Source organism: Clostridium sediminicola (assembly GCF_050402865.1).
Classification (GTDB): Bacteria; Bacillota; Clostridia; order Clostridiales; family Clostridiaceae; genus Clostridium_AF; species Clostridium_AF sediminicola.
Genome location: NZ_BAABMF010000022.1, coordinates 1 through 57,671 on the forward strand (window position 1 = coordinate 1; position 57,671 = coordinate 57,671).

The 57,671-nt window shown below is 29.4% G+C and carries 54 protein-coding genes (1 of these 54 running past the window's edge); 50 read left to right on the plus strand and 4 right to left on the minus strand.

From position 1 onward, the window contains the following. The first annotated feature begins 486 nt into the window (after window positions 1–486). From ACQ3F0_RS22810 to ACQ3F0_RS22820, 3 genes are all read left to right on the plus strand, one after another. Window positions 487–858: a hypothetical protein gene (locus ACQ3F0_RS22810; protein WP_428868073.1), complete on the plus strand. Its 372-nt coding sequence runs from the start codon at window positions 487–489 to the stop codon at window positions 856–858. A gap of 504 nt (window positions 859–1,362) precedes the next feature. Continuing rightward, entirely contained in the window at window positions 1,363–2,211 is an 849-nt protein-coding gene (locus tag ACQ3F0_RS22815) for a reverse transcriptase domain-containing protein (RefSeq protein WP_428868075.1), read from the plus strand. Between the two features lie 68 nt (window positions 2,212–2,279). After that, window positions 2,280–2,444, plus strand: a complete 165-nt coding sequence (locus tag ACQ3F0_RS22820; RefSeq protein WP_428868076.1) for an RHS repeat-associated core domain-containing protein — start codon at window positions 2,280–2,282, stop codon at window positions 2,442–2,444. A 128-nt stretch (window positions 2,445–2,572) separates the two neighbouring features. Here ACQ3F0_RS22820 and ACQ3F0_RS22825 read toward each other — a convergent pair whose 3' ends face one another. Both ACQ3F0_RS22825 and ACQ3F0_RS22830 read right to left on the minus strand, forming a co-directional pair. Then, on the minus strand, window positions 2,573–2,803 hold the full coding sequence (locus tag ACQ3F0_RS22825; protein ID WP_428868078.1) for a reverse transcriptase N-terminal domain-containing protein: 231 nt from the start codon (window positions 2,801–2,803) through the stop codon (window positions 2,573–2,575). Window positions 2,804–3,010: 207 nt separating this feature from the next. Continuing rightward, window positions 3,011–3,235: a helix-turn-helix domain-containing protein gene (locus ACQ3F0_RS22830; protein ID WP_428868080.1), complete on the minus strand. Its 225-nt coding sequence runs from the start codon at window positions 3,233–3,235 to the stop codon at window positions 3,011–3,013. A gap of 424 nt (window positions 3,236–3,659) precedes the next feature. On the opposite strand from ACQ3F0_RS22830, the gene ACQ3F0_RS22835 reads away from it, so the two are divergent. The 35 genes from ACQ3F0_RS22835 (at window position 3,660) to ACQ3F0_RS23005 (ending at window position 45,432) form a co-directional block, all read left to right on the plus strand. Beyond that, entirely contained in the window at window positions 3,660–6,548 is a 2,889-nt protein-coding gene (locus tag ACQ3F0_RS22835; RefSeq protein WP_428868082.1) for a sigma 54-interacting transcriptional regulator, read from the plus strand. Window positions 6,549–6,565: 17 nt separating this feature from the next. Further along, window positions 6,566–7,213, plus strand: a complete 648-nt coding sequence (locus tag ACQ3F0_RS22840; protein WP_428868083.1) for a class II aldolase/adducin family protein — start codon at window positions 6,566–6,568, stop codon at window positions 7,211–7,213. A 47-nt stretch (window positions 7,214–7,260) separates the two neighbouring features. After that, window positions 7,261–7,572: a PTS sugar transporter subunit IIB gene (locus ACQ3F0_RS22845; protein WP_428868084.1), complete on the plus strand. Its 312-nt coding sequence runs from the start codon at window positions 7,261–7,263 to the stop codon at window positions 7,570–7,572. Between the two features lie 160 nt (window positions 7,573–7,732). Continuing rightward, entirely contained in the window at window positions 7,733–8,971 is a 1,239-nt protein-coding gene (locus ACQ3F0_RS22850) for a PTS transporter subunit IIC (RefSeq protein ID WP_428868085.1), read from the plus strand. A gap of 122 nt (window positions 8,972–9,093) precedes the next feature. Continuing rightward, window positions 9,094–9,549: a PTS sugar transporter subunit IIA gene (locus tag ACQ3F0_RS22855; protein WP_428868086.1), complete on the plus strand. Its 456-nt coding sequence runs from the start codon at window positions 9,094–9,096 to the stop codon at window positions 9,547–9,549. Window positions 9,550–9,598: 49 nt separating this feature from the next. Further along, the gene (locus tag ACQ3F0_RS22860; protein WP_428868088.1) at window positions 9,599–10,741 is read left to right on the plus strand and encodes a uroporphyrinogen decarboxylase family protein; all 1,143 of its coding nucleotides are present in this window, start codon (window positions 9,599–9,601) and stop codon (window positions 10,739–10,741) included. Window positions 10,742–10,783: 42 nt separating this feature from the next. Continuing rightward, window positions 10,784–11,071, plus strand: coding sequence for a hypothetical protein (locus tag ACQ3F0_RS22865; RefSeq protein ID WP_428868089.1), 288 nt, complete (start codon window positions 10,784–10,786; stop codon window positions 11,069–11,071). 1 nt (window position 11,072) lies between these two features. Continuing rightward, entirely contained in the window at window positions 11,073–12,215 is a 1,143-nt protein-coding gene (locus ACQ3F0_RS22870; RefSeq protein ID WP_428868091.1) for a cysteine desulfurase family protein, read from the plus strand. Window positions 12,216–12,231: 16 nt separating this feature from the next. Beyond that, window positions 12,232–12,495, plus strand: coding sequence for an HPr family phosphocarrier protein (locus ACQ3F0_RS22875; RefSeq protein WP_428868092.1), 264 nt, complete (start codon window positions 12,232–12,234; stop codon window positions 12,493–12,495). Between the two features lie 4 nt (window positions 12,496–12,499). Continuing rightward, window positions 12,500–13,486 carry a lipoate--protein ligase gene (lplA, locus tag ACQ3F0_RS22880; RefSeq protein ID WP_428868094.1) on the plus strand — a complete coding sequence of 329 codons (987 nt, stop codon included), beginning with the start codon at window positions 12,500–12,502 and terminating at the stop codon, window positions 13,484–13,486. A 182-nt stretch (window positions 13,487–13,668) separates the two neighbouring features. Further along, window positions 13,669–14,619 carry a sugar-binding transcriptional regulator gene (locus ACQ3F0_RS22885; protein WP_428868096.1) on the plus strand — a complete coding sequence of 317 codons (951 nt, stop codon included), beginning with the start codon at window positions 13,669–13,671 and terminating at the stop codon, window positions 14,617–14,619. Window positions 14,620–14,920: 301 nt separating this feature from the next. Next, entirely contained in the window at window positions 14,921–15,721 is an 801-nt protein-coding gene (locus ACQ3F0_RS22890; RefSeq protein ID WP_428868097.1) for an MBL fold metallo-hydrolase, read from the plus strand. Window positions 15,722–15,787: 66 nt separating this feature from the next. Beyond that, window positions 15,788–16,756: a thiamine pyrophosphate-dependent dehydrogenase E1 component subunit alpha gene (locus ACQ3F0_RS22895; protein WP_428868099.1), complete on the plus strand. Its 969-nt coding sequence runs from the start codon at window positions 15,788–15,790 to the stop codon at window positions 16,754–16,756. Window positions 16,757–16,774: 18 nt separating this feature from the next. Then, the gene (locus ACQ3F0_RS22900) at window positions 16,775–17,752 is read left to right on the plus strand and encodes an alpha-ketoacid dehydrogenase subunit beta (protein ID WP_428868101.1); all 978 of its coding nucleotides are present in this window, start codon (window positions 16,775–16,777) and stop codon (window positions 17,750–17,752) included. A 17-nt stretch (window positions 17,753–17,769) separates the two neighbouring features. Next, complete coding sequence (locus tag ACQ3F0_RS22905; RefSeq protein ID WP_428868102.1) at window positions 17,770–18,756, plus strand: dihydrolipoamide acetyltransferase family protein; 987 nt, start codon at window positions 17,770–17,772, stop codon at window positions 18,754–18,756. Window positions 18,757–18,782: 26 nt separating this feature from the next. Further along, a complete protein-coding gene (lpdA, locus tag ACQ3F0_RS22910) occupies window positions 18,783–20,486 on the plus strand; it encodes a dihydrolipoyl dehydrogenase (RefSeq protein ID WP_428868103.1) in 1,704 nt (567 codons plus the stop codon). A 159-nt stretch (window positions 20,487–20,645) separates the two neighbouring features. Next, window positions 20,646–21,341: a lipoyl(octanoyl) transferase LipB gene (gene lipB, locus ACQ3F0_RS22915; protein ID WP_428868105.1), complete on the plus strand. Its 696-nt coding sequence runs from the start codon at window positions 20,646–20,648 to the stop codon at window positions 21,339–21,341. Then, window positions 21,331–22,212: a lipoyl synthase gene (gene lipA / locus ACQ3F0_RS22920; RefSeq protein WP_428868106.1), complete on the plus strand. Its 882-nt coding sequence runs from the start codon at window positions 21,331–21,333 to the stop codon at window positions 22,210–22,212. Before lipB ends, lipA begins: the two co-directional genes overlap by 11 nt. Before the next feature lie 923 nt (window positions 22,213–23,135). Continuing rightward, window positions 23,136–24,059: a DUF4352 domain-containing protein gene (locus ACQ3F0_RS22925; protein WP_428868108.1), complete on the plus strand. Its 924-nt coding sequence runs from the start codon at window positions 23,136–23,138 to the stop codon at window positions 24,057–24,059. A gap of 192 nt (window positions 24,060–24,251) precedes the next feature. Beyond that, a complete protein-coding gene (locus ACQ3F0_RS22930) occupies window positions 24,252–25,280 on the plus strand; it encodes a helix-turn-helix transcriptional regulator (RefSeq protein ID WP_428868109.1) in 1,029 nt (342 codons plus the stop codon). A gap of 739 nt (window positions 25,281–26,019) precedes the next feature. Beyond that, window positions 26,020–28,326: a dynamin family protein gene (locus ACQ3F0_RS22935; protein ID WP_428868110.1), complete on the plus strand. Its 2,307-nt coding sequence runs from the start codon at window positions 26,020–26,022 to the stop codon at window positions 28,324–28,326. 21 nt (window positions 28,327–28,347) lie between these two features. Further along, the gene (locus ACQ3F0_RS22940; protein WP_428868112.1) at window positions 28,348–30,687 is read left to right on the plus strand and encodes a dynamin family protein; all 2,340 of its coding nucleotides are present in this window, start codon (window positions 28,348–28,350) and stop codon (window positions 30,685–30,687) included. A gap of 13 nt (window positions 30,688–30,700) precedes the next feature. Continuing rightward, window positions 30,701–33,061: a dynamin family protein gene (locus ACQ3F0_RS22945; protein WP_428868113.1), complete on the plus strand. Its 2,361-nt coding sequence runs from the start codon at window positions 30,701–30,703 to the stop codon at window positions 33,059–33,061. A gap of 37 nt (window positions 33,062–33,098) precedes the next feature. Then, complete coding sequence (locus ACQ3F0_RS22950; protein ID WP_428868115.1) at window positions 33,099–34,322, plus strand: hypothetical protein; 1,224 nt, start codon at window positions 33,099–33,101, stop codon at window positions 34,320–34,322. Window positions 34,323–34,338: 16 nt separating this feature from the next. Further along, window positions 34,339–35,385 (plus strand): hypothetical protein, encoded by a 1,047-nt coding sequence (locus ACQ3F0_RS22955; RefSeq protein WP_428868116.1) that lies wholly within the window; start codon window positions 34,339–34,341, stop codon window positions 35,383–35,385. After that, the gene (locus ACQ3F0_RS22960; protein WP_428868117.1) at window positions 35,375–35,665 is read left to right on the plus strand and encodes a hypothetical protein; all 291 of its coding nucleotides are present in this window, start codon (window positions 35,375–35,377) and stop codon (window positions 35,663–35,665) included. The genes ACQ3F0_RS22955 and ACQ3F0_RS22960 overlap by 11 nt, the downstream gene beginning before the upstream one ends. Window positions 35,666–36,631: 966 nt before the next feature. After that, window positions 36,632–37,300, plus strand: a complete 669-nt coding sequence (locus ACQ3F0_RS22965) for a response regulator transcription factor (RefSeq protein WP_428868118.1) — start codon at window positions 36,632–36,634, stop codon at window positions 37,298–37,300. A 7-nt stretch (window positions 37,301–37,307) separates the two neighbouring features. Beyond that, window positions 37,308–38,510 (plus strand): sensor histidine kinase, encoded by a 1,203-nt coding sequence (locus ACQ3F0_RS22970; RefSeq protein WP_428868119.1) that lies wholly within the window; start codon window positions 37,308–37,310, stop codon window positions 38,508–38,510. Between the two features lie 116 nt (window positions 38,511–38,626). After that, window positions 38,627–39,307, plus strand: coding sequence for an ABC transporter ATP-binding protein (locus tag ACQ3F0_RS22975; protein ID WP_428868120.1), 681 nt, complete (start codon window positions 38,627–38,629; stop codon window positions 39,305–39,307). Further along, window positions 39,307–41,943 (plus strand): ABC transporter permease, encoded by a 2,637-nt coding sequence (locus ACQ3F0_RS22980; protein WP_428868121.1) that lies wholly within the window; start codon window positions 39,307–39,309, stop codon window positions 41,941–41,943. The genes ACQ3F0_RS22975 and ACQ3F0_RS22980 overlap by 1 nt, the downstream gene beginning before the upstream one ends. Window positions 41,944–42,468: 525 nt before the next feature. Then, complete coding sequence (locus tag ACQ3F0_RS22985; RefSeq protein WP_428868122.1) at window positions 42,469–42,957, plus strand: hypothetical protein; 489 nt, start codon at window positions 42,469–42,471, stop codon at window positions 42,955–42,957. Window positions 42,958–43,250: 293 nt separating this feature from the next. Then, complete coding sequence (locus ACQ3F0_RS22990; protein ID WP_428868123.1) at window positions 43,251–43,700, plus strand: nucleoside 2-deoxyribosyltransferase; 450 nt, start codon at window positions 43,251–43,253, stop codon at window positions 43,698–43,700. Between the two features lie 17 nt (window positions 43,701–43,717). Continuing rightward, window positions 43,718–43,930, plus strand: coding sequence for a hypothetical protein (locus ACQ3F0_RS22995; RefSeq protein ID WP_428868125.1), 213 nt, complete (start codon window positions 43,718–43,720; stop codon window positions 43,928–43,930). A 106-nt stretch (window positions 43,931–44,036) separates the two neighbouring features. Next, complete coding sequence (locus tag ACQ3F0_RS23000; protein ID WP_428868126.1) at window positions 44,037–44,798, plus strand: tetratricopeptide repeat protein; 762 nt, start codon at window positions 44,037–44,039, stop codon at window positions 44,796–44,798. 133 nt (window positions 44,799–44,931) lie between these two features. Further along, window positions 44,932–45,432: a hypothetical protein gene (locus ACQ3F0_RS23005; RefSeq protein ID WP_428868128.1), complete on the plus strand. Its 501-nt coding sequence runs from the start codon at window positions 44,932–44,934 to the stop codon at window positions 45,430–45,432. A gap of 192 nt (window positions 45,433–45,624) precedes the next feature. Here ACQ3F0_RS23005 and ACQ3F0_RS23010 read toward each other — a convergent pair whose 3' ends face one another. Next, window positions 45,625–46,089, minus strand: coding sequence for a hypothetical protein (locus ACQ3F0_RS23010; protein WP_428868130.1), 465 nt, complete (start codon window positions 46,087–46,089; stop codon window positions 45,625–45,627). Window positions 46,090–46,550: 461 nt separating this feature from the next. On the opposite strand from ACQ3F0_RS23010, the gene ACQ3F0_RS23015 reads away from it, so the two are divergent. The 9 genes from ACQ3F0_RS23015 (at window position 46,551) to ACQ3F0_RS23055 (ending at window position 53,472) form a co-directional block, all read left to right on the plus strand. After that, window positions 46,551–46,913 carry a DUF4259 domain-containing protein gene (locus ACQ3F0_RS23015; RefSeq protein WP_428868131.1) on the plus strand — a complete coding sequence of 121 codons (363 nt, stop codon included), beginning with the start codon at window positions 46,551–46,553 and terminating at the stop codon, window positions 46,911–46,913. A 246-nt stretch (window positions 46,914–47,159) separates the two neighbouring features. Continuing rightward, window positions 47,160–48,557 (plus strand): leucine-rich repeat domain-containing protein, encoded by a 1,398-nt coding sequence (locus ACQ3F0_RS23020; RefSeq protein ID WP_428868132.1) that lies wholly within the window; start codon window positions 47,160–47,162, stop codon window positions 48,555–48,557. Window positions 48,558–48,567: 10 nt separating this feature from the next. After that, window positions 48,568–48,720: a leucine-rich repeat domain-containing protein gene (locus tag ACQ3F0_RS23025; protein ID WP_428868134.1), complete on the plus strand. Its 153-nt coding sequence runs from the start codon at window positions 48,568–48,570 to the stop codon at window positions 48,718–48,720. Between the two features lie 102 nt (window positions 48,721–48,822). After that, window positions 48,823–49,623 (plus strand): YwqG family protein, encoded by an 801-nt coding sequence (locus ACQ3F0_RS23030; protein ID WP_428868135.1) that lies wholly within the window; start codon window positions 48,823–48,825, stop codon window positions 49,621–49,623. A gap of 76 nt (window positions 49,624–49,699) precedes the next feature. Then, complete coding sequence (locus ACQ3F0_RS23035; RefSeq protein ID WP_428868137.1) at window positions 49,700–50,518, plus strand: RDD family protein; 819 nt, start codon at window positions 49,700–49,702, stop codon at window positions 50,516–50,518. Window positions 50,519–50,649: 131 nt separating this feature from the next. Beyond that, window positions 50,650–50,835 carry a hypothetical protein gene (locus ACQ3F0_RS23040; RefSeq protein WP_428868139.1) on the plus strand — a complete coding sequence of 62 codons (186 nt, stop codon included), beginning with the start codon at window positions 50,650–50,652 and terminating at the stop codon, window positions 50,833–50,835. A gap of 112 nt (window positions 50,836–50,947) precedes the next feature. Continuing rightward, the gene (locus tag ACQ3F0_RS23045; RefSeq protein ID WP_428868141.1) at window positions 50,948–51,514 is read left to right on the plus strand and encodes a hypothetical protein; all 567 of its coding nucleotides are present in this window, start codon (window positions 50,948–50,950) and stop codon (window positions 51,512–51,514) included. Window positions 51,515–51,530: 16 nt separating this feature from the next. Beyond that, entirely contained in the window at window positions 51,531–51,863 is a 333-nt protein-coding gene (locus tag ACQ3F0_RS23050; protein WP_428868142.1) for a hypothetical protein, read from the plus strand. Window positions 51,864–52,221: 358 nt separating this feature from the next. After that, complete coding sequence (locus tag ACQ3F0_RS23055; RefSeq protein ID WP_428868144.1) at window positions 52,222–53,472, plus strand: CPBP family intramembrane glutamic endopeptidase; 1,251 nt, start codon at window positions 52,222–52,224, stop codon at window positions 53,470–53,472. A gap of 393 nt (window positions 53,473–53,865) precedes the next feature. Here the strand turns inward: ACQ3F0_RS23055 and ACQ3F0_RS23060 are convergent, their stop codons facing one another. Further along, the gene (locus ACQ3F0_RS23060; protein WP_428868146.1) at window positions 53,866–55,419 is read right to left on the minus strand and encodes a DUF5050 domain-containing protein; all 1,554 of its coding nucleotides are present in this window, start codon (window positions 55,417–55,419) and stop codon (window positions 53,866–53,868) included. 266 nt (window positions 55,420–55,685) lie between these two features. On the opposite strand from ACQ3F0_RS23060, the gene ACQ3F0_RS23065 reads away from it, so the two are divergent. The 3 genes from ACQ3F0_RS23065 to ACQ3F0_RS23075 form a co-directional block, all read left to right on the plus strand. Then, complete coding sequence (locus ACQ3F0_RS23065) at window positions 55,686–56,669, plus strand: hypothetical protein (RefSeq protein ID WP_428868148.1); 984 nt, start codon at window positions 55,686–55,688, stop codon at window positions 56,667–56,669. 267 nt (window positions 56,670–56,936) lie between these two features. Beyond that, window positions 56,937–57,326 (plus strand): barstar family protein, encoded by a 390-nt coding sequence (locus ACQ3F0_RS23070; RefSeq protein WP_428868150.1) that lies wholly within the window; start codon window positions 56,937–56,939, stop codon window positions 57,324–57,326. A 133-nt stretch (window positions 57,327–57,459) separates the two neighbouring features. Beyond that, window positions 57,460–57,671, plus strand: the 5' portion of a protein-coding gene (locus ACQ3F0_RS23075) for a hypothetical protein (RefSeq protein ID WP_428868152.1). It continues 106 nt past the right edge of the window; the window shows 212 of its 318 coding nt (coding positions 1–212); the start codon lies at window positions 57,460–57,462; its stop codon lies beyond the right edge, outside the window.

Here is a 57,671-nt window from a genome sequence, read left to right on the forward strand (position 1 = left end):
CTTCTTCAGTGAAAGTGATTTTACTCATTTAAATTCAACCTCTCTTTCTTCTAAATAAAGTATACAAAAAAATACCTATAGAATAAACACCTTTTCTTAGTGTCCATTCTATAGGTACCATTTTAAATTGAGCATACTCTTATTTTTTATATCAACCAATTAATTATTTGTGAATAATATAAAAAGCGTATTTAACTATTTGAGTAATTAGATTATTCATAAAAAACTTTACTTTTTAGAGAATCCAATTTTGGATTAGCTAAAATCAAAAATACCTGCTGCTGTATTTTCATGAGGGCAGGTATTTGAAGTTATAGTTTGAGTTTTTATAGATAAACAACTTAAACTATGAATTTATGAAAGTTAGAATCCATAGTTACAATAATTTCAAAGAACATAAATATAATGAAAATGTTAAATGTAATTACAATATAGACATATAATAGAAAATGTGATATAATTTCCTCTGGAAGAGGAGGTTATAAAATGTTTGATAAACGTAGTAAAGTGGTTTTTGTATCTATGGTGTTAGGGGGTTTGTATTTAATTTATATATTAACTCATTTTTTAGGAGCATCAAGTAGTAGTCAAGGAACTGAGCAAGCTGGTGCAATTATAGCAACTGCTTTAGTTGCACCTCATATGTTTTTGGTATTACTAGCTGTTATTTTTAATATCATTTCGTTTCTATCTACAAAGGTTTGGGCTTGCATAACAGGGCTAGTTCTTTATTGTGTTGCAGGATTAGTATTTCTTCTTTATGCTCCATTCATAGCTCCAATGATTATTTTGATGGCTGTAGGAATTGGAAAGACGAAAAAAATAAATTCTCTAAAAACTCAACCGATAGCTCAATAAAATATAACACAGTACATAGAGTTAGTAATAATTTATAATTTTATTTCAATAAATATTTTTATGAGCAATTCTAAAACATAGAAATGATGACAAGAAGCTTTAAATTAGCTTCTTGTTTTATTTTTGTATAAGAATTTATAAATTCCACCATTACTAGATTTACATATAATTATTGAAAAACAAGTATTCTCTTAGTGATATAATTTGGTTAATTGAAATTACAACAGAAGCAAGCTCGGGCTCAAGCTCCATCGCTAATGGGTCAGGTATCACCCGACTTTTTTATTCAGAGAAAACATATGAAAGGAAATAGTTTAATGATTGGAGATATCCTTTGCAAAAATTTGATTACAAAAATAAAAAAGATTAATAAGTATTTTTGTTTGTTAGGATTTGCTATAGGGCTAATTTTAGGATGTTTATTTTATGGAATAGTATTTTATATGGTACTTTTTCCAACGTCAAAGATCATTTTAATATAAACTATGAATGGTTAATTACATTGTGGAAGCAGATGTAAAGGGTTTCTTTGATAATGTAGACCATGAATGGATGCTAAAGTTCTTGGAACATGATATAGCTGATAAGAAATTTATAGAAATTATAAAGAAGTTCTTAAAAGCTGGAATAATGGAAGATGGTAAATATTTGGATAGTGAACGAGGTACACCGCAGGGAAATGGAGCTTCACCAGTATTGGCAAATATATACTTGCATTATGTATTGGACAATTGGTTCAATGTTAGGGTAAAACGAAATTGCCAAGGAGAGGCGTACTTAATAAGATACTGCGATGATTTTGTATGTTGCTTTCAAAATAAATGGGAAGCTGAAAGATTTTATCAAAATCTTATAGAGAGATTTAAGAAATTCGGATTGGAATTAGCGTTGGATAAAACCAAGATATTAGAATTTGGGAGGTTTGCTAGGCAAAATAGAGCAAAACGAGGACTAAGAAAACCCGAAACTTTTGATTTCCTGGGATTTACATTCTATTGTAGTGAAAATGGCAATAAAGAATTCTTTCGATGTAAAGTTAAGACTTGCAAGAAGAAACTTAGAAGTAAAATCAAGAAAATGAAAGAATGGATAAAGTATAATCGAACAATGCCCGTAGAAATATTGATTAAGAAAATTAATCAGAAACTTAGAGGACACTATCAATATTACGGGGTTACGGATAATACAAGAAGTGTGAAAAGTTATTTAAATATGGTCAAATGGTTGCTATTTAAATGGCTTAATAGAAGAAGTGAAAGAAGAAGTTACACAGCTGATACATTTTATAATGGACTGCTTAGAACTTTTCCGTTATTAGAGCCAGAAATAAAAGTAAGTCTATTCTATAGATGATTAAAATATGATGTGAAGAGCCGTATGCCTTAGTAGGGCACGTACGGTTCCGTCGAGGAGTATGGGCGGTGACGCCCATATTTACTCAAGAATATGTATATGACAGTTGGGGAAAATTAATTTCAACAACTGGAAGTTTAGCGAGTTCGCTTGGAGAGAAGAATCCATATAGGTATAGTGGATATAGATATGATAGTGAGATAAATCTATACTATCTGCAATCAAGGTATTAGTATCCATGTTGGTGAACATTTTCGTGCTAAGACACAGAAGATTTGTTCACATGCATCTTTAGCACGTAGCCCGCGCCGAAATACGATGGAGATATTATCGCCTTTAGTTCCCGCTATTGGTTCAAGTACTAGTGCTTATAATGTTTGCATTGCTCTATAATATTTGATGCAGACGTTGACCATAATTTTACATCTACACCCGATGTATTTTTACCTTTGTTAGTAGTTACTTTTCTTACTGCGTAAGCTTTGGCTAAAAAAGAGTGTGTTAATAAGTATTCTAATCTTTTGGTTTTGTTATTGTAACCCTTTGCTGTTGCTTTAGCAATTCGCTTTTTATCCTTTTCTTCTGCCCTCAATGTCTTTTAGGCCATCTAGCCTTATGAGTCTATAAATCCTCTTATGGTTGAAGTTTGATTTAAGGAAATATTTAAGTCATTGTTATCCTTCTATAACAATAGATGCCTTTAACCTCGTTATAAAGTTCTCTAATTCTCTCAAGAAGTGTCATATTATCTAGCTCTCTTTTACTAGGAACTCTATTAAGCTATTTATAATAAGAAGATCTAGCTATGCCAATTTTTTTTAAGTAAATTTTCCACACAAAGTCGATCATTCTCAGTTTCAAGTTTCTTAAGCGTTAAGTCCATTAATTTCTCCAGTGGTAGGTCATTCTTTAGATTTCTCTTACTACGTTTGTATTGTAATCCTTCAACTCCAAGATTCTTATATTTTCTAACCCATGAATAAACTTGTTTATATGAAACGTTACATTCGATAGCTGTTTTCAATCATTAGCAAGGCAGTATTCAGTAATTTCAATCATTTCTTTTACAGTTGCATTTCATCATTTAGTCATAGTAGATTTTCTTCCTCCATAAGTATCTTTAAGTTCTCTATGAACATTATACATATTAATCCATGATAAACGCATCCTTTCTTTAAACTCGAAGTTTTCAAGAAATATTCCATACAATTGTTTAAAAAATGTAATTACAAAATTAAAAACATTTAAATTATTTCGACAATTCTGTATAATTAAATATATAAAATGATGAAAACTCATAATTTAGATATTTTTATAGGTTGTAAATTTAAAAAAATGTAAATGCATTATTTTCACAAGGTGGTGAAAGCATGGAAAATAGCGAGTTTCAGTATTCTATTATTTTTTGGCATATAATTTGCTTTATAAGAAAGTGAGGTGCAAACAAAATGGAAGACATTAATTCTAGAATAAATGAGCTAATTAAAAATGAAGACAAGAAAAAGCCTTATAAAGATATTGATTTAGCAAAAATGGCTGGATGTGAGCGAGGATACATAACTCAGATAAGAAAAAAATTAGATATTCCTGACTCAAGAATTCGGCTCAAGACTATTTTGGAAGAGGAAATAAATAAAATTATTTCAGAAGATGAAAACGTTAAACCAGGTCAGCTAATAAAAATCTTAAAACAAAGAGGTTTTTCTGTTACCAGATATTTAGTAAATAGTATTTTAAATGAAATTAATACAAGTTCTTATGAGAAAACAAGCCCTCAATCATTAAAACAACAAAATGACTCATTTGAATCTATTATTGGCCATGATGAAAGTTTGGCTGCATCGATTAAATTAGCTAAGGCAGCAGTCCTTTATCCTCCAAAGGGTTTAAACACATTAATTATAGGTAAAAGTGGTGTAGGGAAAAGTCTATTAGCTAAGACAATGTTTGAATTTGGTAAATCAAATAAAATATTTTCCCAAAGTTCTGAGTTTGTTAGTTTCAATTGTGCAGATTATGCAGATAATCCACAATTACTTTTATCAATATTATTTGGTGTAAAAAAGGGAGCTTTTACAGGAGCAGAGAATACAAGACAAGGATTAATAGAAAGAGCAAATGGAGGAGTCTTATTCCTTGATGAGATTCATCGTATGCCACCCAAAGGGCAGGAAATATTGTTTCAACTAATTGATTTAGGTAAATACCGACCTTTAGGTGAAAGTGAGAATGAAAGAGAAATACAGACATTAATTATTGGGGCAACTACTGAAAAACCAGAAGAGTGTTTACTAGATACTTTTCAAAGACGAATTCCAATGACTATTAAACTACCCAGTTTAGTTGAAAGGCCAATTGTAGAAAGATTACAGTTAATTGAATGGTATTTAACTATTCAAGCTAGACAACTAGGAAAAGCTATAAACATTACAAGAGATGCATGTTACTCATATTTACTATATGAGCCCATAGGAAATATTGGTAAAATGTTTAATGATATACAGGTATGCCTGGCAAAAGGATATTTAAAATCTCTAACAGAAGAGAGTAAAGAAATAATAATTGAGCTAAGTATGTTACCTAAAGAAGCTCAAAAGGGTATATTAAAAACGCACTCTAATAGGAAAATGTTGAGAAGTCTTATATCAAATGATGGATTAATAGTATCTGTAGATGATAAAAACAGACAGTTGATAGATGATGATATCTCGAACCTAAATGCTGAAACCATTTATAATTTAATTGATGATAGATATCTAGAATTAATTAATACAGAATTAAAATCTGAAGAAATAAATGAAATTATTGGGGAAGAGATTGAATACAAAATCAAGAATAGAATAGAGAAAAGAAATAAAACAATTAATAAAAGCATGATAATTAAGATTATAGGCGCTAATATGACAAATTTAGTAGAAAAAGCTTTAGAACATGCTAATGAAATAATAGAAAGCTATGATGCACAGTTTTTCTATTCCATAGCTTTACATATCAAAGAAACTATTAATAGGGTAAAAATGAGAAAAAAAATAGTAAATCCTAAGCTGTTATATATTAAGGAAAAATATATAGAAGAGTATAAGGCAGCCCAGAAAATAACGGAGTTTATCTCTACTGAAATAGGATATAAGATTCCAGATGAGGAAGCAGGATTCATAGCAATGTATCTAGGAAGCTATTTAGAAAAAAAAATTGAGCCCTATATTGGAATTTTGGTAATTACTCATGGTCACATAGCTAAGGAGTTAGTTGAAATTGGACAGACATTAATGGGAAAAGCAAATATAAGTTCCATTGAAATGCCTTTAGAGGAAAGCCCTAAAAATATCTTAAGAAAAGCTGCTGAAGAGGTACAATTATTAAATCAGGGTAAGGGAGTATTAATAATGGTTGATATGGGATCTCTTGCAACCTTTGCTCCGTTAATAAATGAAACTACAGGGATTCCCATAAAAACTGTAAAAAGAGTTGAGATTGTTCTATTAATGGAAGCAATAAGAATGTCGAGAAGAATGGAAATTACATTAGATGAATTATCTAGTAAATTAAATAAATCTACAGTTAATAGTGAAAATGACTTTAGTAGAGAAAGTAAAGAAGAATTAAAACCTTTATTAATTACCACTTGTATGACGGGACAAGGTACAAGTATATATTTAAAGGAAATGCTTGATAGAACTTTGGAGAATATTGATATTGAAATAATGGCTCTAGGAGTTCTAACAAAAGAAGGGCTTTTGGATAGAATAAAATATCTTAAACAACAATTCAATATCATATGTGTTGTTGGAACAATTAACCCAAAACTTGAGGATATACCTTTCATATCGATGAACGAAGTTATTACCTCAAATATTCAGGAAAAAATAGAAAAAATATATAAATTCAAAACTGATAACAATACTCTCGAGTTTGATAAAGATCTTATATATATTAAAACTTCAATGAAGGATAAAAAATCAGTGATTGAATTTTTATGTAATCAAATGAAAAATCGTGGATACGTAACTGATAAATATATAGAGGAAGTATGGGTTAGAGAGGAAATGGGGCTTACTTGTCTGTATGATGTGACAGAGAAAGGTGTGGCTATAATACATTCTTCTACTTCAAAGGAAATATTAAAAAGTGGATTTGCAGTAATGAAAGTTAATAAACCCTTTAAATGGGACGTAATAGATGTGGATGTTATCTTTGTAATGGCAACAAATACACATTCTGCAGATTTTCCTGAACACTTTAATCGAAAAGTTTTGAGAAATGTAAATATTATGGATTCAATAAGAAATTGTAATAATAAAAATGAATTAATTAAGTTAATGGAAAAAATTGTGTGAGAAAGGATGAAAATTAAATGTTAAAAGAATTGAGAGAAGAAGTGCTAGAGGTAGCAAAAAAATTAACAAGGTATAATCTTGTAGTTCTTGCTGGAGGGACAGTATGTGCAAGGGACAAAGAAAGTGGTTATATAGCAATAACTGGTAGCGGTATGGACTATGACGATATGACATGGGAGGATGTTTGTATAATAGATATTGACTTAAATATTATAGACGGTGGAAGAAGAATTTCTGTAGCATCTGATATGTTTACAGAAATAATGAAAGCAAGACCTGATGTTGGAGCTGTGATTCACACTCATTCAAGATATGCTACTGCATTTGCTACTTTAGGAAAAGAAATTCCTGTTGTAACTACTACACAGGCAAATTTGGTTGGTGGATCGGTACCAGTTGTAACACCTATTCATCCGGGACCACATACTCCAGAATATTTGAACAATATTGTAGATACATTAGGAACAGGTATGGCTTGCAACCTTGAGAATCATGGTCCTGTAGTTGTCGGGAAAGATTTAAAAGAATGTTTAGAAGTTGCGGTTACTATAGAAGTTACAGCTCATGTAGCTTCTATAGCATATCAAATGGGGCAACCTTATATATTAAATCCAGAACAAGCTAAATTGGCATATGAATACTGTAAAAAAAGTGTAGGACAATAAAAAAGCTTACATTTGTAAATGCATCATTTGTGAAAGGAGGTGAGAAAATGGCTGAGAGTAAATTAATTTTATGTGTTTGTGGAGCAGGGATAAACACTTCTACAAATGCTAAAATCACTATAAAAGACTATCTTGAAAAAGATGGGGTAACAGATGTTGAAGTAAAGCATTTAATGATTGGTGATATGGACCCATACAAAGGAAGGAAAAATATGGTGATTGTTTGGATGACAAAAGTGGATGAATCATTTGGGGCTCCATCATTCCAAGGGCTTCCATATTTAATTGGTTCTAGAAAAGCAAAAGAAAAATTAACCAAGCAAATTATAGCTAAAATGGAAGAGATTTATGTTAAATAGTTATTTACTAAAAAGCACCACTACCAGGTCTCTTAAAAAAAGTAGTGATGCTTGGCATATATCAAATATTCATAAATAAAGGGTTTATGAATATTTGACTATATTGATATAATATCAATTTTTAAGTTTTTTATCAATAGAAAACAAGGAGGATTCATATATGAATATTGCTGCAATTTTAGGAAGTTTAGGTGGACCAGTCTTGGTTGCAATAGTTATGTTTATTTTAGGTCTTATATTTAGGGCTAGTTTTAAAAATAGTTTACGAGGCGGTATTTATGCAGGGATAGGCTTAGCGGGTTTATTTGTAATTATTAATAATGCAACGGCTACATTGACACCAGCTATTCAAGCTTTTTCAGAAAGGTTTAATACGTCTTTAACAGTTACAGATGTAGGTTGGGGTTCAGCAGGTATTGCTTTTTCATGGCCTGGTTTGGCTCTAGTTATAGTTGCAATTATTATTGTGAATATAATTATGATATTCACAGGATTAACAAAAACTATGTGGACAGATATTTGGAGTTACTGGCATGGTCAGGTTGTAGGCGGATTTGTATGGTATGCTACAGGAAGTGTTATACTTGGCGTAATAGCAGCAGTTATATTTCTTGTAATAGGCTCATGGGTTGCTGATGCTACAGCTAAGAAATATCAGGAATTTAATGGACTTCCAGGAATTTCTGTACCGTGTGCAGTATCTTTATTAGGAATTTTTGCTCAGCCTTTTAACGCATTAATTGATAAAATACCTGGATTAAGAGACATTAATGCTTCGCCAGAAAATATTAGAAAAAGAATGGGTATCTTTGGAGAATTAGGAGTAATGGGAGTAGTTATAGGTGTAGCAATAGGTATTTTAGCAGGATATGATTATGCTGCAGTATTAAATTTGGGTATTCAGATTGGTGTATTAATGATATTTTTACCAAAAGCTGTATCAGTATTATGTGAAGGGGTAATTCCTATAGCAAATGCTGTTAATGAATTTGTACAAGATAGGTTTGAAGGAAAAGAATTATATGTTGGAGTTGATTGTGCAGCATTAGTTGGACATCCATCAGTAATGGCTTCAGCAGTACTTGTATATCCTTTAGCTGTAATACTAGCTTTATTACTTCCAGGTAATGGAATGATTCCAATTGCTAGTCTTGCAATAGTACCATATTGGTGTGGAGCAGCAGCACCACAGCTTAAAGGGAATGTTTTTAGGATAGTGTTATTCACTCTAGTATGGATGATTCCTGCATTCTATATAGCTACTGCAATGGCCCCTGTACATACAGGAACAATGGCTGCTTTAGGCCTTTCAGATGCAAATGTAATTAATTCAAGTTTTGATATGGGAGGAGACCTTTTAGGTTTCATTATAACTAAGATATTTAGTTTATTTACTTAAGACTATTGGGAGCTTATTTTATATTATTTCATAAAGTGAAATTTAAACAAAACTAAGGGGCTTGGTGCTCTTGAATTAATGTATTAAATAAGCTTCCTCCAATAATAAAGGATGTGAATAAGTTGTTAAATTTTGATGAAAGAAATGTTATAGTTAATTTGCAAGCAGACGATAGCAAAGAAGTTATAAAAAAATTAGTGGAACGCATGGAGATAAATGGAAATGTAAAGAAAGAATATTATGATGCTTGTTTGGAAAGAGAGAAGCAATTTCCTACAGGCTTACCTACGGAAGGTATAAGAGTTGCTATTCCACATGCAAGTTCAGAGTCAATTATTTTATCAGGGGTAGCTGTAGCACTTCTTGAAAAACCAGTTATTTTTAATAATATGGCAAATCCAGAAGAGAAAATTGATGTTGAAATTGTCTTTTTAATTGCAAATGCAAATGAAAGTGAGCAGGCTAAAGATCTTCAAACTTTAATGGAATGTTTTTCAGATAAAGAAGCTCTTTTAAAAATTTATTCAGCAACTACACCATATGAAGTAGTTAGAATATTAAAAAAGTATCAGAACTAAATAGCAGAAAAAATTTTGAAAGAATATATAGGAATATAGGAGGAGTTTTATGGAATTAACATCAAGAGAGAGAGTTCATAAAGTACTGAATTTTGAAGAACCAGATCGTGTTCCGATTTGTATTGGATCTAGTGGAGCTAGTGTCAATGATATAGTTTATTATCAATTAAAAGAGCATTTTAAAATTGAAGGTGATGTAGAACCATTTAGAAGTGGTCATGGAGACAATATTTATGACCCTAGGGTTTTTGATAAACTAGGTGGGGACTTCAGGCATGTATTTCTAAAGTCGAATTTAGACTTTAAAGCTCAAAAAAATGAAGATGGCAGTTATGTAAATGAATGGGGAGTAACGGTAAAAAAAGTTGGTATGTTCAATGAATGGATAGATAATCCATTAAAGGGTGCTGAAATATCTGATCTTAACACTTATAATTGGCCAAAACCATCTCAAGGAAATAGAGATAGGGATTTAAAGGCAGATGTTGAACATTGGTATAATGATACTGATTTTGCTATTTCTACTCGTTCTCCATCAAGGGGATTCTGGGATTTAGGAATTCAGTTGAGAGGTTTTGAAGATTTTGTTATGGACATGGTGATAAATAAAAAATTCGTTCATAAAATGATGGGTAAAATATTAGATGTTTTACTTGGTTTTTACGATGAGTTATTAAGTACTGCAGGGCCATATGTGCAGATTGTTGAAACACAAGATGATTTGGGTTTTCAGACTGCGCCATTTATTTCTCCTCAGATGTATGATGAATTTATGCTTCCATATAGAATAGAATTGAATAAATTTATTAAAAGTAAAGCGCCTAATGCAAAAATTTATCAGCATTGTTGTGGCTCAATAAGAAAAATAATACCAAATATGATAGAGGCTGGGATTGAAGTGTTTAACCCTATTCAGCCTTTAGCAACGGGTATGAATACTGCTCAATTAAAAAAAGATTTTGGTAAAGATATTGTATTCTTTGGTGGGATTGATTTACAGGAACGTTTGGCAGGACCGCCAGAAATTGTAGAGATGGAAGTAAAAGAAAGAATTAGAGATTTGGCTCCAGGTGGTGGTTTCATTCTAGCACCTGCTAATGTAGTACAGCCTGATGTACCTGTCAGTAACTTAATTTTAATGTGTGATCTTGCAAGAAAATATGGTAAATATCCTATAAATATAGATTTATAAAGTGAAATTTAATTATTTGTATATAAATATGGGAGGTTATAAATGTATAAAGTGCTTATTGTTGGAGGTTTATGTGGAACTACCATGCTTCGAGCAGCGGAATTAATTAGAGATGCATGTAATAAAGAAGATATACATGCTAAAGTTGAAATTCAAAATGTATTTGAAAAAAGTGAAGTAGATCATAAGGATTTAGATATATTAATTCAAATGATTCCTCTTTATGAAAACCTCCCATGTTTATTGTTGACGGGGAAGCCATTTATTACTCATATTGGCGAAAGAAATGTTATTAATGATATTGTAAATCACTTAAAGGAGAAGAAATAAAATGAAAGTATATGCTGATCATGCTGCTACAACTCCTGTTGATAAACAAGTATTTGATAGTATGAAACCCTATCTAGATGAAAAATTCTATAATGCATCATCATTATACATTGATGCAAAAGAAGTATCTAACGGAATTGAACAGGCAAGAAATAATGTTGCATCATTGATAAATTGCCAAGATGATGAAATTATCTTTACTAGTGGAGGCACTGAAGCAGATAATTTAGCTATAAAAGGAGCAGCCTGGGCACTGAAGGAGAAGGGTAGACACCTTATTACAACGGAAATCGAACATCATGCAGTGCTTAGTAGCTTTGAATGGTTGGAAACACAGGGGTTTGAGGTGACTTATCTACCAGTAGATAGTAAATTTAAAATATCATTGGATGACTTTAGAAAAGCAATCAGAAAAGATACTATTATGGCTTCTGTAATGTATGCCAATAATGAAGTGGGAACAATTCAGCAGGTAAAGGAAATGTCTTATTTTGCAAAAAGAGAGGGAATAGTTTTTCATACTGATGCTGTTCAGGCTATAGGAACAGAGAAAATAGATGTGAAAGAATTAAATGCAGATTTAATAACGATTTCTTCCCACAAAATATATGGACCCAAAGGTGCAGGGGTATTATATGTTAGGAAAGGAACGCCTTTGACACCTCTACTTCATGGTGGACAGCAGGAGAATCACATAAGAGGAGGAACGGAAGCGGTTGCTAACATCATTGGATTTGGTAAAGCTGTAGAATTGCTGTTGGATGAACAAGAGAATAGAAAAAAGCATTTACAGTTTTTAAGGTCTATACTGATTGACCAATTAGGACAAATAGAAGACTGGATATTAAATGGAGATACTAATAATTCTGTACCAGGGATATTAAACATCAGTATTAAAGGGGTTGATAGTCAAAGTATCCTTTATATGCTGAATCAAAAAGGGATTATGATATCTATGGGTTCAGCCTGTAATTCAAAAACAGTAGAACCTTCTCATGTTATAAATGCAGGAAAAGTTCCTGAAGAATATATGAAAGGTACTATAAGAATTTCATTAGGCAAAGAAAATACAGTAGAAGAAATAAAATATTTATCAGATAATTTGTACAAGATTGTTAACAATCTGAGAAGGATTAATTTTTAATAATAAGGAGAGTTTTATGGTTAAAAAGAGTGTTAAAGTTACTAATGAATCGGGATTACATGCTAGACCTGCGTCAATTTTAGTTGAAGAAGCAGGAAAATTCAAGTCAAATATTAAAATAATATGCGGAGAAGAATCATTTAATGCTAAAAGTATTATTATAGTATTAACAGCGGGAATTGTCTGTGGAACTGAGATAGAAATTTGTGCAGATGGGGTAGATGAGATAGAAGCAGTGAATACTTTGGTAAACCTTGTAAAATCAGGATTGCGGGAGTGATTTTATGAAATATATTAAAAATAAATCTAATAATCCTTATTATAATTTGGCTTTTGAAGAGTATATACTTACTGAATTTAATGAAAATGAAGATTGTTTTTTATTGTGGCAAAATGCACCAACTATAGTTGTGGGTAAACATCAAAATACAATAGAAGAAATAAATTTAGATTATGTAAAATCTAAAAATATTAATGTAGTGAGAAGGCTTTCAGGTGGAGGAGCAGTATATCATGATTTGGGGAACTTGAATTTTACTTTTATAGTTAAAAATCAGGTTAATTATCAATTTGATTTTAGAAAATTCACAAAACCAGTAATTAAAGCACTAAAAAAAATTGGTATTGAAGCAACTTTTAATAGCAGAAATGATTTGGTTATTGATGGAAAGAAATTTTCTGGTAATGCACAATATATGAAAAAAAACCGCTTGTTACATCATGGTACCTTAATGTTCAATTCAGATATTGACGAGCTAGTAAAATCTTTGAGTGTGTCAGATGATAAAATTATTTCTAAAGGGATTAAATCAGTTAGAAGCAGGGTTGCTAATATATCTGATTATCTCAATGACAAAATCCATGTATTAGAGTTTAAAGAGATACTTTTAAAGTATTTGCAGGAGGAAATGGAAGTTTTCCATGAATATGAGTTAAATGTAGATGAAGAGTCAAAAGTAAGAGAAATAATGAATAAAAGATATAAAACTTGGCAGTGGAATTATGGTGAATCGCCTAAATTTAATATTAAGAAAGTAAAGAAATTTGACTCAGGAAAGATAGAAACACTTCTAGATGTTGAAAATGGATATATCGGTAGTTGCAAGTTCTATGGAGATTTTTTTAGTAGTGAAAATGTTGAAGAGATTGAGGAAAAATTAGTTGGAATTAAATATGAAGAATCTTCTATACTAAATGTATTAAAAGAATTAGACATAAATAAGTACTTTTTGGGTATTAATGTTCAAAAATTGATTCAAGTTTTGATATAAAATTATAAATATTAATATCAGTCTACTCACCCAATAATATACTTAGTATTACAGAAAAAACCAATTTAGATTTAGTTTTTTCGATAAACACTTGAAATAATTTTCAGTTGTATGGTATCATTTATTGTGACATATGTGAAATGAAGGTTGTAAAAAGGGAAAAATCTCAAGTGGAGGGTGTTATGAGTGATAAGAAATTGTCCAAAAAGGATTTATTGATTAATATTGCTGAAATGTACTATATTGAAGGTTTATCACAGGATGAAATAGCGAAGAAAATAACTTCGTCTCGTTCAAATGTGTCTAGACTTCTTAAACTATGTGTTCAAGAAAAGATTGTTGAATTCAAAATTAATAAAGCAACATCAAAAGTAAGCGAACTTGAAAAAAGAGTTAAAGATAAGTTTGGATTAGAGCATGTAATAATTATTCCAAATTATGATAATATTGAGACATCAAAACATGAAATTGGTAATGTTGTAGCAAAGTATATACAAAACATTGTTCAGGATCATATGAAAATAGGAATTTCTTGGGGAACCACATTGTTTAGTGTAGTTGAGTCCTTTGAAGTAATATTGGAGCATAAGAAAGACGTTAATGTTTTTCAATTAGTAGGGGGGATAGGAACATCAAGCGTTGAGTCAGATGGTCTTGAATTAGCAAAAAGATTAAGTAATAAAATAGGTGCAAAACCTCATGTGCTCAATGTACCTTTGCTTGTGCAAAGCAAAGTGTTAAGGGATTTGTTATTAGAAGAACCACAAATTGAAGAGCATTTTAAACTTTTAAAGCAATTAGATATTGTACTTCTTGGGATTGGTAATGTGGCGAAAGGACATCATGCTATGTATAGAGCTGGGTACATAAATAAAGAAGATACTATTAAATTGATTGAAGCGGGGGCTAAAGCCGACTTGGCAGGTCATCAAATCAATTCTAATGGTGAGGTTTGCGTTACCCATATATCTGATAAAACAATCACAACAAAGATCGAAGATATAAAGAGAGCTAAAATTAGAGTTGGATCGGCAGTTGGAATCGATAAGGTTGAGGCAATACAAGCTGTTTTACAAGGAGATTTCATTAATGTGTTGGCAGTTGACGAGATTGTTGCTGAAGCTCTTTTATAAGTAGTAGTCCAAAATCAAATAAAGAATTAGGTAGCAGCACATTTATGTGCTGCTTTTTTGCATTTTTACTACATTTTAAGTTTAACATTTACTACGGAAAGATTGGCAGATAGGAGATGTGGCATGATAATAATCCCAAAGTGCCAGTATTTTAGTTAAGAAAGTGGCTTTGTTGAGAAGAATTATATAATTCACATATGTGAATTATATAAATATAATTGACATATGTGAAAAAAGGTGTTAGACTTTAATATATAGTGATTAGTAAATTAAATGTGATTTCGTTATGAAAGGATAGTAGATGATGAAAGGGGAAAATGAGGAATTTGAGTTGATGCACATTGCCAATGCTGGATTTTTAATTAAATATAAAGGGAAGCATATTCTAATTGATGGATTACATACTCAGAAGCAACTAGTTTATGAAACAGTTCATGAAGAGTTGTACGAAGACATGAAAATGGGTAGAGATCCTTTTGGGAAAATTGACATATTATTGTTTACGCATTCTCATGGAGATCATTTTGATCCAATGGCTACAGCGGAATTTCTTAAAGAATCAAGGGAGACTTTTGTAGTTGCTACTCCTGGTGTTGTGGCGCTGCTAGAAAAAGAAAAGAATTATCATGAATTTAGAGATAGAATTATCACATGCAAAATTAGTAATATGACAGATACGTTTATAGTTACGTTGATGGATATCAAAATAAAGGCTATGAGGTTTGCTCATCAAGGAGAGTGTTTTACTGAAATAGAAAATTTTGGATACATTATTGGTTTTAGTGATAAAAAATTATTACATTTAGGTGATGCTGAAGTAAACGAGACGAATTTTCAAAACCGTAGTTTATTAGAAGAGAAGATTGATGTAGCTCTATTGAACTTCCCATTTCTTACATTGAAGATTGGTCAATTGATAATTGATAAATATATTTCTCCTGTTGAAATTGGCTATATGCATTTTCCAAATGCAAATCATGATAAGTATGGTTGGATTAAACAAGCAGAGGTTAAATTAGCAAGAAATATGGAAGGTGCAGAGAAATACACCATTTATAAAGAATCCATGGCGGCAATTTATAAAAAATTAAGAAGATGCTGAAAAATGGTTAAAAAAACTATTGCTTAATAATTTAGTGTTAATAAAAATATGCAAGGAGGAATGAAAATGAAAAAGTACTCAATTAAAAAAGAAATTCAAATCAAGCTTTTAAATGACATGCTTTTATCACGAAGCTTTGAGGAAAAAGTAAATGAGATGTTTATGCAGGGGAAAATTCATGGTACAACACATCTCTGTATAGGTCAAGAAGCTGTAGCTTCAGGAGTATCGAATGCACTCAGAAAAGATGACTGGTTGCAACCAACCCATAGGGGACATGGTCATTGTATAGCTAAGAGTGGAAATTTAAATGGAATTATGGCAGAGTTGTTTGGTAAAAAAGATGGTCACTGCAAGGGAATTGGAGGTTCGATGCATATTGCGGATATATCATCCTGTAACATGGGAACATCGGGAATAGTTGGAGGAACATTTCCTATTTCTGTTGGAATGGCTTTAGCTTTAAAAAGACAAAATAAAGATTCAGTTGTAGCTTGTGTGTTCGGGGATGCAGCAAACAATCAGGGAACTTTTCATGAATCATTAAACATGGCTAGCATTTGGAAACTTCCAGTATTATATATCTGCGAAAACAACATGTATGGTATGTCTGTTCCAATTGCTTATTCAATGCCAATAAAAAATGTTGCAGACAGGGGAGCTGCTTATAATATCCCAAGTAAAATAATTGATGGAAATAATGTTTTGGAAGTATATGAAACTGTATGTGAGATTGTTCAGCATATGAGAGAGGGCAATGGACCATTTCTACTTGAGTGTAAAACTTATCGCTGGTTAGGACACTCAAAGAGTGACCAAAGAAAATATAGAACCAAAGAAGAAGAAAAGGAATGGAAAGAAAAATGTCCTATTAAGTTCATGAAAAATTATATGATAGAGAATAATGTTATAACAGAGGGTGAATTTAATGCAATGCAGGATAAAGCAAATGATGATATTGAGAAAGCTAGAATATTTGCAGAAAATAGTCCTAACTCTACATTAGAAGAAATTTCACAATTTATATATGCATAAATAAAGGGGGGAATTCTTATGCGTAAGATTACTTATTTGCAAGCTATTGCTGAAGCAATGAGGGAAGAAATGTATAGAGATAATAAAGTATTCATGATGGGTGAGGATATAGGTATATATGGTGGATGCTTTGGTGTAACAAGAGGATTTTATGATGAATTTGGTCCGGAGCGGATAATAGAAACTCCTATTTCAGAGCCAGGATTTATAGGTGCAGGAATTGGAGCAGCACTTTTAGGAGAAAGACCTATTATTGAGATTATGTTTTCCGATTTTGTAGCCTTAGGAGCAGACCAATTGGCTAATCACGCAGCAAAAATGCGTTTCATGACAGGTGGACAGGTTAAAGTTCCTTTGGTAGTTAGAACACCTGCTGGTTCAGGAACTGGATCTGCTGCACAACATTCTCAAAGCCTTGAGGCCTGGTTTGCTCATATACCTGGACTAAAAGTGGTTATGCCGGCAACTCCATATGATGCAAAAGGATTACTAAAAGCAGCAATCAGAGAGGATAATCCTGTTATTTTCTTTGAGAATAAGCTGTTGTATCGAACAAGTGGCAATGTACCAGAGGAAGACTATGTATTGCCAATAGGTAAGGCTGATATTAAGAGGGCAGGTGAAGATTTAACTATTGTGACATACTCAAGAATGCTTCAAAGAGCTTTAGATGCAGCTGAAAAATTAGAGAATGAAGGTATCTCTGTAGAAGTAATTGATTTAAGAACAATTGCACCATTGGATATGGAAACTATTTTAGAATCTGTGAAAAAGACACATAGACTTATGATAGTTCATGAAGCAAATAAAAACGGTGGAATTGGCGGAGATATAGCTGGAAGAATTGCCGAGAGTGATGCATTTTATTATCTAGATGCAAAAATAGTTAGATTGTGCGGAGCAGAAATTCCAATTCCTTATAATCCAGAGTTGGAAAAGCAAGTAGTTCCAAATGAAGAAGAAATAATAGACCTTGCAAGAAAACTATTTAAGTAGTTAAGGAGTGAGAATAAATGAAGAAAGAAACTATACTTGCTACTCCCTACGCAAGAAAACTTGCGGATGATTTAAATATTGATATTTCCTTAATTCCAGGAACGGGAGAGTTTAGAAGCATCCTTTCAAAAGATGTGTTAGGCTTTAAAAAATCAGTGAGAATTACTCCCGTTGCCAAGAGAATGGCAGATTATTATGGATTAGATATTAGTGAATTAGAAAATAATGAAGAGAAAATAAAAAAGAAGGCTATTTTAGGATTATTAGACGAAAGAGATTTAGTTTTAGGAGCTGAGAAGGAAATTAGTGATGAAGGATTACCGGGAAATGAAGCATCGCCTATGAGGAAGATCGTTGCTAAAAGAATGCTTGAAAGCATGGAGGTTGCACCGCAATATACATTATTTAGTGAAATTGATACAACTAATCTATTTGATCTTATAAAAAATTCAAATTTAATGTTTAATAAACTAAATGGTGAGAAATTAACAGTTACGGATTTTCTAGTTAAAATAGTGGCTTTGGCTCTGGAAAAGCATCCAATAATAAATTCATCCTATGCAGATAATCGCATAATAAACCATAAAGAAATTCATATGGGTGTAGCTGTAGCCTTGGATGATGGGCTTATAGTTCCTGTTATAAAGGATGCAAATAAAAGTTCAATAAGTGATATTCATATAGTAGGAAAGAATCTTTATAAAAGTGCAAGGGAAGGGAAATTAGTTGGAAATAAGTGTACGGGAAGTACCTTTACAATTAGTAATATGGGAATGTATCCTATTGACTTTGCTACCCCAATTATTAATCAGCCAGAAAGTGGTATATTAGCCGTTGGGCAGACTGAGGAAAAACCAGTTGTCAGGGATGGGGAGATAGTTATTAGAAAAATGACAGGTTTCAGCTTAACCTTAGATCATAGACATATTGATGGAATTGAAGGTTGTAAATTCTTAAAAACCCTTAAGGAACTATTACAGGAACCATTGTGTATTTTACTATAGGATAGCAGGAAAAGGAGGCGGTTTATATGGGACAATTTATGATAATGCCTAAACTTGACATGTCTATGGAGGAAGGCAAACTGTTGAAATGGATGTGTAAGGAAGGCGATAAAATTGAAAAGGGTGACCCGGTTTTTGAGGTAGAGACTGGAAAGGTGAATTTAGAAGTTGAAGCCATAGTTGAGGGAACTATTCTAAAGTTATATAGAAAAGAGGGTGAAATGGTAGAAGTGAATTCTCCTATTGCTTTTGTGGGGCAGGAAGGAGAAGAAATACCTTCTTTAGAAAACAACTCAAAGGATCAAGATGAAAAAGAAGAGACCATAAAAAAAATTGAAACACAAGAAGAAACAGCATCTGAGCAATATGATTTATGTGTCATTGGAGCAGGACCAGGAGGATATGTTGCGGCAATTAGGGCTGCTCAATTAGGAGCTAAGGTAGCTGTCATTGAAAAGGAAAAGCTTGGCGGCACTTGCTTGAACTGGGGTTGTATTCCTACTAAATCATTAGTTCATCATGCTAAAGTATGGAATACAATAAAAAATGCTGAAAAATACGGATTTAAATCAAAGGATTCAGCCTTTGAATGGGAAAAAATTATTAATAGGAAAGACAAAGTTGTTAATACATTGGTTGATGGTATAAATAAATTATTCACGAAAAATAGAATTGAGCTGATAAATGGAAAAGCTGAAATTTTGACAGGAAATAAGATTAAAGTTAAAAATAAAGACAAAGAAGATATAATTTTAGCTAAAAATATTATTATTGCAACTGGTACAGAATCCAGTTCAGTTAAGATACCAACTGAAGGAAATGTGAGATTCAAAGATATTAAGGAAATTCTAGATTTAACAAGTCTTCCAAAGAAGCTTTGTATAATTGGAGGAGGCGTTATAGGAGTAGAGATGGCAAGTATTTTCTCTGCATTTGGAGTAGAGGTTTCTATAGTTGAGATGCTACCAAAGCTTATTCCTATGATGGATAATGATGTTATAGGCTTGCTGCAGCAAGAATTCAAGGAAAAAGGAATAAATGTATATACTAAAACTATAGTAGAAAAGATTACAGAAAGTAACAAAAGATACAAAGTACATTTAAGTAATGGAAGTTCAATAGATTCTGATGAAATATTAGTAGCAATAGGCAGAAAACCAAATAATGATTCATTCAAGAATATCAAGCTGAAAACAGATGATAAAGGCTATATAAAAGTAGATAATAAGCTTAGAACAAATGTTGAAAATATATATGCTATAGGGGATATTACAAATAAGCTTCAGCTTGCTCATGTAGCATCTCACCAGGGAATAGCTGCAGTAGAAAATATGTTTGGTGAAGAAAAAGAAATGAGATATGATGTAGTTCCAAATTGTATTTTCACTGACCTGGAAATTGGAAGTGTTGGAATAACAGAGGAAGAGGCCAAAAATAGAAAGCTGCCATATAAGACATTTAAATTTCCATTTATGGCATTAGGTAAGGCTTTAGCTTCAGATGATACTAGAGGATTTATAAAAATAATAGCAGATGAGCGTTGGGGTGAAATATTAGGGGCTCATATAATAGGCCCAGACGCAGCCCATTTAATTGCAGAGATAGCAGTAGTTATGGAATTGGAAGGAACAGTACATGAATTATCAGATATTATTCATGCTCACCCTACGCTTTCAGAAGGTATTATGGAAGCAGCGGCTGGTATAGTTGATAAAGCTATACATGTTTAACAGTAGATTAAATTGCACAAAAAATACCACCATTAACAAAGGTGGTATTTTTTGTAAAATAGATTTATTTAGTTATTAAATTCAAAAAGGAATGGAATTAATATATAAGAAATTTACTAATTTAAGAGATTAAGCCTAACATAAAGCGGGGTTATTATTATGGAGAAATGTTATGTAATAAAATTTGATAGACTAATAGGATATAAAGAAGGATTAGAGCTACAGAAGAGAGCTTTTGATTTGATTAATGATGAAAAAAATGAAATGGTAGGCATTATATTAATTATGCAGCATAAAACGGTATTTACTATTGGGAGAAACGGTGGTAAGGAAAATTTGCTTATTTCTCAAGAAAAATTAGAAGAAGAAGGAATTGAACTTTATGATAGCAGCAGGGGTGGAAATATTACTTATCACGGACCAGGACAATTAGTAGCCTATCCATTGTTAAATTTAAATAGATTTAAAAAAGATATTCATTGGTACGTAAGACAATTAGAAGAAGTGGTTATTAGGACCTTAAAAACATATGGAATAGAAGGGGGAAGAAAGCCTAAATATCCAGGTGTTTGGGTGAAAGACTCTAAAATCACAGCAATTGGAGTGAAGGTAAGAAGATGGATTACCATGCACGGCTTAGCATTCAATATTTTTGTGAACAAAGAACATTTTAGGTTTATAAATCCATGTGGAATAACTGAATTTGGTATTGCATCTCTTGATGACTTTGTCCAAGAGGTAAGTTATTACCAGGTTGAAGATAGAATTGTAGAAAAATTTAAAGAAGTTTTTGAAATAGAGTTGGCAGATTGTACAGAAAACAATCGTTTAAAGGAGAAATTATATGAGTTCTAGACCAGAATGGCTAAAACAAAAATCTCCAAATGCTAAAGTTTTGCAAGAAATGGAAAATATATTTAAGGATTTATCACTTCATACTGTTTGTAAAAGTGCTAATTGTCCTAATAGGGGAAAATGTTTTGAAAATAAAACTGCAACTTTTATGATTTTGGGAAACATATGTACAAGAGGCTGTAGATTTTGTGCAGTGGATAAAGGATGTGCTATGCCATTGGATGTAGAAGAACCATATCATGTTGCTCAGGCTTGCAAAACACTAGGATTGAAACATATTGTTGTAACATCAGTAACAAGGGATGATTTAAAAGATGGGGGAGCACAACATTTTGCTGAAACAGTTAAAGAAATAAGAAAATTGAATCCGGCTACTACAATTGAATTATTGATTCCAGATTTAAAGGGGAATTGGAATGCTCTTAAAAAAATTGTAGAAGCTAAACCTGATATTATTAATCATAATATTGAGACTACACCAGTTTTATACAGTGAAGTAAGACCGAACGCAGTGTATGAAAGGTCTGTAGAATTATTAAGACAAGTGAAAATTATGGATAGTAAAATTTATACCAAGTCTGGAATGATGCTTGGATTAGGAGAAGTTTATGAGGATGTTATCGGAGTTATGGATGATTTGATTGAAATAAATTGTGATATTATCACTTTAGGCCAATATCTTAGACCATCGAAAGAACATATACCAATTAAGGAATTTGTAAGTCCGGAAAAATTTCAAGAATTCAAAAATATTGCGCTTGAAAAAGGATTTAAATTTGTTGCATCAGCACCTTTTGTTAGAAGTTCCTATAAAGCTTTTGAAGGTATGAAGGAATTAATGAAATTTAAATCTATGAATAATCCGGGATAAATAATATGAGGGGTGTATGGTTAAAATCCATCAGCAGTTTAAAGTAAGCAAATAAAAGGGAGTGAAAAAATGGGATTTAAAATGCTAATCATTAATCCAGGTTCTACTTCAACAAAAATAGGTGTCTATGAAGATAATAAAGAACCACCACTTTTCTTCTATAAATTAAAGTTGGAGTAAAATTATTATAATCTAGCATGTCCTAATCGTATTTGAATATTATTTATGGTACAAAAATTTTAAGTAATTCTAATAATAAGCTAGTAAATGTACGTTTCTATGTGTCTAATCAGACTGGAACAGTCTAATATCATCGTATATTTAAAAATAGTACAGAACAGTTTTTGGAAAAGATGAGACATTATTTGATAAAAATTAGAAATCATCCAACTGAATGGCCAAGTTGTATGATAACTTTTGATCATCCAGATGACGGTGGTAATAATTAAATCAATAAATTATAAGGGAGCTTATTTGGTGCAGCCAATTTAGCTCCTTTATAATTTGTCATTGTCTTTACATAAATGGGTTTGTCATGGAGAGAAGAGGAGGGCATAGCTATTTATGTATTTCTTAATTAAAACGAAGAATGGACATGACTTTCAGTGAGGATAATGTTTGCCAGCTTTTCAATGCTTGTAAATATTATTTTTACTGAAAGCTTGTCAATTTGTCTAAGTATAATCTGATATATCTTGTAACGGAGCTGCTGCACAGTTCTTTAGATTAAAGTGACTTGAAGGATGAAAGTGTATTAAATCTATTAGAAATGTTCAGCAGATTATTACAATTGATATTGAAGTAATTACTGGTGATATAGAAGTAGAAATAATTTCAATCATTTTTCTTGAAATGGACAGTTTCTGTCCTGTTGTCTATGCTAATATGCCTATATCACAGAAAAAGAAATTAGGAGGATGAAAATGAAAAATTCAGTTTCAAGAACAGGGGAAATAGTATTAGGGGTATTAGGAGTATTATCGGGATTAATAGGCTCATTCTTTGCATTGTTTATAGGAGGATTATCTGACACATTTAAAGGAGATTCAGGTGGATTTGGAGGTTTATCTTTTGCAGCTTTTATTTTTTCAATAACAGGTATTATTTCAATAATATTAATAAGAAAAAATAGAAAGTTATCAGGTTGGGGATTTGTAGTTTCAGGGATTGGTACTTTTATATCAATTTTCTTTGCAGGGATACTTCCTTCAACATTATTTTTGATAGCAGGGATAATGATGCTTAAAAGAAAGGTTCCAGAACAAATTGAAAGCTCTAGAAATGAACTAAAAACAAAATCTAGCAATGAAAATATAAATATTAAAAAGAATAAGAAGTTAATGATGATTATGGGAAGTATTGTTGGAGTTATATTAATTATTGGGATCATTGGATCAGTTTTTACAGATGGTTCTGAAAGAGAGTCTATATCTATTCATTATAGTATAGGTGATTTTGTAGAAGTTGGAGGGTTAGAATACACAGTATTAAGTATTAGTGTTGCTGAATCACTTGAAAATGAATATATGAATGCAACTGCTCAAGGGATATATTGTATTGTAGAAGTTAATGTGAAGAATAATGACAAAGAGAGTAGAATGATTGATACATCATTATTCAAACTCATAGAAGAGGACGGTACAGAATATACTGCTGATTACACTGCTGGTGATTGTATTGAAGGGAATGGAGATTTCTTTTTAAATTCGTTGAATCCAAAATTCCAACAATCTGGATACATTGTATTTGATGTATTAGATCCAAATAAGTTTTACCAATTAGAAGTTTCAGGAGGAATGATTTCAGGGAAAACAGAATTGATATCACTTGTTAATAAGCAACGGTGAATTTGTAAATAAGAGATTTCTTGAAAAAATAAAGCTTGTTTAAAATATCATAAAAAATATTGGTTGAAAAAGAATAAATATGGGCTAAAAATATACAAAATATTCGAAAGAAATATGATATATTGTAGATGAAATTAAAAATATGTTATAGTTTGTTGAAATATACTTTAATAAAGTTAGATGGTGATAAAAATGAAAGATTATGTAAAAGGTTATAGAATAAAAAAACCACAGGCGCTGTTAATTATGTATAGAACTTTAATTTCAGGCGGTAGGATAAAAAAGAAAAAATTCGTTGAGGATTTTAACGTTAATGAAAAGACTATTGAAAGATATATAAAGGATATTAACCGTAGTTTTGAAGATGAGGGTAAAAGTGATTTTTTTGATATGAAAATTGAGTATGATAAAAAAGAAAAAATTTATGAATTGAAATCAAAAGACAGTCCATTTTTTACAAAAGAAGAAATCTTATCCATATCAAAGATATGTTTAGAGAGCAGAGGACTAAGTAAAAATCAGATGGAAAAGATCTTAAAAAAATTAATAAAAAATCATTGTTACTCTGATTGGGAAGATATCAATAAAATCATTTTCAGAGAGAAAAATACTTATCATGAGCCTAAGCATAAAGATGAAAATTTGATAAATAAGATTTGGGATTTAACAAAAGCTATTCGAGAAAATCGAAAAATGACTATTAATTATAGAAAAGTGGGTAAAAATGGGAAATTATCTGAGAAAATTACTAAAAGAAAATTAATACCTTCGGCTTTATTATTTTCAGAGTTTTATTTTTATCTAATAGCTTTTATCGAATGGGATGATGGCAATAAGAGTAGTAAAGTAATCCCTTACAGAGTAGATAGAATTCTATCATATGAACTATTAGATGAAGGATATAGATTAGACTCAAATTCAAAAGTTGATGACGGAGAATTAAGAGAAGATGCCCATTACATGCAGTTTGGAGAATTGGAAAGAGTAGAGTTTAGATTTAGTGGTAAATCAATTGAAGCAGTAGAAGATAAATTACCAAATGCTGAAATTAAAGATATAGGTAATGGTGAGTATATTGTTAGAGTAAAAGGATATGTAAAGGGTCTTAAAATGTGGCTTCTTAGTCAAGGTGCTGCTGTTGAAGTTTTGAAACCTGATGGATTCAGGAAAGAGATGGCTGAGGAAGTTGAGAAGATGGTTTTAGGGTATAGAGGAAAATAAGATTAACTAAGTATATCAGTTTTATCTATGGAAGGAAAAGTATGTATTTAGAAAATGTTCGTCATAATGTTGATGTTTCAAATGAATAGTATATGTTGGCTAAAAAGGTGAAGACGTTGCTATTTATTTGAAAGATAGCTATTAGTATAGGCACTCTCTATATATATTTATTTATACAAGCTATGGAAAAATATATTCGTGCTAAAATATTTAAATTGGTTAATCTAAATTTAGAATATTTCAGTGATAAAAACAAAAGCCACTCAATTCAAAGTGCAGTTGAGCTCCTTGTGAAAATCATAAGCCCAGATAAAGTGATTCAACAACAAATTAAACGGTAGTTAAATACATATGTTTTTCAGGATATAAAATTCCAATAATTACATAATAGTTTGATGTATCCTTATTATAGTTAAAAATATGATTGTTATTCTAGGATTGATTATGATAAAAATGATTGCGAAATTATAAAATGTAAACTATGTGATTTGAAGGAGTATTTGGAGCAATTGAATAGGTTATAAAAGTAGAATCGCCGTGGTTGAAATAGTTACAGCACTCTTTATATAAAAGGCAAAACCCAAATTGCCTATTTCATTTCTTGTTATTTGAAGGTATTAGGTATTGTTGTGAAGCATGTAGTAACTTGGTTGCTTGTTTTGTGTTTTGGAATTGAAATGAAGAAGATGCTGTCAAGTAAACTCTCAGAAAGGGATAAAAAAGAAAGAAAGGAATAACTATGGTCAAGAGAAATGAAATAATGTTATTAAATAAAATCAATAAATTTTTAAGTGATGATTTTATAAATAAACAAGCACCAGATTATTACAAAAGAAGAGTAGAAGAATTAAAAAGTGAAATCAATGAAAAAGAATTTAGAATAACAGTGATTGGAGAGTTTAGCTCAGGGAAATCCACATTTATAAACGCTTTAATTGGTAAAGATATATTGTCACATGCGCTTACAGAAACTACAGCTGCAATAACATACATTCACAATGTTCCTAAAGGAAATTCTAAAGAGGACAAGATTATTATAAACTTTAATGATATAAATAAAAAAAGTCAGGAATTTGATTTAAAGAAATATCCCAATGCTCTTAAAGATTTCGCAACAACTCAATCAGAAGTTGCAGACGTTGTTCAGGAAATCAAATCAGTCGAAATATATGTGAACTTTAGAAATATCAATGAAAAAGTAGTTTTTATTGACACACCTGGGCTAAATGGAGTAGCTGATGGGCATAGAGACTTGACTATGCAAGAGATTAAAAAGGCACATGCTAGCATATGTTTATTTCAGTTAAGAGGAGTATCTGCAAGTCATGAATTTCTAAATATAGTTTCAAAATATCAGAACTCAATGCTTTTTGTTATGAATTTTATTGATGAAATTAAAGGGGTTGAAGGAGAGAATCCTGATGATAAACTACAGGATTTTCAAAATCAATTAAAGCAAGTATTAAATATTCACGATAAAGATGATCAAATTAAATTAAAGGTTTTTGGTATATCCGCTCTAAAGGCTTTGGTATACAAAGATCAAACAATTAAAAGAATATATCAGGATGATGAAATAGATTTAACTTCAGAAGATAAAATTAAAGCATGGCAGGAATCAAGGTTTGAAGTGTTTGAAGAACATCTTTGGAAAAATGTAATTGAAGGTGACAAAAATAAAATATTTTATGAAAACATTAAGAGAAAATTCAAACAAAATATTATTGATTTAAAGGAACAATTGGAAGCGGAGATGGAAATTGCAGTAACAACTACCCAAAACAAAAAAGTAGAAGAAATTCAATCACGATTAGATAAATTTGACCAAATGTTCACAAAAAATTTGAGTAAAATAGAGAGGTTTATTGAAAGTAGACAATTTGAACTTGAAAGGGATCTTAAAAAGAAAATCAAAAGTGATTTGAATAATATAGAAAATGGCATATACCAGCAACTAAATAAAGAGACTTTTCATAGCATACAAGAAGCCTTAAATGAAAATAAATATGGAGGTTTACTTCAAAATAAGATAATTTCTGCAAAAGTAGTTTATAACAGATACTTGGAGAATATTATTGAAGAAATATATCAAAGTGCAATTTTAAGAGTAAAAGAATATCAGCCTACTATAAAAATTAATGCTAAAGGAATACCAGTAATTGAAAATGATATAGTAACAGATTTTGGTGAAGCACAATTCTCTAGTGAAATGAAAAAACTAAAATCTGAAAAAGAAATTTTTAAAAGTAGTAAAGAAAAAAATGTTAAAGAAAAAAATAAAATATGTGAAGAAGAAAATAGGGTAAATAAAACTAGGGATATAATTAAACAAAAAGTAAAAAAATTACAACAAGAGTTGAATAATGAACGATCAAGATTAGGTAGTGAACCTAGAGTTGAAACTAGGGAAATTGAGGAAACAATATATGTTGAAAGAGCATCATTAAGTATATTTAGATTATTTGGTAGTTCTCATAAAGAAAAAACAGTTACTAAAACTGTCGAAGATACAGCCAAAAGAGATAATTGGAGAAAAAAGCAGCAGCAATTAAAGATTAAATATGCAAATAAAGATGTTATTGAAAGAAAAGAATTAGATGAGCTTAATAGACGTATAACTAATCTGAAAAATAGAAGAGTTCAAAATGAAGCTCAAATTAAAAGATTAGAAGAGAAAATAAAGGATAAAGAAGATATTATTAAGAGAAAACAAGAGGATTTTCAGGAGATAATGAGTAAAGCAAAAAAAGAATATGTTAATATACAGAAAAAGCAAATAAGTGAAAAGGTATATACTGTATTGAATACGGAAAATGGTAGGATTTATTTGCAACTTAGAGAATCTATAAAGAAAAATATAGAATCTAATATTAAAAAGATAAAATTCAATGTTAGAGAATATTACGAAAAATTATTGAATGAATATAAAAGAAAATTAAATCTACTAAAGAAGGATAATGATAGTAATAATGAAGGACAAGCTAAGTTTATTAAAGATATAGAAAAAACTTATAAAAAGCTTGAAAAGCTTTTGAATAATACATAAATCATTCTAGGAGGGACATCTATGAGTCATAATTATAAAGAACAGTATGATCAGCGTAAACAAATGGTATTAGAGCTGCTAAAAGACGCAGAAAATCACTATGAAAAGTTTGAAAATCAAGAAAAGAAAGAGGTATTTGAGGATCTTTACAAAAATGTTGAAAAGGGTAATTTTTGCATTACTGTAGTTGGCGAATTTAGTGCTGGTAAATCTACATTTTTAAATACTTTAATGGGAGAAAAATATTTACCATCATTCTCCACGGAGACAACGGCTACAGTGAATTTTTTAAAACATAAGCAGCTATCATCAAATGGACATGAAGTTGTAATCAAGTATAAGAATAATGAAGAAAAATCTATAGAAAAAGCAAGTTTAAAGGAAATCGAGAAGTTTGTTAGTACAAAAAGTGATATTGAAGTAGCACAGGATATTGATTATGTTGAGTTGTATACTGATTCAAGGTTCCTTAAAGAAGGCGTAATATTAGTTGATAGCCCTGGTTTAAACGGAATTGCTGAAGGACATAAAGAAATTACAGAAAAACAAATAGAAAAATCACATGCATCAATATTTATGTTTGCTGCTAACCAACCAGGAAGAAAGACAGAGTTTGAATTTTTAGCGAATTTGAAGCAAAAGGTTAATACTATTATATTTGTTTTAAATAGAATTGATGAAATAAAAACTGGAGAGCAAACTGTTGAAGATGTCATTAATAATGTTAAAAATAATTACAAAAAATATTTTCCAAATGAACCAATTCCAGAAATATGGCCTATAGCTGCATATCCTGCTCTTGTAGCTAGAAGTGATGAAAAGCTAGATTATAGAGGAAAGGTTGATCACTCTGAAGAGGAGAAAGAAAGATATCTAAAAAATTCTAATATAAACGCATTTGAAGAGCGCTTGTGGAGATTTTTAACTCAAGGTGAAAAAGCTAAACAGGAACTATTAGCTCCTGTTAAAAGGGTTAGAAATATTTTGTTACAAAGAAAAAAAAATCTTGATAATCAGATTTATGAATTACAAAATGTTACAGATACAGATGAAATTAATTTGGAAATTTCAGCTATAGAAAAAGAGATAGATAATCTTGAAGCCTCATTAAATGACAAAAAGGATGATGTATCTTCTGAACTTAAAATTATAATAAGAGAAATTAAAGAGAATTTAAAGAGTGAATCTCAAAAATTAAAAGAACGGTACCTATTAAAAATCAACGATTGGGCAGATTTAGACGATGTAGAAGTGAATTTAGACAGGTTTAATAAAAAAATGCATCAAGATTTTGAAAGTATTATCAGTAGGGTATATGATGAATTTGTTGAAGAATTTGAAGAAATTTTAAGCAATAAATATAGAGAATACTCAACAGAAATTGAAAACTCTATGAATAATAAGGAATCAAAAGATGTGGTTGAGTTAGAGGTAGCTTGTACTTTAAGCTCAGAATCTTTAGATTTAAGTTTTGGATTAGGAGAATATAGCAGTAAGATTAAAGAGTATGAAAATGAGATTCAGAACCTTGAAAAGGAAATTGATGAAATTGCTGATAAAAAAATAGAAGCCCAGATTAAATTAAATAATAAAGAAGAATTGGAAAAGAAAATTTATGCTTTAAGAAACAGAAAAGAGTCCTTTGACGCAATTTTAGGGCCAAGACCATCGAAAAATGAAACTACATATATAGACCATGAAGAAAAATGGAGAGGCGGTGTCATAGGTGTAGTTAGCACAGCATTATTTGGTAAAAAACTTGTAACTGTGCAAAAGACCAAGGTTGATGATTCAGATCAAAAACAGTATGACGAGAATAGAACAAAAATCGAAGAAAAATATGAAAAAGAAGAAACAGAATTTAAAAAACAACTCAAAAATTTAGGTGAATTAGATAAAAACCCTCTTCAGTATGAGCATATTGAAGAGAGATTGAATAATGTAAAAATTAATAAGAAAAGCGAGTTAGAGCAATATAGAGAAGAATACAAAGAAAAATTCCAAAAGAAGTACTCTGCTGCATTAAGAAGCATTAAGAATCAATTTGAAGATTATATAGATGAACTTGAAAAAGAAGTTGAAAAAGTATTGTTTAAAAAGATTAGAAGTCAAAGAAATGAGTTGACTGAAATAGTTTTAGATATCATTGAGAAAAATATAAAGGAAATGATTGAGAAAAAGAAAGAAGATAGAGAGATTAGGAAGCGTCAACTTGATGCATCTATAGAAGAAAAGCAGAATATGATTGATGGATTTAATAGTGAGATAAATAGTATTAAAGAAATCTTGGGAAGAGTAATTAATGTACAAACTGAACTTGAAATAATTGAAATTGATGAAATCAAAACAATGGAAGTATAAGAGAGGGATAATGATGAAGGAAAAATTGAATAAATACATAGAAACAGCTTCGTATTTAGAAGATAGCTCCAATTTATACGTGCTAAATGAAATTAAGAATAGGTTTGAAGAAAAAAGATTTTATTTACCTTTTATAGGACAGTTTTCATCAGGAAAATCTAAATTAATTAATAACTTATTAAAAAGAGATATACTACCTGTTAAAAACACTGAAACCACAGCCTTTATAACATACATTGAGTATGGGAAAGAGCAAGCTTATATACAATATACTGATGGTTCAGAGAAATTCATTACTTTTGAAGAATTATATAATTTGAATCAATTTAATATTGAGATGAATAGATCAATTCAAGCAGTTGAAAATAATAAGAAGATAAAATCTATACACGTTAGTTTAGACAGTGATTTGTTAAAGGATGGATTAGTTATAATAGATACACCAGGAATAAATACAATTATTGAATCACATGAAGAATTAGCATATTCAATACTTCCTCAAGCACAGTATTTGATATATGTTTTAGGCAAGCCTTTAACTTTAACAGACTTGAATATAATAAAAGAAATCAATAAATTAGGCATACAACTGTTATTTGTTAGAACTAGAATGGATGAGATAAAGCACTCAGAAGAAACCATTGATGAAGCAGTTGAAAAGGATTTTGAAAACTTAGAGAAATTAATGCAACAAAAAGTAAATTATTTTCCATTGACAAATGAAAAGGAATTTTTGAAAGAAAATCTTTGGAAGAAAAACTTTGATAATTTATATGAATACATTAATGCAAACATAAGTAAAGATGTAGAAAATATTTTTATTGTGAGCATTGAAAAAAGATTATCAATTATGAAGGATATCTTTGAAAACAAGCTAAATGAAAAGTTTGAGATTCTTAAAAAAATCAGTAAAGATAATGAAGATACATTAAATGCAAAGCTAAGTTTAATAAATCATCAGATAGATGTTCTCAATAGGAAACTTAGGATAGTTTCTAAGGAAATAAAAAATGATATAAACCCTATTGAAAATAGTCTTAAATTAGAAATTACTAAAGAGGTAAATGAATGTATAAATGAATATTGCTCAATTTTAGTAAGTATAAATGATTTAAATAATCTTCAGGATAATGCAGAAGAAAAAGCTTATTTAGCTATAGAAAGATTTTCTGAAAGAGCTAATAGTTTGGTAGGCAAAAAATTAAGCGAATTAATAAATGATTCACATAAAAAGTATAGTGATGAATTAGAGGAAATAAAAAATACTATAGAAAAAAATATTGATTTTGATATAGAATTAAACCTTTCACCTATTAATTTAAATAAAATTCAAGATGATAGAGATTTTAATTCAGTGAGACTGGGAAAAGAGATAAAGGAAATTGAAGATTTATTAAATAAAAGTGATGAAGAATTACTTAAGTTTGATTTAAAAAGACAAGAAATATTGCAAATGGTTGAAGAAATAAATTTTGCAAAACAAGAAATAAAAGGAAATCTTAATGAATTAGGCATGTACAGGCCTAAAGAATATATTATCGAAGGTGACAATAGTGCATCGGAGGCATTAGGCAAAATAGGGAATATTGCTGATTGGGCATTTTTATTTTTACCAGGAAAAGCAATTAGTACAGGTGGAGCTAAAATTGCAAAAATATTAAGTAAAGGTGGAAAAGCTAAGAATGTAACTAAAGCAGTAACTCAAACATTCAAAACTATTTCAAAAGCAGACAAAGCTAAGGATGTTCTATATATCACTAAACAAGTTAAGCAGAAGGCTGATGGGATTTTACCAACTGAGTCCACGGGGATTTTAGATTTGATAACATTTGAATATTGGTTAAAAAAAGCAGGTTCAATATTTGATAAACCACCAAGGATTGAAGTAGATAAGGAGTATGAGAGAGAATATTTTTATGAAAAAAATAATATTAAGCAAAAACATAATATATATATTGCAAAAGAAATAAAGCAGTTAGAGGAACTGGATTTAATAAAAAATAAAGAAGAAAAGTTATTAAAGGAAAAGGAATTAAAGGAGAAATATATTAAAAAAGCTGAAAAACAGCTCGAAATGGAAAAGAAAAATATAAGAAAAACAGCAGAACATAAAGCTAAAGAAACGTATATTTTAGAAGCAAGAAATCAGTTTTCAAATAAAATTAATGAATTAAAGGATTCATTAGTCAAAGAAGTCCATAATGCTTTTGTTAGTACAATTCAGAATATAATCTTATCGTCATCTTCTGAATCAATCTTACAGTTAGAAGAATTGCAAAAAGATTTAAAGATGGTACTTCAGTCTAAGGGAGAAAAAACAGAAGAAGTTGATAATAAATTAGAAAATATCAATAAATATTTAAATGATCTTTAGATTTAGGTAAATAACGCTAAATTGAAAGGGAAGTGCTATGAAAGAGCTAAAGACAATTTTACAAAAGAAACAGGTGGTTTTCTGCCTCGGAACAGATGAAAGAGAAAGATATGATTTTTTTAAGGTTTATTTATCTCAAAAATTTAAAGCATATATTCCTAATAACAACAGTTGTGGTTATGAAAACCATACTTTTGTGTTTTTTGTATCTGAACAAGAAGAAGGATACTATGAAAATGAAAGGGGAGAGATAATCTCCCTTTTTCATAAGAAGCCAAATGATTCAATAAAAAATATATATCTACCAATATCCAAAAGATATCTTCCTTGTGGATTTATATATGTATTACCTCCACCACAAGGTAAGACTAGGGAATTTATTACTTATAATGAACCATTTAATTTTGACTATGAATCTTGGATAAAAAACTTACATAAAATCATATGGTTTGATTTTTTCCCATATGCTGAAGCTTCAGATATTAATACCTTGGAAGTTGTTAAAGATTGTAATATATTAAAAGAAAGTAAAGCTGATATAACAGTGGCATTTATGTTAACAGGGAGAAGGTATGCATTTTCAGATATAACAAATGAATCAGAAGCTGTAGAGATGGCTAAAAAAATTTACTACGAAAAAAGAGTAGGAGATTCTCATTATTTATTGGAATTAGGTGATAAAAAGGAAAAGATGATTGAGATATTAACAAACAAAAAGTTGTTTATTGAAAAAATAAAAGATAGGGTTTTGAATGATATTAATCAGCAACATGAAATGTTTATTAAATATTTTTATGAGGATTATTATTATGAAATAGATGAATTATTATCAGTGGAAAAGTTAGATAAAATATGTTCTTATGAAAAATGGATAAAATATGAAGGGAAAAGTTTAGCAAGATGCTGGTTTGATGCTGTTAATGAAGAAATATTTAATGAATTTAAAGACAAAGTGTATTCATTCATTTATGAAAGTTATTTAAGAGATATTATATTAATGAAATCAGTTGAAGAATTTGAAAATATTCTTACAAAAAAATGGGCGAGTATGGAGATTAAAGTATTAAGAAAATTAAATAACAAGAAACTAATGTCTAAAGACTTAAGTAGGTTAGAGTATTTAGATAGTGTTAAAGATAACAAAATATACTTTAAGCAGACCGTTGATAAATTTATTAGGGAAGATTTAAAAAAAGCTATTTATAAATTTATAAATGATAAGTACGCTATATGGGGAAATGTTAAGGAAACATTAATATAGATGGAGGCGACAGAAGATGAAAAAGAATATATTATTAGGTAGTCTGTGTTCTTTAATAATAAGTGGAACATTGATACCGTTATATGGTTCCAATAGTAAATATGGGATTTATATAGGGTGTTTAATTGGTGTTATTAGTGGAGTTTTGGTATTTATATATTCATATCATGTTGAAGAAGGAAATAAGAATAAAAAAGAAGAGTTTAATCAATTTCAAAACAACATTATTAATTGCATTAAAGATATTAATAATAAGATGATTATTAATATTAGTAATGAAAATCAAAAAATAATTGAACAAATAGATAATCTGAGTAGTAAAACAGAAGAAGTTTTAAATGAATTTAATAAAAAGCATGAAGATAATATTAAAACTCAGCATGAGCTTAATGACATATTTCATGAAAAGATTGATAAAATTGTTAATGATTTAAGCAAGCATACTGCAGTTGTTGAAAAAGGGCAATATAATCTTGTGCATAATCAAGAAAAAATTTCAAATAAACTATTTATGATATGTAATAATAGCGAGAAACAGATAGAAGAGGTTTCAACAGAATTAGGGAAATTTACAAATGAAATAAAGAAACTATTTGTTGAACGTATTGAAGAGGATTTTAAAGAACTTAAAGAAATAAAAGAGAGTTCTCTTAAAAATTTAAGTAAAATTACTGAAATTATAGAAGATAGCTTAAATTACAATAAAGAGTATTTGCAAAATCTTAGTGATAAATTTACACCTTATTTCGAATTATATAATTCAGGACAAAACAAGTTTTATGAAAATGTAAAAAACAGTATGAATAGTTTGCAAGACCTACTTGAAGAAACATTAGAGGACCTATCTGATCAACAAGAGGGGTTAATAAAGAAACAAAGTAAAACAATTAATGATGTATTAGATGAAATAAGAATCTCCAGTGAAAATATTAATAATAACGTTAAACTTCAGAGTGAACATCATAAAGAGGAGGTTCAAGTATTAAATAAAATGCAGAATGAAATATTAAGCTTAAATCAAAAGGACTTAGAATTAATAAGGATGATGATGGATGCTAGTTAGATATAATGATTTGATAAATCAAGGGATTTTATTAGAATTATTAAATAAGAAAACTGATGATTTTTTTTTAGATGAAGAAAATAAAAAAATAATCACATTAATAATGGTAAGGAAATTTAAAAATGCAGATGGTTTAAAAAAGAAAATAATCGATGCTGAAAAATTAATAATTAATATAAAGCATAATATTATGATAGAAAATTATAAGCATGCTTTTCATATGATTGTTTTTTTAGAAAGATATTTAAGAAATTTAAATGAACAAATGAAAAGCTTATAAAATATGGATGAGGTTTCTTTATGTATAAACATACTATGATTTTGCATATAATGATGCTGAAATTATTATAAAAAAGAAGATGACAAATGTGATTTTGCCATCTATCGGGATGTTTGATATAAATAAATTATAATTCAAAAAAATATAGCTTAATTTTAGAAGTTGGATAATTCGCTATTTTCTAAGGGTTAATACGATATTGTATGTGATGGAAAAATATAATAAACTTTTCCGTTTTTCAATACATTTTTTCAGTAATATGTGCATAAGTGTCCATTGTTGTAGCTAATCTAGCACAAATTAATTGTATTTGAATATTTAATATTTGCATCTTTTTATAATTAATGGTTCCAGATGTGTGTCGGATTGAATGAGAAATTGAATAGGATATTTTTAAGGGCCAGTTGAGGTGAGTTATATCACTTCAACTGGCTTTCTAAACTTATATATTTATTAACACTATATAAAGAATTCTGTAAAATTTATCCAAAAACACTTTAATATGTGAAACATATTTATATATGTGTAAATAAAGGATGGAACAGGTGTATGATGGACTATCCCTAACTTGCTGGACACATAAAAAGGTATGTATAACATAATTGAAAGGAAGTGTTTAGCAATGGCAAATAGGAGAATTTCCACTGTAGAATATAAAAAAGAGATTATAAGATTAATTAATCAAGTATAAATATATTGTAAAATATGCAATAGGGGGTTGAATATTCCAGTCGTTTCTATAAAATAATGACTATACCAGTCATAAAGGAGATTTTATGTATCAAAGATTTTATAAATTAGATAAAGAAAGATAGAATTATTAATTCTGCACTATACATATTTCAATGAATGACATTAAGCACGGATCAACTGACGATATAGTGGCAAAGGCAAATAGTATATCCAGTTATTAGGGGGATATGACAACAAATACAATATTTAATAAGAAATAGAGGAGAAAAAGGGATGTTTAAAATTTTGATAATTGAAGACGATGATACAATTGCTTTTGGAGTTAAATCTTTTTTATTAAAAAATAATTACAGGGTTTTTCATGGGAAAAATTTAGAAGAAGGGAAAGAGCTTTTTAATAAAACAGAAATAGATTTGATTTTACTAGATTTAAATCTTCCTGATGGATCAGGATTTGATTTTTGTAGTTACATAAAAAGAATTAAAGATATTCCTATTATTTTTCTTACTGTTATAGATGAAGAAAGTAGTATAATAAAAGGATTAGATATGGGTGGAGATGACTATATTACAAAACCTTTTAAATTAAGCGTTTTGCAATCTCGTATTACTGCTGTTTTACGTAGAACGATTAAACAACAGATGCAAGGAGACGTTTTATGGTGTAAAAATATTAAACTAGTAAAGTCAGAAACAAGGGTGTATAAAAGTAACTATGAGATAGAACTAACAGTTGGTGAATATAATCTATTATTACAATTGTTAGAGAATAAAAATCGTACTTTGACAAGAACTACATTATTGGAAAAGTTGTGGGACTATAATGGAGAATTTGTAAATAATAATACATTATCAGTATCTATAAAGCGTCTTAGAGAAAAGCTTGGAGATGATTCTCTTATTAAAACAGTTAGAGGAATAGGCTATAGGATGGAGGAGTAGAATTTATATGAACAGAAAAAGCATGATAGTATGGGTTTCTACTAGTTTTTTATACATAACATTTTTTTGTACGATATTTGGAGGTTTTATTTATATACAGACAGAAAAGATTTTTTATGAAAAAACAGCGCAACTTATAGCAGCTGGTGTTAATGCTAATTCTGATATTGAACAAGTTTTGGTATCGTCACTAAAAAAGAAAAATGAAATAGAAATAAATAATGGCAAGGAAATATTACAGCAATATGGTTATACTGAAGAATTTAAAATCAATTTTAATAATCATCAGATATTTAGTAAAGTAATTTATAGTGTTTTGTTATTAATTACTTTACTGTTTTTTTATTTTGGAGGATCACTAGTAGTTTCAAATATTATAAAGCGTAAACGGATAAATAATTTAGCAGAATATCTTTACGACATAAATCAAGGAATTTATAAAATGCAGGCTGAGAAAAAAGAAGATGAATTTTCAATTTTAGAAGATGAATTATATAAAACCGTTATTATGCTTAGGGAAAGTCGTGAAAAAGAAAGAGAAGAAAAAGAAAAGTTATCTAATAATCTTGCAGATATATCTCATCAACTAAAAACCCCACTTACGTCTATGTCATTGATGATTGAATTATTAGAAAGTAGTTTTATTGAAGGCGATGAGGCCTTATATATTGAAAGTATCTCAACGCAAATAAATCGTTTAAATTATTTAGTGTCGTCATTATTAATACTTTCAAAAATTGATGCAGATGCAATGAAATTGGAATATAAACCTACCAATGTTTATGAATTGGTAGGTGCTGCTGTTGAGCCTTTACGTTTAATGATAGAAAAAAAGAACCAAAAACTTTTTATAAAAGAGAATAGTGATATATTTTTTATTGGTGATTTTCATTGGACTAATGAAGCTATTTTGAATATAGTTAAAAATTGTTCTGAACATACACCAAGTGGAGGAGAAATTTCTATAGAGTATAAACAAAATCCCATATGCACACAAATAACAATTGAAGATAATGGAAAAGGATTTGATAAGAAGGATATTCCACACCTGTTTACTAGATTTTATAAGGGGGCAAATGCATCAAAGGATAGCGTAGGAATTGGACTTGCTCTTTCGAATTCTATAATTAAAAAACAAAATGGTGAAATCATTGCTTTAAATAAGGAAACGGGAGGAGCAAAATTTATAATAAAGTTTTATACAAATTAATTACTAATGTCACCGAAATGTAAGTTAACAAAGGTATTATAAAGTTACATTAAAAAAAACACCTGATAAAACAAAACACTTTTCAGGGTAGTTAATGAAAGGAAGGGGAGTATATCTTGGAAATACTAAGAACTGAAAAGCTTACAAAAACATATGGAATGGGTGATACAAAGGTCACTGCATTAGATAATTTAAATTTGAAAATAAACAAAGGAGATTTTGTTTCAATAATTGGATCAAGTGGATCAGGAAAATCAACACTACTGCATATGTTAGGGGGAGTTGATAAACCTACAAAAGGAAAAATATTTATCGATGATACTGATATTTCATCAATGGATGAAACTAAATTAGCCTTATTTCGTCGACGAAAAGTAGGATTAATATATCAGTTTTTCAACCTTATCCCTACTCTAACCGTTGAAAAGAATATATTATTACCTATGCTTTTAGATGGGAAAAAGCCTAAAAGAGAAGAATTTGATAAGATTGTAAAAATGCTTGGTTTAAATGAAAGGCTTAATCATCTACCAAATCAGCTTTCAGGTGGGCAGCAGCAAAGGGTTGCTATCGGTCGCTCATTAATTTATAGACCTTCTATTATTCTAGCAGATGAACCCACTGGAAATCTTGATAGAAAAAACTCTGAAAGTATTCTCGAAATGTTAAGAATTTCAAATAAAGAGTATAATCAGACTATTTTAATGATTACTCATGATGAAAAAATTGCATTATCAGCAGATAGAATAATTAGAATAGATGATGGTAAAATTGTATCAAATGAGGTGGTTAAGTAATGAACATCATAAACGAATATACAAATCACCATTTGAAAAAGAATAAGCGACATACAATTTCTATAATATTTGCCATTATAATTGCTTCAGCACTACTATGTTCACTATGTATATTTATACATAATATATGGGAATCAAAAGTAACTTCAACAATTGAAAAGACAGGTTATTGGCATGGTGAATTATGGGACTCTATATCAGGTGATAAATTTAAATATGTAACAGAAAACCCAGAAGTTGAAACCACGATGGTTAAAGGTACGTGGATGAATGCTAAACTTTCTGATACAAAACGTCCGTATCTATTAATGAGAGATGCAGATGCAAATTTTTGGTCGGATATGAGTTTCAAAAATACTCTTACAGAAGGTAGACTTCCTCAAAAGCCTGGAGAAATTGTTGTGGCAAAAATATTCTTCGCAGATAATCCTTCATATAAAATTGGTGATAAGTTGACCCTTCCCATAGGCAATCGTATGTTGGGTAACAAAATAATGAAAACCCAAGATCTCAAACACTCAGGCGAATCTTTCAAGACAATGTCTACTAAGATGTATACCATAGTCGGAGAAGTAGATATTTCAGAAGGATCTGCATATCCGGGATATGTTGCTATGGGATATTTGGATACTTCACAAATTAAACCAAAAGATGAACTTACAGTTTATATGCGTTTTGAGAAACCTCATAAAATTTATGAAGTATTACCGCAAATCGCTAAGACTACTGGATTAACTAAGGATGAATATGGACAGTATAAAATTCGTTATAATAAACCATTGTTAAACTTATATGGAATTAATAATAAGCATAATGAAAACCTTCAATTTATGACAGTGATTGCAATGATAATAATATTAACTTTATTAGTTATGGGAACGTTCATTCTTATTATCTATAATGCATTCTCTTTATCTGCTAACAGTAGAATTAAGCAATTAGGGATACTAAAAAGTATAGGGGCAACTCCAAGACAAATTAGGTATTCTGTTCTCTATGAAGGGTTTGTGTTGTGGATTGTTCAATTACCGGTTGGTATCATGATAGGGTATTTATTTAGTAATATGGTTGTTTTTAAAATTAATGAAATTCTTAGTGCTACAGAAGATTTTAGGAAGATAGATATTTCATTTTCATGGGTAGTAGTTGTTTTTGCGATTATTATTTCATTGATTACTGTTTTAATATCAGCGTATATCCCAGCAAGAAAAGTAGCTAAAGTATCAGCTATTGTTGGAATACGTCATAATAGTAATAAAGAAAAAATTAAAAAACAAAAATTTCACCCAATAATTAATAAAATATTTGGTATAGAAGGTGAGCTAGCAAGAGTACAATTTTTAGCTAACAAAAGAAGGTTACGAACAGCTGTATTATCTCTTTCAATGTGTTTTATCTTAACAGTAGGGTATGTTAGCATTATATCAATATTAAATTTAGCTGAGGCTAAGGATGATGACATGACTAAATATGATATGATGGTTAATCTAAATATTATTGATGAACCAAGTGATGAGATGATAAATAAAATTCTTTTACTACATGAAGTTAAGGATAGTGTAGTTAGAAGACAAGTACGTACTGCAACCTATATAACATCAGAACAGGAGTCAGAAGTTTTTGCTAAATCTGGAGGGTTTGATGAAGTAAATACAATGAAATATCCTGTATTAAATGAAAAGGGAAAACATAGAATTATAACAAATTTAGTTGGATTGAGTGATGAATCATTTAAAAAGTATTGTAAAGAAGTTGATACTAATCCACAAATATATTATCAAGATGATACAGTAAAAGGAATATTATTAGACAGCACATGTCATATACCAAAGGATTCAAAAATTAAACAAAACATACCGTTATTAAATATAAATGAAGGCGAAGAACTAGTTTTACATGAAAAAGTAGATAAGGATATTAATACAAATTATAAAGTTAATGCTCAAGTTGGAGCTGTTACAGAGATTTCTCCAGGTGAACTAAAAACTAATAAATACACTATATGTTATATAGTCCCTATGAAAACATATCAAAAAATAGTTAGTAATTTTATGCCAGATCGTATGCTTGAATACGGTCGTATGTCAATTGATTTGTTGGTGGGTGATGAGGTTAGTCCAAGTGTAAATAAAGAAATAAATCAGATCTGTAGTTATTATCTTGCATCTGATGATTTTAATGTATGGAGTCTATTGGAAGAAAAAAATCATAAAGATCTAGTTCAAAAAGCTATGGCTATTAGTGTTTTTGCTGTATCTTTAATGATTGGGTTAATTGGTATTTTTAACGCCTTTTCTACAATTTCCAATAATCTTAGATTACGAAAAAGAGAATTTGCTATGCTTAGATCAGTAGGTTTGACGCCAAAGGGATTAAATAAAATGTTGATACTAGAAGGTATATTCTTTGCGGTAACACCAATTATTATTAGTATACCAATAGTATTGTTTATTTGTTGGTATATGTTAAGATTAACGCTAATCACATGGACTGAATTTATATCTGTTTCTCCATTAGGAGTAGTTCTAATGTATACTGCCCTTATAATTGCATCTATTTTCTTATCGTATTATTTTTCTTCAACATACGTTAAGAAAAGTAATGTAGTAGAATCAATCAAAAATGAAATAGTATAAAAAGATATCATCCCCCCTAAAATTGGTATGACATTTGGAAAATTTAAAAAGCTCGGGCTCAAGCTCCTTGGTTAAGGGGTTAGGTACCACTTAACTCTTGTTTAAATATAAGAAGTTGTCCATAAAGAATAATTTAACAAAAACCCAGTAGAATTCTACTGGGTTTTGATATGTTGTACATTTACTTAGCTTTCGAGTTTTTAATTGACTAAAAAGGAATATATTATTAAGAATTAATTTAATAATTACCAATACCTTATATTACTTGTAAAAAAATAGTTGCTACAGTTAAATAAGCAATAAATGGATGATACTTAACTTCAGTAGATTAAAGTTAACATACGTTTTGGTATAAATTACAAGTTTACAATTTAATTCTGTAAATGTTATAGTTTAATGGACAGGGGGAAGGTTCATGACAAATAACTTAGAAGTAAACGATAATATCGAGAAAACTATGGATACTTCTACTTATAGATAATTTATTGTAAGTAACTAAAAAAATAAATATGTTTAGGGGGAAATATGGAAAATCAAAGTATTGAAATGAAATTAAGATTAGAAAGACAGTTTAAAAATAGTATGGGTTGGTTCTTCTGGATTGCAGGATTATCTCTTATTAATAGTATTTGTTTTTTATTTGATTTGGGTTTTAATTTTGTTATAGGATTAGGGATAACCCAGATAGTTGATCTTTTTTCTTATGAGTTTAGTTATTATTATGGAAATACTGCTTTAATTGTTGGAATTATCATTAATATAATCCTCATAGGTATCTTTATTGTGTTTGGGAAACTAGCTAATAACGGAAAGAAATGGGCTATTATCCTAGGAATGATTGTTTTAGGGTTGGATACTTTGGTGTTTATCTATATACAAGACTTTATTAGTATAGGATTTCATATATGGGTACTATATTCAATATATAAGGGTATAGGAGCACTTAAAAAATTAGAATCAATGGAATCTATTGAAGTTACTGAAAATACTGAAATGTTTGTTGAGGAGATATAAGTTGTAGATGAATTAAAAGAAAAATTACTTAACTCTAAATTATAGGTGTACTCATTTTATATTTGGGTACACGTTGAAATATTAATTATAGACCTAGACATATTTGAAATAAATTATGTCTAGGTCTTGTTTTATATTAAAGAGTAACTGAGGGCATTGCATTTCTTCAGAAAAATAGATAAAGATTTTAGTACAAAAAAATGTAAATGAATAAAGTATTTTAAGTGGGTTTAAATATTAAAAAATATAAGCTATAATGTAAATAATTTGTATGAGAAGGGAAGTAATATAAAATGTTATTGTATTTTGCAGCACCATTATTTTGTAGGGCTGAGTTAGATTTTAATATTAATCTTACCAAGAAAATTGAAAAATTAGGTTATGATGTTTTTTTACCTCAAAGAGATGGAGATAAAATAAATAAGGAACCTTATATTAGTATGGCTACTGAGGATAGAGCAAGGGAGATTTTTGAAATGGATAAGGAACACTTGTTTAAGTCAGATATTTTTCTTTATATTTTAGATGGTAGAATACCTGATGAAGGTGCAGCTGTTGCACTGGGAATGGCACATTTGCACACGGAATTAGAAAAAAAGAAAAGAATACTTGTTGGTTTACATACAGATAAAAGAGCAGCTTTCGTTAATGAAAAGTTGAATCCTATGATTTTTTCACCTCTTGATTATATTGCTACAAGTGAAGAAGATCTTATTAATTATTTGAAGATGAATATGAAATAGGTGAATGTTGGAGGGGATTGAATGAATTTAGAGATAAAAATAGGATGTATAAAGTTATGGTAATTATCTACTTTTTACTATTATCTATACAAGCAACATTAAAGAATTTAGGGTTAATTACTATGAATGTAAGTAATATCATATTTACTATGATTACAATAGCTTTTCTAGTAATAAGATTTGATTTAATAAAGAAACTAAAGATTAGGTCAAAAAAAGAAATTGAGTAATGACTTGATTAACCACTTTCTAAACATTCGATGAAAGCATCTTATGCAAGATTAATAATTAAAGCATTTGGTGGATGAGGAACAGATATTAAAGAGGTGTGATAAATTGGATTTTGAAGAGAATTTTGAAATTGCAGAGAAGTACTATATTAAAGGTGAATATGAGAAAGCTATTAGATACTTTGAAATATGTTTTGAAATAAAAGAGTCATATGATTGCTTAAATTATATTGGTTGTTGTTATTTAGGATTAAGTGACTATAAAACTGCAATTAGGATTTTTAATTCCATAATATCATCTTGTCCTTATTCTGAAAGGCCAGTATTTAATTTAGGAAGAGTTTACTTGAAATTGGGTGATCTTGACAAGGCATTAAGTAGTTTTGAAAAAGCAATTTATATTAATCCTTTTAGTGAAGATGGATATTATTACTTAGGATTGTATTATCAAAGAGTTAGTAATTTTGAGAAAGCAAAAATGTATTATAAGAAATCATTAGATTTAGACCAATATCAGCCAGAGACTTACTTAAACCTTGGAATATGCTGCTACGAACTAGGTTTATATGAAGAATCATTAAATGCACTTACATGTGCATATAAATATGACAGCGATTATGTTGAAGCTATAGCATATAAAGCCGAGGTATATATCAGTATGAAAGATTATGAAAAAGCACTTAAAGAATTTCTAGTTTTTAATGATTTCGAGCCAGATGATATTGATAATATCTTAGATATTGCATATTGCTACTATAAAATTGGTGATTTTCAGAATTCCTATGTTTGGAATAATAAAGCTTTGGCTATCAATCCTAAAAATGAATTCTCAAACAAGTTATCAAAACAATTAACTTTAAAACTATAACAGAATACGATTTAAGGATGGGAATCTAATGCATTATCATTCAATTTCTTATGCTGCAAGAGGACATGTATTCTTGGGTCATGATCCCAATTTGTAATTTGTAACTATATTCAGATAATTTGGAGAGGATAATATGAGTGTAATATTAGGGTTGATTATTTCTAAAAATTATGATTTGACTTCTTTAGAAAGTCTAAAAGAAAAGTTTGATTTAGGATTATATGAAATCTGTAATAAGTATGTTAATAATCAACTTTTAGATGATGAAATTATTGTTCAAGCAACTAAAACAGGATGTGATAGTGATACCGGTATAGGGGCATACGATATATACAACAAAGATCTATCTACTATATTTAAAACTATCAATGACCCATTATTAGTTCAATCAATTGTGGATGAATTTGAAGAGAGGAAACAAGGGTATAAGGATGATGTTTTAAGATGGATTGAAATAATAAACCTATTAAAAGGTAAGTATAAAATCAATAAGGTAGGATTATTTTGGCACAATATTCATAATGGATTTGCTAAAGATAAAATTATTTTCACTAATAGAGTTGATTGTCAAATAAAGGATATATCTATTGACTTTATGATGAAAATAGAAGAGGATTTAATTGTTTTTTTTTAATGAAACATTTGATAAAGTATAAATGTCTCATAAAGTATTTTTTATTTAAATTATGATTCAACATACTAATACTAACCCAGTAGTTATTCTACTGGGTTTATAATATATACCTAAGTAAGTTAATCTATTAAGAATACTGACAATTCATATTGTGGTTGAATTTCAACTAAATTACTTTTTGTGGTTTAAGTCTTATATTACTTTAAAAAAAATAGTTGCTACAGTTAAATAAGCAGTAAATGAGATTATTGTTATTGCTGTAGTTAAAAGAATTTTGGTAAAAAGAGAATATTCTTTTCTAAAAATATTAAAATTGAAAACACTGGCTGTTACACCGATAGCACCTCCTAAAGCACCACCAATGATAATAAGTATTAGTGGAAATCCACCAATTAGATATTCGTACCATAGTAATTTTTTTGCCAAAAGAATTTCATTGTTTCCGAAAAATATTCTAGGAACAGGATCAAGTGGATTTAATTTCATAAATATTTTTCTGATTGTACCATCACTCATAGTAATTGAGTAAGGCTTTCCTTTTTCTTTTAGTCTTTTCATTTGAATGTTATTAACAAATATTTTGGGTTTGCTCCAAATCGAAGTTTTAACAACTATTTCTGGGCTATTTTTTTCTGGTAGTCTAAAATTAAAAATCATTTATAGAACTCCTTTGCTTTAAATTAAATGTTTTCTAATACAATATTAATACTAGTGGCATTGATAAAAGAGTTGCTTACTAAAAAGTGATTTTATTATATAATTACTCTAATATTATAACATGAATTTTTAATTAGTTAGCAACCAATAAATGGAGGATACCTAACTTCAGTAGATTAGAGTTAACATACGTTTTGGTAAGAATTTCAAGTTTACAATTTAATTCTGTAAATGTTATAGTTTAATGGATAGGGGAGGAATATGGAAAATCAAAGCATCGAAATGAAATTGAGATTAGAAAGACAGTTTAAAAATAGTATGGGTTGGTTCTTCTGGGTTGACGCGTTCTGACGCTATATATTGCAGATTAAAGATTTTTGACAATTCATATTGTGGTTGAAGTTCAACTAAATTACTTTTTGTGGAATAACCATAATGTATAAAAGTTTAGGAGGAATACTATGGGTGCTTGGGGAACAGGAATTTTTGAGGATGATACTACTTGCGACGTAAGAGATGATTTTATTGATTATCTGGAAGAAGGACTATCTGCTGAAGAAGCAACTCAAATAATAATTAATGAATATTCAGAAGAATTTGATGTAGAAGATGACCTAGAAGGAATGTCTTTGGTCTATATTGGTTTGGCAGCAATACAAATAGAGAAGGGTTGTCTTCGAGAAGATATACGTTACAAGGCTATTAATTTAATTGAACGTGGTGCAGACCTTGCATTATGGGAAGAATCTGATAAAGAAAGCTATGAAGAGCGGAAAAAAGTGTTAGATGAATTAAAAGAAAAATTACATAACTCTAAATTATAGGTGTACTCATTTTATATTTGGGTACACCTATTTATTTGATAAATAACTTCCAAGCATGGGGTATAAACTTATGTTGAAAAATCATGATGAATCAGCTTCTCAAAGTACAGGAAGAGAAGTTAAGTTGCAAACTTAAACTCGATACAATATGGCAATATTTACATTTACATAATTATTAAAAATAATGATATAATACTATATAAAATCAAAAGAAGAAATATTGATATATTAAGGGAGAGGTTGGGAATGTTTAATAAAAAATTTGTACCGATTCTGCTAAGTGTTCTAATTATAGTTTCTAGTTTTGGTAATTCTATAACTAATGCTGTTGGTATAAATGGGTGGAACCAAAGTGGACAAACCTGGGAATACTATAAGAACGGGGTAATGCTAAAAAATGCATGGGTACAAGATTCAAAAGAGCAATGGTATTACTTAGATGAAAATGGGTCAATGAAAACAAATAGATGGCTTCAAGATTCAATAAGTAATTGGTATTATTTGGACTCAAATGGGGCAATGAAAACAAATGGATGGTTACAAGATTCAACAGAGCAATGGTTTTACTTTGACTCAGATGGTGTAATGAAAAGTAGCGCATGGATACAAAGTTCATCAAAGCAATGGTATTACCTAGGTTCAAATGGAGCAATGATAACAAATGGATGGGCGAAAGATTCAGCAAATCATTGGTATTACTTGGGTGTATACGGAACTATTGAAAAAGGTTGGGTTCAAACTGGTGGTAAGTGGTATTATTTGAATTCTGATGGAATAATGATATCAAATAAGTGGATTACTTCCAATAAAAAATCATATTACCTAAATATTAATGGTGATATGGCAGTTAGTACAGTCACTCCAGATGGTTATAAAGTAGGTTCTGATGGAGCTTGGGATGGTAAACCAGCAAGTATAGTTAATAATATTGTAACATTTAAGGATACAATTCTAGAAAAAAAAGTAAGAGATATTATAGATAAACCAACGGGAACTATATATAAAAGTGATGTTGATAAAATAACTGAATTTAATGGTATGAATACAGGTATTATAGATTTATCTGGAATTGAGAATTTCACAAGTTTGGAAAGTCTTGATCTACATGAAAATCTTCTTAGTGATATAAGTGCATTATCAGGATTAACCAATTTAACATCTATTGATTTGAGTTATACTAGAGTTAGTGATATAACCCCCTTAGAGAACTTAACTAATTTAGAATATCTTGATATAACTCATACTTCAATTACAGATATTAAAGCATTAAGTGATTTAACTAATTTAACAGAACTTTTTTTACAGTATAATAAAATAAATGATATAACTGCATTAGAGGAATTGACTAATTTAAAAACTCTACTTTTAAGTGGCAACCAAATTAGTGATATAACTGCATTAAGAGAATTAATAAATTTAAAATGTCTTTATATATCTAATAATAGCATTAGTGATATAAGCTCATTAGCTGGATTAACTAATTTAACTCGTCTATATATAACAAGTAATCCGATTAGTGATATAACAACATTAAAGATGTTAACTAATCTGACTACGATCCATTTAGAAAATATAAAAATTAGTGAGAATGATATACAAGAACTGAGAAATGCTTTACCAAACTGTTATTTAAGATTAGAGTAATGATAATTATTTGTATAGAAATAAAATTAGTGATATAACACCATTGAAGGAATTAACTAATTTGAGAACACTTAATTTACAAGGAAACGGTATTAGTGATGATGATATAAAAGAGTTAGACCATGCATTACCTAAATGTACTGTAAATTCTAATCTATCATAGTATAAGATAGATTAAGAAAGAGTTTGGATAGATAAACACAGATGAGATTATAAAAACTTATCTGTGTTTATTTAATATAATAATGATAAGTGAGGTAAAGTTATGCAAGAAATGAATTTAGAATTACCAAAACAATTAAAAGAGTATGAAAATACAATAAAGAAATCAATTAAACCTTTTATTAGAGTAACAAGTAAGAAAACAAAGACAACCCTATGGGAAAGTAAAATTGGTGGATATCCATATTTTCCTCGTAGCAATGAAAATTATCCCAAAGATAAGAATGGGAAACCAATGAGAATATTGGCGCAAATAAATTTTTCTGAACTTCCACATATTGGATTATTCCCATCAGAAGGTATTTTGCAATTTTATATTTCTGCAGAAGATGACGTGTATGGAATGAATTTTGATGATGGAAGGTGTCAAGATAATTTCAGAGTTATATATCATAAAGAAATAATTCAGAATAAAGATGAGCTCGTTGAAGATTTTTCTTTTTTAGACAATCTTGATGATAAATATTTTCCAGTATCTGAAGAAGGAAGAATGATATTTAGCAAAGATAGTGAACCTGTTTCCATAGAAGATTATCAATTTGAAAATTATATAGGAACGTCTGCATACTCATTTTTTGATGAATTTGATCAAGAAGCAGAAGACTTTTATTATGAAAATTTCTTAGGTGATGGACATAAGATTGGTGGTTATGCATACTTTACACAATGTGATCCAAGAGAAAGTGAGCTTAGTGATTATGAAATATTATTATTACAATTAGATTCAGATGATAACTTAAATATGATGTGGGGAGATTGTGGAGTTGCTAATTTCTTTATTAAGAGAGAGGATTTATTAAACTTGAATTTTAATAATGTATTGTATAACTGGGATTGTTCTTAATTTAAATCATAATGTTAAGGGTCAATTTGCTTATAGATTTGAATATGATTTTTTGTAGAAAGGAAGAATGAGTGCTATGAAATTAAGTTACAAAAGAACAGCCAGTATTGGAGAAAGAATGATTTCATTTCTTATAGATCATATAATAATAACTGTTTTGTTTATGGTGATAGTATTCAATGCAATAATAAGTTCAACTAATGAAAGCGATATAATTTCTATGATTACATTATTAATATTATTATTTAGTCCAATTATATATGGCATGAAAGACTTTCTAGATGGTAGAAGTATCGGTAAAAGAGTATTTAGTATAGGAGTAAGAAGTGTTGATAATCCAAAAAAAGTTCCTCAAAAATGGAGGTTACTTGTAAGAAATCTTACCATTATTATATGGCCTATAGAATTTTTAGTCATTGCCTTTAGTTCTCAGGGGTTAAGACTAGGAGATATGTTAGCTAAAACAATAGTTGTTAAACTTGAAAAAACTGAGGAAGAGAATGTGGAAGCTTTGGAGAATTATTTGAATAAATATGAGAAGAACCCTCCATTATCGAAAACGAAAATTATGAAAAAAATAGCCATTGCATTTAGTATTTTTATATTATTAATAATATTATTAGTAGGTGGCATTGGGAGTATCATGAAGAATAATAGAGCATATGATATTGCAATTACTCAGATTGAAAGTAGTTCTGAATTAAAATCTGAAATAGGAGAAATAAAAGGGTATGGATTTATGCCAACAGGTTCAATTTCCATAACTAATGGTTATGGTGAAGCTGTTTATAAAATTAAAGTAAAAGGTGAGAAAAGAAGCCAAAGAGTATTTGTAAGGCTTTTTAAAGAACCTAATGCAGATTGGAAGATAGATGTATTTGAATTACTTGATTAACTTAAATTAGAAAAATTTGTTACTTTTAAGCTAATGACAAAGAAGTTTAAATCTTGATGTAGATTATTTATCAGAAATTCAACTAGAGGTTGGAGAGGAGATAATAATGAACGAGCTTATTAGAGGTTTACATGTTTCAGCTAGAAAGTACTGTATTGATATACTTGATAAATATCTCAATATTTAATCCAGAATTCATTCTATGTGAGGGTTATTGGTTTTCAACGGAAAAAGATTGGCTAATTTATGTGTCACACGAAAACACTATCACTATAGGTGGTGAATGGCTTATAAATGAAATTAAGGCATGTGGTTAGAATGGGAATATAGTGTTTGTAAGTCTTTTTTTGAAAGGTAATGTATGATGGATTTTCTTTTATAAGGCTTAGTAGGCATACAGAATAACGATTTTCTAAAGGAGGTTTTCGTATGGGAAAGTTTAAATTTGGAACTATAAAAAAGGATAATGAGGATATAAAATATGAATACAATGATATTTGGTGTTTAGAGGAATATCCAAATTTTAAAAGGATAGTTATAGCTCCTAAGGAAAATCAAATTGATTTGATGTTAGAAATAGCTAAAAGCTTTGAATCTCCTTTAGCAATTCTATATGTACTTGTAGTTTCAAGAATGGATACAAATACCTTAGGAAGATATCAGTGTCCATTTCCTCTAGAATATAAAGACGTAGATAAATTATGCAATAGTTTTAGAGAATTTTTCGAAACTGATGGTCGTCATCATTTGTGGATATGTTCAGCAAATAGCAAAGGAATAAAACAAATCTTAGTATATGATAATCATAATGTAATTTATGTTTATGATGATATTAATAAGATAAAAGAATTATTAAAGAGAAAGGGTTTTAAGGAAGAGGAAGTAAGATTTCCAGTACCGCATACACATATGTATAATTCTGAAAACGATATATTTGAGAAAGAGATATTGGAATATTGGGAGTGGATTCATTTTCCTTTAGAAGAAGATGATTAAGGAGGAGTAATAGTTTATGATAAAAGTATTAGATAAAATTGAATATAATATTACTAATTCTAATTCGATAATTTCATTTACTACTGAAGGGGGCGGAGATTGGAAGATCTGGGACAGATATTTAACTATTGATGAACAAAAAGCATATCATATAGGAAATGTTTGTGGGACTTGTAATTTTTTCTTCAAAAGATTAGATGGAGCTAATAAACATATTTCACCGCGTAATGTTTCAAACAAATTGAAAGAAGGCTTAACTTCAATTAAACCTAATTTCTTAAAGAGCGTATCAGAAATTATACCAAATGGAAAATACCTTGTAACAATCACAGAAGCGAGTCCAAAATGATTACACTTGGAAGTGAAAATGATTATTTTGCAATGATTAGAAGAAGAATCATACCACGATAATGGTAAAATTCCATCTCATAATATTTGTGATATAAAAAAACAACTAATGAGAATTAATGTTAAGATAGCGAAGAGGAATATTTAGTTATTTGAGTATTATTGAACAAAGGAAGAGGGAGGCGTATGAGTATCAACGTATTATCAAAAATAATACAGAACCGATGTTGGAAAAGTTAAAACCTTATTTAATAAAAATTAGAAATTATCTTATAAATCTTAGACTTGTCATGATAAATAATGTGATTAAAAGTTTTATAAATATGAGAATATAAAAAATAAAACTTAGGAGGAAAAGCATGGGAAAAAATAAAAAATCAAAAATTGCTGTTCGATTATTTGCTATTCTATATTTAATAATTGGGATAGGTGATTTAATAGGTGGTTCAGCCCAAGACAGTAGATTTTATAACTTTGATAATATATTTATTAGGATTATTGGGGTAATCTTAATAGTATCTAGCATTGGGATCTTCTCTAAAAAAGAAATTGCGAGAAAAGGAATTATTTTCGCTCTTAGCCTTTCGATTATTGAAATCTTTATTGGTGCTCCCCAAGATATGAATACATTTGAATTAATAATAGGAGTTATTATAATGCTAATACTCTATGTACCAGGATTAATGTATTTCATGAAAATTGGTAATTCTAAAAGTAATAATGAAGATAGATTATATACTTTAGAAGAGGAGAATAGTAGTGAAGTGAAAGATACTACAGAAGATAAACTAGGTATAAAATACTTTAAGTTGTCATTCTTAGGAGCAATAGGTTTATTTCTTTTGTATAACATTTTGATAGTAAATATAGTTTCTATACCTTTTGTTATCATATCAGATATTTTTGCTTCATTAGATTATGAAGTGCTGGAAACAAGCCTAATTATGATTGGAGACACGGTAGGTCATATAATTATGGTTGTTTTAATACTATGGAGAATCAGAAAGAAAAAACAGGAGAGTTTTAAACTAAGTTTTGTTGGAGAGCTTAATAAAAAAGTTGTATTAGCAATTAGCTGCTTAATGATTGGTTACTTTTTATGGTTTCAAAGTTCAATTGGTATTTTAACAAACAAAATTCCTTTGCCGGAATTTATTTTGGAATTAGTGGAGGGTTTTTTGCTAAATCCATATTTAGTATTATTCAGCACTACAATAATTGCACCTATATTTGAAGAAATAATTATGAGAGGGATAATTTTAGAAGGATTCTTAAATAAGTACAAGCATAGAACTGCAATCATACTTTCAGCTTTACTATTTGGTTTATTTCATTTAAATATTCCTCAATTTGTAAATGCTTTTATTATGGGAATAATTTTTGGAATAATATATTACAAAACTAGGTCGTTAATCCTGTGTATAGTAGCTCATATGGTGAATAATACATTTGCAATTATTATAGCTGGAATAGGATTTTCACCTAGCATACTAAGTTTTACTATAGGAGCTATAATTTTTATTCTAGCTGGAAAATATATAATGAATTATATCAGATTTTTGGATTATAGTAAGAATTCTGCTCAATGTGAGAAATGCGCGGTACCATAGTGGGCAAAACTTGATTGGACCACTTGCTTTTAGCAAGGCGCACCAAAGTTTCGCCAAGTAACCCTGGGTAGAAAAAAATTCCACCTAGGGTTACTCGTGAGCCAGCTTATGGCCGAAGCTCACTTGCTAGGCATTATCTGAGATGTTATAGCTATGGTTAAAGAGTGCATTCAACTGGCAAAAACTATAGTTATATGTTACATAAACATGATGAATCAACTGAATATATTGAATATAGATCTTCAGATATAACCATTACAAATGGTAGCCAACAAATATAAATAAGTTATGTAAAAAACAATGAACTATATGAAAAATAGTGTGCTCAAATTTGAGCACACTATTTTCTTTTGAAAATATTTATAATAAATCTTAGTTTATGACATTTTAAGGTTATTGTATATTTCCTTTGCCAGGTGGCTGATCGTTTGGCTTTCCTATAACAGTGGAAAGCTTATATTTTCTGCTACCATCATTCTTAAGAACATATACTTCTCTTGTTCCAGATGTGTAGTAGTAAATCCAATTGCCTACAATACTTATACCAAAGGCGGAATCATCTGAAAGCTTTTGTTTATTAGTTCCATCAACTCTCACTCTATATAATTTTCTTTCATCAGACACATTATTATAATAAATCCACTCACCTGAAATATTAAATGTATAAGTGGTATCATCACAAATCTTTTCTGTTTTACCACCTATCATTGTACGGTAAATACTATTATTGTCCTCTCTGTTACTAAAATATATATAATTATTATATTTATTTAAACAATATGAAGATGTTTCATTGATTTTATATTTATCTTCGGTATCTAAATTCATTACATAAATATAATCATTATCACGGGCATTTGGGTAATACATCATGTTATTCCATATATAAATATGTCTGGGTAAAGAGGGTTGAACAATAAGATTATATCCTTCCTTCTTATCGCTGCTTAATTTCTGAACGCTAAAATGATTCTTAAAGTAAATATAATTATTGTAAATGTTAATATTGTCGCAACTGTTAATAGTTGTGATTTTTGTACTAAATTTATTATAACTTGTACCATCCTTTTTTATTCTAAAAACATTATCTTTATCAAAATTATCATCCACAAAATATATATAGTCATCTTTAATAGCCATACTTCGAATTGAAGCATCAATTAGCTTGGTTTTATCATTACCGTTTGTCCTGATTTTGTACAAAGCCTTTTCCGCAGCATCATTATAATATATCCAATCTCCTACTTTTGTAAAGAAATTACCATTTGAATTATTATTAAGTGAATTTGATCCTGTTATTGCTTCAGGCCAAGGTCCTTGTAAGGTTGGTACATTATCAACTTTTTTTGCAGGATTACCATCCCAAGCTCCATCAGGACCTACCCTGTATCCATCAGGTGTAGTAGTGTTAACTGCCATATCTCCATTAGTATTTAAGTAATATGATCTTCCTTTAAAATCAACCCATTTATTACATAGCATAATTCCATGAGAATTTAAATAATACCATTTACCTAAATATTCTACCCAACCTTTTTTTATAGTTCCATGAATACCTAAGTAATACCATTGATGTGCTGAATCTTGCGCCCATCCATTTGTAATCATTGCTCCATTTGAACCAAGGTAATACCATTGTTTTGATGAACTTTCTATCCATGAATTGCTTTTCATTACTCCATTTGAGTCCAAGTAGAACCAACGATTTGTTGAATCTTGGAGCCATCCATTTGTTTTCATTGTGCCCTTTTCATCTAAGTAATACCATTGTTTTATTGAATCTTGTACCCATGCATTTTTTTGCATTGTACCATTTTTGAAATATTGCCATATTTGACCGCTTTGATTCCAACCATTTATTCCTACTGCATTAACTTTAGGAATATTCGAGCTACTTGCAACGATAAGAATACTCAAAAAAAATAATATGAATTTTTTGTTAAACAATCTTATTCTCTCCTTTTGTACATTAATATTTTATCTTTGGCTTTCATGTGATATTATACCATTTTTTTATTATCACCAAAATGGAAATATATTCTGAGTATAACTAAACCAAATAAATATAAAACATATAGAGTGAACTCTGGAAATATAGTATAATTAAAATATTGTTAAAAATAAATGAAAATAAAAAGGGAGTATGTTGAATTGCAAAGAGCATAATTTAGTAGTTAACAAAAGAAAATTTCGAAATTATTAAGGAGGATAACATGAGAAAAAAATCAATTGGTAGAATTATTTTGATAGTAATTATATTTATTCTGTGTACAGGGGGATCTGTATATGCTTATAATTCTTATAAATATAATGAACTCACAGAAAAGGGTGAAAACTTTTTAGACAAAGATGAGTTTGGTAAAGCAATTAATGAATTTGAAAAAGTAAAGAAGTACAGAAAGAATAAAATAGAAGAAGTAAATGAAAAAATCAGTAAGGTTAATGAAATTAAAGTTTCAAAAGAAAATTACGATATAGGTATAAAAGAATTTAACAATGAAAATTATTTAGAGTCAATACAATATTTTGAAAAAGTTGTTTCTCAAGATACGAAAAGATATGATTTATCTAAAAAAAAGATTGAGATATCAAACTCTTCATTTATAGAAAAAATAACAAATAAGGCTAAAAAGGAAGTAGAAGAAAAAAAATACGAAGCAGCTATAGAAACATTACAAACTATTATTGAAAATTTCCCAGATAATGAAGAAACAATACAGTTACAATCCAGCTATAAAGTAACCTTAGAAAAAATAAAAGAGGAAGAAAGACTAAAAAAAGAAGAAGAAGAAAAACGTAGATTAGAAGAATTGAAGAAGAAAGAAGAAGCAAAGAAAAAAGCTAACACAATAACAGCAGTTAAACTTCCTGCAGGATATGCATTTTATAAAGGTGATTCTAGTAATAGTGATAATCGTGTAGGTTTAATTTCTATATTGCCAATCCATTATGGAACACAACCTACAGGAGCATACTTTTTTGTGAGAGGTAATGAAAATGCTGTTACATATAAAGCAATTTTCCATTTCAATAGTGGTGATTATATTAATGAAGGAAGACCAAGTATAAACTCAAAATTTGTTCCAGTTGGAGAAGATGACGCTTTTTCTGGACAGAAAATCAAAGTGGATTTTTACTTTACGTATAAAGGTAAAACATATCCTTTAACACAGGAGTATGTGCATGGTAGACGTTAAAATCTTGGATATAACATGTCTCAAGAAATAAAATAAAAGATTGTGAACGAAGTGTAACAACGAAGAGCTAGAGCGATGCGAGGATGGAAATCTGATGTGAAGGGTTGAGTAGACAGTAGTGATAGAAAAGGAAAAAGCATGTTTGTTGTAGTAGAAGTAACATGCTTTCTTTTTTGCGTCCAATAAGAAATCTGTTATAATTTCCATATGAGTTAATTCAGAATTGTAATATGTGTGTTTTTACTAATATTAATTGAGGTGGATTATTTGAATAAAGTATTTACAGTTGATGGAACAAAATTTTCTGATTTCTACGGATTTTGTGAAGAATTTTCGGAAAAAGTTCTTTCTGGAAAATATATTTGGAGAGGAAACTTAGATACGGTTAACGATATTATTTTTGGTGGTTTTGGAGATATCGGAGATGGTGAAGAGTATACAATTATTTGGAAAGACTCTTATAAATCAAGAAAAGATTTAGGTTATGCAGAAACGATATGCCAGTTGAAAAAACGATTAATAACTTGTCATCCATCTAGTGTAGCGGCCATAAGTGATGATATTAAAAAAGCAGAAAATAATGAGGGAACAACGGTCTTTGAATGGTTAATCGAAATAATAAGAGATAACTATAATGTTACATTATTTCTTGAATAGTAATTTTCAAGTCGTAATTATTTTTAGTTGTGACTCAATAGTAATATAAGGTGAACATATTAAAAACAGACTAAAAATAATTCCAATTATGGTGCTTTGTTTAGATAATTAAGATATCGTAGAGGTGATATTTATGATAAATGTATTAGACTATTTTTTAAATGATGAGATTTCTTCTCAAGAATTGTATGATTTAATTTATGAGTTTATTACAAATCCTCATATTAGAAATGGTGAATTTGAATGTAATCGCTTTATTATTAAGAAGATGGACAGATTAAATTTCATTATTTATGGTGAGGACATATATATAGAAGATAATCATAGGGAGATACCATATAGTAT

Excerpts from the sequence above, each read along its gene's own strand:
- ACQ3F0_RS22810 (WP_428868073.1), top strand. The coding sequence starts at position 487 with ATGTTTGATAAACGTAGTAAAGTGGTTTTTGTATCTATGGTGTTAGGG.
- ACQ3F0_RS22835 (WP_428868082.1), top strand. The coding sequence starts at position 3,660 with ATGGAAGACATTAATTCTAGAATAAATGAGCTAATTAAAAATGAAGAC.
- ACQ3F0_RS22840 (WP_428868083.1), top strand. The coding sequence starts at position 6,566 with ATGTTAAAAGAATTGAGAGAAGAAGTGCTAGAGGTAGCAAAAAAATTA.
- ACQ3F0_RS22845 (WP_428868084.1), top strand. The coding sequence starts at position 7,261 with ATGGCTGAGAGTAAATTAATTTTATGTGTTTGTGGAGCAGGGATAAAC.
- ACQ3F0_RS22850 (WP_428868085.1), top strand. The coding sequence starts at position 7,733 with ATGAATATTGCTGCAATTTTAGGAAGTTTAGGTGGACCAGTCTTGGTT.
- ACQ3F0_RS22860 (WP_428868088.1), top strand. The coding sequence starts at position 9,599 with ATGGAATTAACATCAAGAGAGAGAGTTCATAAAGTACTGAATTTTGAA.
- ACQ3F0_RS22865 (WP_428868089.1), top strand. The coding sequence starts at position 10,784 with ATGTATAAAGTGCTTATTGTTGGAGGTTTATGTGGAACTACCATGCTT.
- ACQ3F0_RS22870 (WP_428868091.1), top strand. The coding sequence starts at position 11,073 with ATGAAAGTATATGCTGATCATGCTGCTACAACTCCTGTTGATAAACAA.
- ACQ3F0_RS22875 (WP_428868092.1), top strand. The coding sequence starts at position 12,232 with ATGGTTAAAAAGAGTGTTAAAGTTACTAATGAATCGGGATTACATGCT.
- lplA (WP_428868094.1), top strand. The coding sequence starts at position 12,500 with ATGAAATATATTAAAAATAAATCTAATAATCCTTATTATAATTTGGCT.
- ACQ3F0_RS22885 (WP_428868096.1), top strand. The coding sequence starts at position 13,669 with ATGAGTGATAAGAAATTGTCCAAAAAGGATTTATTGATTAATATTGCT.
- ACQ3F0_RS22890 (WP_428868097.1), top strand. The coding sequence starts at position 14,921 with ATGATGAAAGGGGAAAATGAGGAATTTGAGTTGATGCACATTGCCAAT.
- ACQ3F0_RS22895 (WP_428868099.1), top strand. The coding sequence starts at position 15,788 with ATGAAAAAGTACTCAATTAAAAAAGAAATTCAAATCAAGCTTTTAAAT.
- ACQ3F0_RS22900 (WP_428868101.1), top strand. The coding sequence starts at position 16,775 with ATGCGTAAGATTACTTATTTGCAAGCTATTGCTGAAGCAATGAGGGAA.
- ACQ3F0_RS22905 (WP_428868102.1), top strand. The coding sequence starts at position 17,770 with ATGAAGAAAGAAACTATACTTGCTACTCCCTACGCAAGAAAACTTGCG.
- lpdA (WP_428868103.1), top strand. The coding sequence starts at position 18,783 with ATGGGACAATTTATGATAATGCCTAAACTTGACATGTCTATGGAGGAA.
- lipB (WP_428868105.1), top strand. The coding sequence starts at position 20,646 with ATGGAGAAATGTTATGTAATAAAATTTGATAGACTAATAGGATATAAA.
- lipA (WP_428868106.1), top strand. The coding sequence starts at position 21,331 with ATGAGTTCTAGACCAGAATGGCTAAAACAAAAATCTCCAAATGCTAAA.
- ACQ3F0_RS22925 (WP_428868108.1), top strand. The coding sequence starts at position 23,136 with ATGAAAAATTCAGTTTCAAGAACAGGGGAAATAGTATTAGGGGTATTA.
- ACQ3F0_RS22930 (WP_428868109.1), top strand. The coding sequence starts at position 24,252 with ATGAAAGATTATGTAAAAGGTTATAGAATAAAAAAACCACAGGCGCTG.
- ACQ3F0_RS22935 (WP_428868110.1), top strand. The coding sequence starts at position 26,020 with ATGGTCAAGAGAAATGAAATAATGTTATTAAATAAAATCAATAAATTT.
- ACQ3F0_RS22940 (WP_428868112.1), top strand. The coding sequence starts at position 28,348 with ATGAGTCATAATTATAAAGAACAGTATGATCAGCGTAAACAAATGGTA.
- ACQ3F0_RS22945 (WP_428868113.1), top strand. The coding sequence starts at position 30,701 with ATGAAGGAAAAATTGAATAAATACATAGAAACAGCTTCGTATTTAGAA.
- ACQ3F0_RS22950 (WP_428868115.1), top strand. The coding sequence starts at position 33,099 with ATGAAAGAGCTAAAGACAATTTTACAAAAGAAACAGGTGGTTTTCTGC.
- ACQ3F0_RS22955 (WP_428868116.1), top strand. The coding sequence starts at position 34,339 with ATGAAAAAGAATATATTATTAGGTAGTCTGTGTTCTTTAATAATAAGT.
- ACQ3F0_RS22960 (WP_428868117.1), top strand. The coding sequence starts at position 35,375 with ATGCTAGTTAGATATAATGATTTGATAAATCAAGGGATTTTATTAGAA.
- ACQ3F0_RS22965 (WP_428868118.1), top strand. The coding sequence starts at position 36,632 with ATGTTTAAAATTTTGATAATTGAAGACGATGATACAATTGCTTTTGGA.
- ACQ3F0_RS22970 (WP_428868119.1), top strand. The coding sequence starts at position 37,308 with ATGAACAGAAAAAGCATGATAGTATGGGTTTCTACTAGTTTTTTATAC.
- ACQ3F0_RS22980 (WP_428868121.1), top strand. The coding sequence starts at position 39,307 with ATGAACATCATAAACGAATATACAAATCACCATTTGAAAAAGAATAAG.
- ACQ3F0_RS22985 (WP_428868122.1), top strand. The coding sequence starts at position 42,469 with ATGGAAAATCAAAGTATTGAAATGAAATTAAGATTAGAAAGACAGTTT.
- ACQ3F0_RS22990 (WP_428868123.1), top strand. The coding sequence starts at position 43,251 with ATGTTATTGTATTTTGCAGCACCATTATTTTGTAGGGCTGAGTTAGAT.
- ACQ3F0_RS23005 (WP_428868128.1), top strand. The coding sequence starts at position 44,932 with ATGAGTGTAATATTAGGGTTGATTATTTCTAAAAATTATGATTTGACT.
- ACQ3F0_RS23010 (WP_428868130.1), bottom strand. The coding sequence starts at position 46,089 with ATGATTTTTAATTTTAGACTACCAGAAAAAAATAGCCCAGAAATAGTT.
- ACQ3F0_RS23015 (WP_428868131.1), top strand. The coding sequence starts at position 46,551 with ATGGGTGCTTGGGGAACAGGAATTTTTGAGGATGATACTACTTGCGAC.
- ACQ3F0_RS23020 (WP_428868132.1), top strand. The coding sequence starts at position 47,160 with ATGTTTAATAAAAAATTTGTACCGATTCTGCTAAGTGTTCTAATTATA.
- ACQ3F0_RS23030 (WP_428868135.1), top strand. The coding sequence starts at position 48,823 with ATGCAAGAAATGAATTTAGAATTACCAAAACAATTAAAAGAGTATGAA.
- ACQ3F0_RS23035 (WP_428868137.1), top strand. The coding sequence starts at position 49,700 with ATGAAATTAAGTTACAAAAGAACAGCCAGTATTGGAGAAAGAATGATT.
- ACQ3F0_RS23040 (WP_428868139.1), top strand. The coding sequence starts at position 50,650 with ATGTTTCAGCTAGAAAGTACTGTATTGATATACTTGATAAATATCTCA.
- ACQ3F0_RS23045 (WP_428868141.1), top strand. The coding sequence starts at position 50,948 with ATGGGAAAGTTTAAATTTGGAACTATAAAAAAGGATAATGAGGATATA.
- ACQ3F0_RS23050 (WP_428868142.1), top strand. The coding sequence starts at position 51,531 with ATGATAAAAGTATTAGATAAAATTGAATATAATATTACTAATTCTAAT.
- ACQ3F0_RS23055 (WP_428868144.1), top strand. The coding sequence starts at position 52,222 with ATGGGAAAAAATAAAAAATCAAAAATTGCTGTTCGATTATTTGCTATT.
- ACQ3F0_RS23065 (WP_428868148.1), top strand. The coding sequence starts at position 55,686 with ATGAGAAAAAAATCAATTGGTAGAATTATTTTGATAGTAATTATATTT.